Source organism: Halobellus clavatus, assembly GCF_900107195.1.
GTDB lineage: Archaea > Halobacteriota > Halobacteria > Halobacteriales > Haloferacaceae > Haloquadratum > Haloquadratum clavatum.
Map to the genome: position 1 here is coordinate 1 of NZ_FNPB01000012.1, position 56,543 is coordinate 56,543.

Annotated in this window: 53 protein-coding genes, 1 tRNA gene and 2 pseudogenes (1 of these 56 running past the window's edge); 25 read left to right on the top strand and 31 right to left on the bottom strand. The window is 61.3% G+C overall.

Annotation, left to right across the window (positions count from 1 at the left end; genetic code table 11):
* A pseudogene (locus tag BLU74_RS14665) lies at positions 1–317 on the top strand (DDE-type integrase/transposase/recombinase); the annotation flags it as partial.
* A gap of 876 nt (positions 318–1,193) precedes the next feature.
* Positions 1,194–2,147, top strand: a complete 954-nt coding sequence (locus tag BLU74_RS14670) for a glycosyltransferase family 2 protein (RefSeq protein ID WP_089768659.1) — start codon at positions 1,194–1,196, stop codon at positions 2,145–2,147.
* An 11-nt stretch (positions 2,148–2,158) separates the two neighbouring features.
* Here BLU74_RS14670 and BLU74_RS18600 read toward each other — a convergent pair whose 3' ends face one another.
* The 5 genes from BLU74_RS18600 to BLU74_RS14690 all read right to left on the bottom strand — a co-directional run bounded on the left by BLU74_RS18600 (position 2,159) and on the right by BLU74_RS14690 (position 7,902).
* Entirely contained in the window at positions 2,159–3,058 is a 900-nt protein-coding gene (locus BLU74_RS18600; RefSeq protein ID WP_139175847.1) for a hypothetical protein, read from the bottom strand.
* Position 3,059: 1 nt separating this feature from the next.
* Positions 3,060–4,415 carry a sulfatase gene (locus BLU74_RS14675; protein WP_089768662.1) on the bottom strand — a complete coding sequence of 452 codons (1,356 nt, stop codon included), beginning with the start codon at positions 4,413–4,415 and terminating at the stop codon, positions 3,060–3,062.
* Entirely contained in the window at positions 4,408–5,427 is a 1,020-nt protein-coding gene (locus BLU74_RS14680; RefSeq protein WP_089768664.1) for a glycosyltransferase family 4 protein, read from the bottom strand. The genes BLU74_RS14675 and BLU74_RS14680 overlap by 8 nt, the downstream gene beginning before the upstream one ends.
* Positions 5,428–5,456: 29 nt before the next feature.
* Positions 5,457–6,482, bottom strand: coding sequence for a glycosyltransferase (locus tag BLU74_RS14685; protein ID WP_139175849.1), 1,026 nt, complete (start codon positions 6,480–6,482; stop codon positions 5,457–5,459).
* 265 nt (positions 6,483–6,747) lie between these two features.
* Positions 6,748–7,902: a glycosyltransferase gene (locus BLU74_RS14690; RefSeq protein ID WP_089768668.1), complete on the bottom strand. Its 1,155-nt coding sequence runs from the start codon at positions 7,900–7,902 to the stop codon at positions 6,748–6,750.
* Positions 7,903–8,007: 105 nt separating this feature from the next.
* Here BLU74_RS14690 and aglJ point away from each other — a divergent pair, with 105 nt between their 5' ends.
* Complete coding sequence (aglJ, locus tag BLU74_RS14695) at positions 8,008–8,928, top strand: S-layer glycoprotein N-glycosyltransferase AglJ (protein ID WP_089768845.1); 921 nt, start codon at positions 8,008–8,010, stop codon at positions 8,926–8,928.
* Between the two features lie 195 nt (positions 8,929–9,123).
* On the opposite strand, the gene BLU74_RS14700 is transcribed toward aglJ, so the two are convergent.
* A complete protein-coding gene (locus BLU74_RS14700) occupies positions 9,124–9,447 on the bottom strand; it encodes a DUF5789 family protein (RefSeq protein WP_089768670.1) in 324 nt (107 codons plus the stop codon).
* A gap of 118 nt (positions 9,448–9,565) precedes the next feature.
* On the opposite strand from BLU74_RS14700, the gene BLU74_RS14705 reads away from it, so the two are divergent.
* Positions 9,566–9,778, top strand: a complete 213-nt coding sequence (locus BLU74_RS14705) for a ribbon-helix-helix domain-containing protein (protein WP_089768672.1) — start codon at positions 9,566–9,568, stop codon at positions 9,776–9,778.
* A 46-nt stretch (positions 9,779–9,824) separates the two neighbouring features.
* Here BLU74_RS14705 and BLU74_RS14710 read toward each other — a convergent pair whose 3' ends face one another.
* Both BLU74_RS14710 and BLU74_RS14715 read right to left on the bottom strand, forming a co-directional pair.
* Positions 9,825–10,238 carry a JAB/MPN domain protein-containing protein gene (locus BLU74_RS14710; protein ID WP_089768675.1) on the bottom strand — a complete coding sequence of 138 codons (414 nt, stop codon included), beginning with the start codon at positions 10,236–10,238 and terminating at the stop codon, positions 9,825–9,827.
* A gap of 81 nt (positions 10,239–10,319) precedes the next feature.
* Complete coding sequence (locus BLU74_RS14715; protein ID WP_175454670.1) at positions 10,320–11,006, bottom strand: hypothetical protein; 687 nt, start codon at positions 11,004–11,006, stop codon at positions 10,320–10,322.
* A gap of 125 nt (positions 11,007–11,131) precedes the next feature.
* Here BLU74_RS14715 and BLU74_RS14720 point away from each other — a divergent pair, with 125 nt between their 5' ends.
* On the top strand, positions 11,132–11,446 hold the full coding sequence (locus tag BLU74_RS14720) for a hypothetical protein (RefSeq protein WP_089768679.1): 315 nt from the start codon (positions 11,132–11,134) through the stop codon (positions 11,444–11,446).
* 104 nt (positions 11,447–11,550) lie between these two features.
* On the opposite strand, the gene BLU74_RS14725 is transcribed toward BLU74_RS14720, so the two are convergent.
* The 3 genes from BLU74_RS14725 to BLU74_RS14735 all read right to left on the bottom strand — a co-directional run bounded on the left by BLU74_RS14725 (position 11,551) and on the right by BLU74_RS14735 (position 12,468).
* A tRNA-Val gene (locus BLU74_RS14725) sits at positions 11,551–11,625 on the bottom strand.
* 61 nt (positions 11,626–11,686) lie between these two features.
* On the bottom strand, positions 11,687–12,220 hold the full coding sequence (locus BLU74_RS14730) for a cob(I)yrinic acid a,c-diamide adenosyltransferase (protein ID WP_089768681.1): 534 nt from the start codon (positions 12,218–12,220) through the stop codon (positions 11,687–11,689).
* Entirely contained in the window at positions 12,217–12,468 is a 252-nt protein-coding gene (locus BLU74_RS14735) for a glutaredoxin family protein (RefSeq protein ID WP_089768683.1), read from the bottom strand. Before BLU74_RS14735 ends, BLU74_RS14730 begins: the two co-directional genes overlap by 4 nt.
* 94 nt (positions 12,469–12,562) lie before the next feature.
* Here BLU74_RS14735 and BLU74_RS14740 point away from each other — a divergent pair, with 94 nt between their 5' ends.
* Complete coding sequence (locus BLU74_RS14740) at positions 12,563–12,751, top strand: zinc finger HIT domain-containing protein (protein ID WP_089768685.1); 189 nt, start codon at positions 12,563–12,565, stop codon at positions 12,749–12,751.
* A gap of 21 nt (positions 12,752–12,772) precedes the next feature.
* Here BLU74_RS14740 and pyrF read toward each other — a convergent pair whose 3' ends face one another.
* On the bottom strand, positions 12,773–13,651 hold the full coding sequence (pyrF, locus tag BLU74_RS14745) for an orotidine-5'-phosphate decarboxylase (RefSeq protein WP_089768687.1): 879 nt from the start codon (positions 13,649–13,651) through the stop codon (positions 12,773–12,775).
* Positions 13,652–13,888: 237 nt separating this feature from the next.
* Between pyrF and BLU74_RS14750 the strand changes: the two genes are divergently transcribed.
* Positions 13,889–14,323, top strand: a complete 435-nt coding sequence (locus BLU74_RS14750; protein WP_089768689.1) for a DUF7573 domain-containing protein — start codon at positions 13,889–13,891, stop codon at positions 14,321–14,323.
* 24 nt (positions 14,324–14,347) lie between these two features.
* Here the strand turns inward: BLU74_RS14750 and BLU74_RS14755 are convergent, their stop codons facing one another.
* The 3 genes from BLU74_RS14755 to mutS all read right to left on the bottom strand — a co-directional run bounded on the left by BLU74_RS14755 (position 14,348) and on the right by mutS (position 20,302).
* Positions 14,348–15,550, bottom strand: coding sequence for an MFS transporter (locus BLU74_RS14755; RefSeq protein ID WP_089768692.1), 1,203 nt, complete (start codon positions 15,548–15,550; stop codon positions 14,348–14,350).
* 143 nt (positions 15,551–15,693) lie between these two features.
* Positions 15,694–17,385 (bottom strand): DNA mismatch repair endonuclease MutL, encoded by a 1,692-nt coding sequence (gene mutL / locus BLU74_RS14760; protein WP_089768694.1) that lies wholly within the window; start codon positions 17,383–17,385, stop codon positions 15,694–15,696.
* On the bottom strand, positions 17,378–20,302 hold the full coding sequence (gene mutS / locus BLU74_RS14765) for a DNA mismatch repair protein MutS (protein ID WP_089768696.1): 2,925 nt from the start codon (positions 20,300–20,302) through the stop codon (positions 17,378–17,380). The genes mutL and mutS overlap by 8 nt, the downstream gene beginning before the upstream one ends.
* Positions 20,303–20,509: 207 nt before the next feature.
* On the opposite strand from mutS, the gene BLU74_RS14770 reads away from it, so the two are divergent.
* The 5 genes from BLU74_RS14770 (at position 20,510) to BLU74_RS14790 (ending at position 27,483) form a co-directional block, all read left to right on the top strand.
* Positions 20,510–21,478 carry an AAA family ATPase gene (locus tag BLU74_RS14770; protein ID WP_089768698.1) on the top strand — a complete coding sequence of 323 codons (969 nt, stop codon included), beginning with the start codon at positions 20,510–20,512 and terminating at the stop codon, positions 21,476–21,478.
* Positions 21,479–21,487: 9 nt separating this feature from the next.
* Positions 21,488–22,690: a DUF58 domain-containing protein gene (locus BLU74_RS14775; protein ID WP_089768700.1), complete on the top strand. Its 1,203-nt coding sequence runs from the start codon at positions 21,488–21,490 to the stop codon at positions 22,688–22,690.
* The gene (locus BLU74_RS14780; RefSeq protein ID WP_089768702.1) at positions 22,687–24,885 is read left to right on the top strand and encodes a transglutaminase TgpA family protein; all 2,199 of its coding nucleotides are present in this window, start codon (positions 22,687–22,689) and stop codon (positions 24,883–24,885) included. The genes BLU74_RS14775 and BLU74_RS14780 overlap by 4 nt, the downstream gene beginning before the upstream one ends.
* Before the next feature lie 143 nt (positions 24,886–25,028).
* Positions 25,029–25,322, top strand: a complete 294-nt coding sequence (gene yciH, locus BLU74_RS14785) for a stress response translation initiation inhibitor YciH (protein WP_089768705.1) — start codon at positions 25,029–25,031, stop codon at positions 25,320–25,322.
* A gap of 271 nt (positions 25,323–25,593) precedes the next feature.
* Positions 25,594–27,483: a S9 family peptidase gene (locus tag BLU74_RS14790; RefSeq protein WP_089768707.1), complete on the top strand. Its 1,890-nt coding sequence runs from the start codon at positions 25,594–25,596 to the stop codon at positions 27,481–27,483.
* 6 nt (positions 27,484–27,489) lie between these two features.
* Here the strand turns inward: BLU74_RS14790 and BLU74_RS14795 are convergent, their stop codons facing one another.
* The 6 genes from BLU74_RS14795 to BLU74_RS14820 all read right to left on the bottom strand — a co-directional run bounded on the left by BLU74_RS14795 (position 27,490) and on the right by BLU74_RS14820 (position 35,868).
* Complete coding sequence (locus BLU74_RS14795; RefSeq protein WP_139175851.1) at positions 27,490–27,948, bottom strand: hypothetical protein; 459 nt, start codon at positions 27,946–27,948, stop codon at positions 27,490–27,492.
* 216 nt (positions 27,949–28,164) lie between these two features.
* Positions 28,165–30,852, bottom strand: coding sequence for a PAS domain S-box protein (locus BLU74_RS14800; protein ID WP_089768712.1), 2,688 nt, complete (start codon positions 30,850–30,852; stop codon positions 28,165–28,167).
* 284 nt (positions 30,853–31,136) lie between these two features.
* Positions 31,137–33,308: a type B DNA-directed DNA polymerase gene (locus tag BLU74_RS14805; RefSeq protein WP_089768713.1), complete on the bottom strand. Its 2,172-nt coding sequence runs from the start codon at positions 33,306–33,308 to the stop codon at positions 31,137–31,139.
* A complete protein-coding gene (locus tag BLU74_RS14810) occupies positions 33,305–33,613 on the bottom strand; it encodes a DUF8156 family protein (RefSeq protein ID WP_089768715.1) in 309 nt (102 codons plus the stop codon). Before BLU74_RS14810 ends, BLU74_RS14805 begins: the two co-directional genes overlap by 4 nt.
* Position 33,614: 1 nt before the next feature.
* Positions 33,615–34,481, bottom strand: coding sequence for a hypothetical protein (locus BLU74_RS14815; protein WP_089768717.1), 867 nt, complete (start codon positions 34,479–34,481; stop codon positions 33,615–33,617).
* Positions 34,482–34,839: 358 nt separating this feature from the next.
* The gene (locus tag BLU74_RS14820; RefSeq protein WP_089768719.1) at positions 34,840–35,868 is read right to left on the bottom strand and encodes a Cdc6/Cdc18 family protein; all 1,029 of its coding nucleotides are present in this window, start codon (positions 35,866–35,868) and stop codon (positions 34,840–34,842) included.
* Between the two features lie 265 nt (positions 35,869–36,133).
* On the opposite strand from BLU74_RS14820, the gene BLU74_RS14825 reads away from it, so the two are divergent.
* From BLU74_RS14825 to BLU74_RS14835, 3 genes are all read left to right on the top strand, one after another.
* On the top strand, positions 36,134–36,415 hold the full coding sequence (locus BLU74_RS14825; RefSeq protein ID WP_089768721.1) for a DUF5789 family protein: 282 nt from the start codon (positions 36,134–36,136) through the stop codon (positions 36,413–36,415).
* Positions 36,415–36,981 carry an adenylate kinase gene (locus BLU74_RS14830; RefSeq protein ID WP_089768723.1) on the top strand — a complete coding sequence of 189 codons (567 nt, stop codon included), beginning with the start codon at positions 36,415–36,417 and terminating at the stop codon, positions 36,979–36,981. The genes BLU74_RS14825 and BLU74_RS14830 overlap by 1 nt, the downstream gene beginning before the upstream one ends.
* 227 nt (positions 36,982–37,208) lie before the next feature.
* Positions 37,209–37,664, top strand: a complete 456-nt coding sequence (locus tag BLU74_RS14835; protein WP_139175853.1) for a hypothetical protein — start codon at positions 37,209–37,211, stop codon at positions 37,662–37,664.
* An 81-nt stretch (positions 37,665–37,745) separates the two neighbouring features.
* Here BLU74_RS14835 and BLU74_RS19515 read toward each other — a convergent pair whose 3' ends face one another.
* Positions 37,746–37,871, bottom strand: a complete 126-nt coding sequence (locus BLU74_RS19515; protein ID WP_281241864.1) for a hypothetical protein — start codon at positions 37,869–37,871, stop codon at positions 37,746–37,748.
* A gap of 131 nt (positions 37,872–38,002) precedes the next feature.
* Here BLU74_RS19515 and BLU74_RS14840 point away from each other — a divergent pair, with 131 nt between their 5' ends.
* From BLU74_RS14840 to BLU74_RS14855, 5 genes are all read left to right on the top strand, one after another.
* Positions 38,003–38,206, top strand: a complete 204-nt coding sequence (locus tag BLU74_RS14840; protein WP_089768726.1) for a type II toxin-antitoxin system HicB family antitoxin — start codon at positions 38,003–38,005, stop codon at positions 38,204–38,206.
* Between the two features lie 32 nt (positions 38,207–38,238).
* The gene (locus BLU74_RS18605) at positions 38,239–38,388 is read left to right on the top strand and encodes a type II toxin-antitoxin system HicA family toxin (RefSeq protein WP_281241867.1); all 150 of its coding nucleotides are present in this window, start codon (positions 38,239–38,241) and stop codon (positions 38,386–38,388) included.
* A 200-nt stretch (positions 38,389–38,588) separates the two neighbouring features.
* On the top strand, positions 38,589–38,810 hold the full coding sequence (locus tag BLU74_RS14845) for a hypothetical protein (RefSeq protein ID WP_089768727.1): 222 nt from the start codon (positions 38,589–38,591) through the stop codon (positions 38,808–38,810).
* Between the two features lie 52 nt (positions 38,811–38,862).
* Positions 38,863–39,252, top strand: coding sequence for a RidA family protein (locus tag BLU74_RS14850; RefSeq protein WP_089768729.1), 390 nt, complete (start codon positions 38,863–38,865; stop codon positions 39,250–39,252).
* Between the two features lie 121 nt (positions 39,253–39,373).
* A complete protein-coding gene (locus BLU74_RS14855) occupies positions 39,374–40,012 on the top strand; it encodes a hypothetical protein (protein WP_089768731.1) in 639 nt (212 codons plus the stop codon).
* 37 nt (positions 40,013–40,049) lie between these two features.
* On the opposite strand, the gene BLU74_RS14860 is transcribed toward BLU74_RS14855, so the two are convergent.
* The 3 genes and pseudogenes from BLU74_RS14860 to BLU74_RS14870 form a co-directional block, all read right to left on the bottom strand.
* Positions 40,050–40,316 carry a hypothetical protein gene (locus BLU74_RS14860; RefSeq protein ID WP_089768734.1) on the bottom strand — a complete coding sequence of 89 codons (267 nt, stop codon included), beginning with the start codon at positions 40,314–40,316 and terminating at the stop codon, positions 40,050–40,052.
* A gap of 66 nt (positions 40,317–40,382) precedes the next feature.
* Positions 40,383–40,583 (bottom strand): orc1/cdc6 family replication initiation protein, encoded by a 201-nt coding sequence (locus BLU74_RS14865; protein ID WP_089768736.1) that lies wholly within the window; start codon positions 40,581–40,583, stop codon positions 40,383–40,385.
* A 107-nt stretch (positions 40,584–40,690) separates the two neighbouring features.
* A pseudogene (locus tag BLU74_RS14870) lies at positions 40,691–41,283 on the bottom strand (IS6 family transposase).
* A gap of 44 nt (positions 41,284–41,327) precedes the next feature.
* Between BLU74_RS14870 and BLU74_RS14875 the strand changes: the two are divergent.
* Both BLU74_RS14875 and BLU74_RS14880 read left to right on the top strand, forming a co-directional pair.
* The gene (locus tag BLU74_RS14875; RefSeq protein ID WP_089768738.1) at positions 41,328–42,020 is read left to right on the top strand and encodes a hypothetical protein; all 693 of its coding nucleotides are present in this window, start codon (positions 41,328–41,330) and stop codon (positions 42,018–42,020) included.
* Between the two features lie 176 nt (positions 42,021–42,196).
* Positions 42,197–43,084 (top strand): metallophosphoesterase, encoded by an 888-nt coding sequence (locus BLU74_RS14880; protein WP_089768740.1) that lies wholly within the window; start codon positions 42,197–42,199, stop codon positions 43,082–43,084.
* Between the two features lie 315 nt (positions 43,085–43,399).
* On the opposite strand, the gene BLU74_RS14885 is transcribed toward BLU74_RS14880, so the two are convergent.
* The gene (locus tag BLU74_RS14885) at positions 43,400–45,517 is read right to left on the bottom strand and encodes a sensor histidine kinase (protein WP_089768742.1); all 2,118 of its coding nucleotides are present in this window, start codon (positions 45,515–45,517) and stop codon (positions 43,400–43,402) included.
* Positions 45,518–45,733: 216 nt separating this feature from the next.
* On the opposite strand from BLU74_RS14885, the gene BLU74_RS18615 reads away from it, so the two are divergent.
* Positions 45,734–45,958 carry a response regulator transcription factor gene (locus BLU74_RS18615; protein WP_139175855.1) on the top strand — a complete coding sequence of 75 codons (225 nt, stop codon included), beginning with the start codon at positions 45,734–45,736 and terminating at the stop codon, positions 45,956–45,958.
* A 238-nt stretch (positions 45,959–46,196) separates the two neighbouring features.
* Here BLU74_RS18615 and BLU74_RS14890 read toward each other — a convergent pair whose 3' ends face one another.
* From BLU74_RS14890 to BLU74_RS14900, 3 genes are all read right to left on the bottom strand, one after another.
* On the bottom strand, positions 46,197–46,496 hold the full coding sequence (locus BLU74_RS14890; protein WP_089768744.1) for a hypothetical protein: 300 nt from the start codon (positions 46,494–46,496) through the stop codon (positions 46,197–46,199).
* An 83-nt stretch (positions 46,497–46,579) separates the two neighbouring features.
* Entirely contained in the window at positions 46,580–48,817 is a 2,238-nt protein-coding gene (locus BLU74_RS14895; protein WP_089768746.1) for an amino acid permease, read from the bottom strand.
* Positions 48,814–49,245 (bottom strand): universal stress protein, encoded by a 432-nt coding sequence (locus BLU74_RS14900; protein ID WP_089768748.1) that lies wholly within the window; start codon positions 49,243–49,245, stop codon positions 48,814–48,816. The genes BLU74_RS14895 and BLU74_RS14900 overlap by 4 nt, the downstream gene beginning before the upstream one ends.
* Before the next feature lie 1,476 nt (positions 49,246–50,721).
* Here BLU74_RS14900 and BLU74_RS14910 point away from each other — a divergent pair.
* Both BLU74_RS14910 and BLU74_RS14915 read left to right on the top strand, forming a co-directional pair.
* The gene (locus BLU74_RS14910) at positions 50,722–52,176 is read left to right on the top strand and encodes an APC family permease (protein WP_089768752.1); all 1,455 of its coding nucleotides are present in this window, start codon (positions 50,722–50,724) and stop codon (positions 52,174–52,176) included.
* Between the two features lie 5 nt (positions 52,177–52,181).
* On the top strand, positions 52,182–52,835 hold the full coding sequence (locus BLU74_RS14915) for a potassium channel family protein (protein WP_089768754.1): 654 nt from the start codon (positions 52,182–52,184) through the stop codon (positions 52,833–52,835).
* 14 nt (positions 52,836–52,849) lie between these two features.
* Here the strand turns inward: BLU74_RS14915 and BLU74_RS14920 are convergent, their stop codons facing one another.
* Complete coding sequence (locus tag BLU74_RS14920) at positions 52,850–54,412, bottom strand: potassium channel family protein (RefSeq protein ID WP_245705814.1); 1,563 nt, start codon at positions 54,410–54,412, stop codon at positions 52,850–52,852.
* Positions 54,413–55,359: 947 nt separating this feature from the next.
* Positions 55,360–56,543 carry the 3' portion of a cupredoxin domain-containing protein gene (locus tag BLU74_RS18625; RefSeq protein WP_139175857.1) on the bottom strand. It continues 481 nt past the right edge of the window, so the window shows 1,184 of its 1,665 coding nt (coding positions 482–1,665); its start codon lies off the right edge, out of view; its stop codon occupies positions 55,360–55,362.

A 56,543-nucleotide genomic window follows, 5' to 3' on the forward strand; every position in this document is an offset into this window, starting at 1 on the left:
ATCTCCTGCATCTGCGGCTGTTTTCAACGACGACGACCGCATTGACCGAGATCTTTCTCCGTGAACTGCGCGAGAAACACGATGTCGAATCCGCAGTGTTTCTGGTCGATGGCGCTCAACACCTCCAAACTGCGCTGGCCAGAGCTTCACTCCGATTTCAAACCGAACGGAATGGAAATCGGAATGCCATCGAGCGAATCTTTCGAGAACTCAAGCGTCGCACCTCGTCGTTCTCCAACTGTTTCAGCCACGTTGAGCCGCAAACCGCCGAAAATTGGCTCCAAGCATTTGCCGCCTGGCTCAATGCTCCAAACTAAACACGACCCGTCGATGAGAACGAAGATACTCGCGCTATTTCTGCGAGTCTCAGCCCTTGTCCTCAGCAAGAGTTGTAGTCGCCGGAGTTACGCCGAGCGATCTGGATGCCGTACGTTTTCCTATCCTATGGTTAATATTGATATCTACCTGATGATTTATAGCAATCAATAACGTCTCTTTTCAGCTTGTCGAGTGTGTGACCTTTTCTGGACACGCATAAGAACTGCCTTAGCGACGCTCGAAGAACGTGCTGTCGATAGCTGCATAACCAGAGATATTTGATATCACTACCAAATATGCGAGAAGCAGTTGTCAGAGCATCAAGCTCAAGTCTTGATATCACTCACAGGGCGTTGATCAGTCTGGAACGTCCTTGTAATCTAAACCTAGCGTATCTCGAATGATGGCGTCCGTTCCAGCAATGTTTCCGGACTGCAGTAGGTTTCTTTCGCATCGATACGATGTATATGCATCGCAATCTAGAACGCTTCCGAGAACCCGTTGCTCCGGACGGTAGTGTCGGGTTCGTCTAGCTCCTCAAAACGTGGTTGACAAGTTCGGTACACTTCAGAAAAGGTTGCTTTCTCTCTCAATCCACAAGACGACGTTCAAACCCCAAGATTGGCCGATCTCAGTTACTCAGTCCGGCGATTCAACAAGTTCCAATTAAATCAAGACTCCAGTCATATTATGATCGTATATGTGTTTAGGGAGGCGAGTCGCTCTAAGACAACCGACTGTGATGAAGAGGTGTTCCGGATCCGATCTATAGGCTAGCTCAGGAAAGAAATTGTTTATTCCTTTGGGGGTGAGAGAGTGAAATACCGAACGATTCAATCCCTGGGTGGAAAAATGAGTATTGAAATCATCCTACGATGACACGAGTCAGTGTAAGTATTCCCTGCTACAATGCGGTATCGACAACACGTAAAGAGCGATGGCTCCGAGAGAGCATTGAGAGCGTCCTCAATCAGACATTGACCGATCTCGAACTCCTCCTGATCGATGATGGATCTACGGATGGGACTATCGAAGTTCTCAAAGAATATACTGATGATGATCGCGTCACCTGCATTCGACAGGAAAACAGAGGGTATGCAGGTGCCCGGAATACTGGTCTTGAAGAGGGTTCGGGCGAATACTTTGCCTTCATTGGACAAGATGACCGCTGGCTCCCCGAGAAGCTTGAACGTCAACTGGCTATTATCGAAAAAATGGGTGCAGATATTCTTCACTCAAACGTGTACCACATTGATGAGCAAGGGAACCGAACTGGGATCAGACGAAGTGAACGCCCGCCAGAACAGACCAATAATGAACGATTCATACGGGAACTGTTCTTGGGAAACTTCATATGTATTCAGTCAGTGACAGTCCGGCGCGAAGCTATCGCTGGACATCGGTTTGATGAGAATCTACATATCAACTGTGACCACGACATATGGTTAAGGCTCGCCGATGAATGTGATATTCAGTATTTGGACGAACTGCTCTTGGAGAAACGGTATCACGGTGATAATACCAGCGGTAATTACGAGCGGATGTTCGAAGAACGCAAGTATATTGCGGAAAAAGCAGTAGAGTTGTACCCATTTCTTGCATCGCTTCAAGACCGCAAACTTGGGGATGCATATTATATGTATGGGAAGGATTCACTCGAACACGGAGAAGTTTGGCGTGCACAGCGATCACTTCTAAAGGCTATCCGTTACGATCCGTCCAACGCAGAGAGCTATGCTACACTACTGATGAGCCTTCTCGGTTCCCGAGTCGGGAGAAAACTCGTGTCTAGGTTCTCGAACCCACGTCCTGGTCGATCGTGGAAATGACTACAGAAGAATCAGAAGTATCCTAAATCGGCGAGATGATCTCGGACTGCCTCTTCTTTTTTTGTCACCTCACCGATTTCTTCGCTTTGGATTTCAGGACGGTTATCAGACTCGATCACACCCCACGGGACGTCTACAAGTCCGGGGTGACGGACACCACCGGGATGACCATACAATCGAATGAAGACTGGATATGTACGCTCTCCCAATAGATTTCCGTGGTCGGAAGTAACGATGGCTCGACCGGGAATCTTCTCTGCTAGATCGAACGCATGTTCGATGACAGCCTCTAAATTTCGACGATAAAGATCCCACACGGTTTCACAATCAACATTTCCGACTGCTAGTGCTTGCCAAGGATTGTCGGTGAATCCTTCGCTGAAGCGATCCTCCGAAACGATGAAAGGCCGATGAGGTTGGAGATAGTGAGCGACAATCCGTTTGTTGGGGTAGTCGCGACTGGCAACCCGTGCAGCCTCTGAGATGTCTTCGGGATACGGGACGCCATCGGTAGACTGCCAAACCTCAATCATCCGGTGAAATGTTGGATCAATCGCCTTTGAGACCTGTCCGTTCGAAGCGATGTAGACCGTATCTCCGAACTCTCCGTTACCGAAGTTCTGTCGAGCCCATTCTGGAGTTTTGCTTCCCGGGCTCTTCACTCGTCGATAGCTGTCGAACCGATCAGTATCTACCACCTCCTCAAACAGGTCTGCTCGGCATCCATCGAGAACAATCAACAGATCCCAGTCGGCTTCAGAGACGTACGTTGAGCCGCTACGTCTAGGGTAGATGTTTACCTGAAATGTCCCGTTGACTCTGTGGCCTACCCGATGCCGCCACCACATCGGATCTTTATAATTTTCCCGAAATTCGTCGGCTGCGTACGCTAATTTCTCTGTCAAACTCATATCATTCAATATATCCGAGCTCTCGAAGTCGCTCTTCGGTGTGTTCGTCCACTTTTTCACTCCCACTTTCGACGTTGTGAACTTCTTCGTTTAACAATTCGATGAGCTGATCCTCAAGTTCAGTGGGGTGTTCTCCCCACCGATCCTCACGCTCCATCGGATCTTCAGTTCGGTAATACGCCTCCCAACTCTCCTCGGGGAACGGCTTCGCACCCCAGTTCCCTTCAGGATGATACAGCACTTTCCATTCCTCACCAACGACAGCAGCCATCCGATCCCCGTCTTTCATCACGTTTTGTACGGTGACGTAGTCTCGGTCGGTACGTTCGCCGTCAAGCAGAGATGATCGATTACCCGGACGGTGGTCGGTGTCAGCGAGATCAAGGATCGTGCTTCCGAGGTCTAACAGTGAGGTCGGACCGTCGATGTGACCGGTTTCACCGACATTTGTCATTACTAATGGGACGCGAGTCACGGTATCATACATTAGTGGTCTGTGGCCGTAATTCGCGTGTTCGCCGAGTTCATCGCCGTGGTCGCTGTGAATAATTAGTGGAGATCGGCCATACCCTTCCACCTCAAGTTTCTTTGTCAGCCGATCAAGGAACACGTCTGCGTATCGAATTGTGTTATCGTAGGCGTTGACGATGGCAGGTCGACGTTCCCCAACGAGATCTCGATATCGACGCATCGCGTAGTTCCAAGCATACGTCTCGCGGATCCCCGGTTGATCCCAGTGATGGTGCTCTGGAGGAGCGTACCACGGATGGTGCGTGTCGATTAAGAGAACCCACAAAAAGAACGGTTCAGGTGCGTTCTCAATGAATGCGGCGATGTCGTTCCACATCTGCTCCCAATGTGGTGGCGTCGCACCCACAGCGGTCCGTTTGAGATCAACGACAAAGTTCGCCAGATCAAATCGTTGGAGAAGATCATACACCCGTTTTTTCAATCCTGATTCCGTGCTGTCGTCAGAGTCCCAGAGGTGGTCTTCATAAATGTCCCAGCCGCGATTCCAACCGAATGAAGAACTGACTAACGCGTTGAAGTGAAATCCACCAGTATGGTATCCTTCCTTTTGAAGTAATTCCGGGAGAAGGGTCCGCCCTTCGTTCGCTGTCCGCCAATGCTCCGGATTCGGATATTCCATACTCCCGGTCGCGTGCTTCCCTGAGAACATTCCAGTAAAGCTGGCTGGGGTTCCAACGGCGGGTACCTGTGCGTTGTGAAACACCAGTCCCCTATCGGCTAATTTATCCAGCGTAGGGGTTGTTTCACGCCCGTATCCGTACCTTGAGACGTGATCCGCACGGACACTATCCCACGATACAAGAACGATGTTCGGTTTATCAGTCATTGACGATGGTTACTTCGTACTCTATGTCCTCAAGAAGATTCCGTAACTCGAACGCAAACGCCTCCAGTCTCGACGGCTCATCGAAGCCTGACCCGTAGTTATGTGCCCGCCGACCGAGCTCCTCACGCCGAGCAACTGGAAGGCCAAAGTACCAATCGATCCCTTGCGCTAGGGCAGCAGGAGTAGGGTTGACAACAAGCCTCCCTGAGACACCCCTGGCGAGGGTGGCGGTCCCGACTGTATGCGTAGTAAGGACCGGAAGACCCGCACAGAATCCTTCGAGAGTCGCAACCGGAAAGGCTCCAACTGAGGCTGGGAACACGAGTAAAGACGCAGATTCAAATAATTCAATTAGACGGTCTTCAGTCACGAATCCGTAGGTTTTGATTTGTTCGGTCTCTTCGATTTCTTCCGTATCTGGTCCGACAAAATCAACAGTTGTCTCCGTTTCGGTCAGGGAAAGCGCCTCAATCAACCGGTCCTGACCATTCTTTTCGCGATATTTCCCGACACAGAGGATCCGCGTTGTATCGAGCGACGGGTCGATAGATTTGAGTCTGTCGTACCGGTCAGATTTGACGAATGGATGTGTGACCCGCACCGGCCCGCTGGTATACTGTTCGGCTATCGTCGCGATACGTTCACTTACAGCAAGCGTCCCGTCAATAAACCGCTGAGAGATACGGTGTGCTAACCGACTTGTTCGGGTTCTACTCGGCATTGGATTAATAAGGTCGTGGTATGTCGAATCTGCCCCTAGTGCGATGAGAGGACCACACCGACCCAATATTTTCACGACTGCTCCCTCAGCAAGGGGAACGCCACCCTCAACAATAACAGGACGTTCGCCGAAGTCTCGATTACGGCCGGATTGGATCCGAGATATCGGGCTTCCGGTTTCACACTGAATTAATTCGGCACCGACATATGACGCCATCCTCTTATGAACGGGATGTGGGTCGTAGTAGAGGAGAACTGGTTGAGGGCGGAACTTCAGACTCTGTCGGGCCATCTTAGTAACAGAAGCCTCACCACGTCTACTTAAATATACGCCACTTCAACAAACTCCTGCAGCTCAGTCCGAAACCGCTCTGCTCCGAATTGCTCTGCAGTTTTCCGGAGCCGACTTCGGTTCCAATCCTGCTCGATAGCGTCTCGTATTCCGTTCGCGACAGCACTCGGTTCTGGATCAACGAGTACGCCAGTTTCTCTGCTGATCTGGTTGTTCGTATTCGGTTCGTCAACACCGACAACCGGTGTCCCCGCCGCGAGGTACTCAATTGGGGTAATTCCGAAATCTTCACGTTCAGCCAAGAATATCCCTGCAACGCTTTTTTGAACCGTACACCGTAATGTATCATCATCCACATATCCGAGTATATCGACATTCGAGGGCGAATCTCTTTCGACTTTCTTACGAAGCGGCCCATCGCCGATTAATTTAAGTGTGTAATCCGGGATATGACGCATCGCCTCAACAGCGAGCGTAGTCCGTTTTCTATCTTCAAGTCGTCCGACCATTACTACTTGACCCTCAACGCGGTTGGAATCGGTAGAATATTTTTCGACATCCACCGGTGGGGAGAGGATACGATCCACTTCGCGGTTATAGTGACGGAACGCTCGTGTTGACGTCAGTTCGCTGTTTGCGAGTATGTGCGGGATAGATAATGTCTCGACCCGATCTATAGTCTTGACCGTGTAATCAAACAGGCCACCTGTGAACCACAGCGACGATAGAGGCGGATGGTGAAGATAATGAATACGGAGTTGATCATCGTATGGTTGGAAGAATTTCGTCGCAGGGCCACTAGTAAGTACGCAGTCGTACTCGCGAATATCAAGCTTTAGCATCGACAGGGCAGTTCGAATACTATTAAAAGTACTATCTCGCGAAGTGGACCGGAGAATCTTCACGTTGTTTGGAACTCGTCTCGACCACCACTCTCGATCCATCCCAGAAAAGCCTACAAAAAGATCTGCATCAAGCGCTCGTGCAGCTTCAATGACGACACGAACAGCACCACCTGGATGAATTGTCCCATCGTGAACGACTGCAGTTTTCACCAATAGTGGTTAGATCAGTTCAGTTCTAAGTTTATCGATATACTGGTGCACTGTTGGATAGTCTATATTTGAGGCACTGATAATTAAATATAATCGCTTATTTGACTTTTATTTGATTAGACCGTCTTCCCAGATAGAAGACATATCCATCAGCTGGGTCAGATACAACCATCCACAGAGTGGTGTGGTCACTCTGACAGCACTATCACATTCATCAAATAGGTCAGTGACAGTATTTTTCATTCTGACTCCCAGATTGGGTTCTTTATTCGAATGCGTCTCGCAGTTCATCATCGACGTCCCACACCGCAGAACCCCCACCGCGCCACAATTTTACCGCAGCGAAGACCAGAGACACCTGCGTGTCGAACACGGCATACACGGACTGCAGTGGCCCCAGCCTATCCCGCGAACCGAGGAAGGTGAACGCCCCAGCAGACGCGGGCACCACGAACCCCAGCGGCCCCGTGAGGAGTATCCCAGTAACCGTCGCTAGCCCCAGACTCGCAGCCAACAGCCACGGCGACACCAACATAAACCACCAGTTGAACGGCAACACGACTCCACCATACAGCCCGTACCGGCCCAGTATCCCGCGGTTCCGAAGCAATAGCCGAATCAGCCCCATCGCGCGGCGATCCTTCTGTGTCCGACGCTTGCCGAACGCCGAGTGCGACGCCTCCTTGTACCGAATTTCGGGGTCAAACACGACCCGCTTCCCACTCTTTCGGATCTTCAGCGCGAGTTCGGTATCGTCGGCGATCGAATCCGGATCAATCGGTACGATCTCCTCGTTCTCGAACGCCGAGAAGGGCCCGTGGAAGATGAGCGTCGAGTCGAGATGTGACTCCAGCGTCTGAATCGTCGCTTGCACGTCTCGATAGCCCTCCTCAACCTCGCTGCCGCCCAGCACGTCGACATTCCGACCGGTTACGGCACCGACATCTGGATCGGCCAAGTTCGCCGCAGCTTCTCGAAGCGCATCGGCCGCAAGCTTCGAATCGCAGTCGGTCTTGACGACCATCTCATTCGACGCCGCGGCGTAGGCATCGTTCAGAGCCGGCGCGAGCCCACGACGCTCGTCCTCTTCAAGGAGCGTCAAATCGGGCGTCTGTCGGTTCGCGAAGAACTCCCGAATCACCGTTCGAGTTTCGTCGTCGCTGGAGTCAACGACGACGACCTCAACCTTGTCCATCGGATAGTCGAGCGAAACGATATCCCGAAGTTTGTTCTCGACAATCCGCTCCTCGTTGTACGTCGGCAGGACGATGCTGACTGTGGGTTCAGCGGGCTGTTTGTCCGCAGGTGAGCCCTGTGGATCCCAGATTTTCGCGAGAGCGAGATAGATAACATACGGAAGCCCTGTCAGCGACAGCAACGCTGCGACGGCACTGACGAGTCCGCGAACGATTCTTCGCATATCTCCCTCTTCGCCGACCGGTACAAAAACCCCAGCGGTCCCGCCGGAACCTGAATCACACCGTTTCCGGAACCACTTTCACCTCTCCCCGACCCACTCCCGATGATGGAGTACGACGACGTCTGCGTCCTCGTGCCGACCTACAACGAGGCCGAGACGATCGGACGGGTCGTCGACGACTTCCGGAGCGCGGGCTTCGAGGACATCCTCGTCGTCGACGGGCACTCGGAGGACGGCACCGACGAAGTCGCCGCAGAGCACGGTGCGCGCGTCGTCTACCAGTCGGGATCGGGAAAGGGCCAAGCCGTCCGCGAGGGAATCCGCGACCACGTCGACCGCGAGTACGTACTGATGCTCGACGGCGATGGGACCTACCGCGTCGAGGACGCGGAGGCGATGCTCGAACCGCTTCTCGCTGGCGACGCGGAGCACGTCATCGGCAATCGCTTCGCGGACCTCCGCGAGGGCGCGATGACCCGGTTCAATCAGTTCGGGAACCGAGTCATCAACCGCGGATTCGCCTTCGTCCACGGCGAGAACTTCGGGGACATCCTCTCGGGCTACCGCGCATTCACCCGCGAGTCGTTCCTGCGGATGACGCTCTCCTCGGACGGCTTCGGCGTCGAGACGGAGATGGCCGTCGAGTGCGCGAAGCACCAGATTCCCACGACGGTCGTGCCCATCTCGTACCTCCCACGGCCGTCCGGTTCGGACACGAACCTCCGGCCGATCCGCGACGGCGGGATCATCTTCCTCGAACTGTACCGCCGCGCGAAGACCAACAATCCGCTGTTCTACTTCGGGAGCCTCGGTGTGCTCTCGACCGTCAGCGGGGCCATCATCGCCGCCTACGTGCTCGTGGAGTGGATCACAGTACGCGTCCCGCACGAGATCCTGGCTGTCGTGTCGGGGTTCGGCATCATCGTCGGCGTCCAGCTCTTGATGTTCGGCGTCCTCGCCGACCTGGTGCTGTCGCTGCACCGCGAGACCCTGCAAAAGATCGAAGAGGAAAACGGCTCCGAATAGGACACCGCAGTATCTCCGACGTCGAGTCGGGAGAATGCGGAGCCCGTGAATAAAAAGACGCCTGAGAACAAGCAATCAGTAGTCGCTCCGTATCGCACCGCGAGGCTCGCGAACGCGAGCCGAGCGGCACTTTTTGATCCAGATTTTTGCGCCGAGCGGTTCGCGGAGCGAACCCGAGGCCGAAAAAGGTGGGTTCTAGAACGGAAGCAGCGCCCGGAGCTGTGAGAACAGGCCGCCACCCGACTCGCGATACTCCTCGAGGACGGGATGCAGCGCGTCGAGGAGTTCCCGTTGCGTGTCGAACTGACTCCGATTCACAGCCGCAAGGGCCTCCGAGAGCGCAACCGCGTTCCCGTTGGCGTCGTACGGAATCGCGGGGTCGCCGAGCGCCCGGACGATCTCGTCGGTAGTGGCAGGAAACGTGAGGTTCGCCTCGGAGAGGTAAGGGGTAAGCGCCGCGATGCCGAACTCCAGAGAGTCGGGCTCGTCATCGCCCTGCTGCGGTGGTCTGACAGCCATTGAGGAGGGTTAGGACCGCGGGGAGTGAAAAACCCCCGGCTCCGGCAGATGAGCCAGCGTCCCGGCGAACCGCCGAGTCCGCAGGGTTTTGTGGCCCGGTCGCGTCATTTCGCCAGGGATGACCGAATACACCACCGTCTCGATCCCGAAGGACCTGGCCGACCGCGTCGACGACACGATCGAGGGGACGAGTTTCTCGAGTACGAGCGATCTCGTGCGGTTCCTCCTCCGGAGCATCGTGATCCAGCACCAGCGCGAGGGCGAACTCACCGAAGCGGAGTTCGAGGACATCGCCGCCCAACTCGCCGATCTCGGCTATCTCGATCGCTGAGCCGGACGCGAGAGCGACGCGGGCGGTCGGCAATCAGTCCCAGCCGCTACTGTAGCGTCTCCTGCGGGGGCTCAGAATCGAGAACGTCGAGGTCGAGTTCGCGGTCGTTGCGGTCGAATGCCGCACAGGAGGATCGGTCCCACGGGGGCACTGCGACGACGACCGCAGCGGCGAAGGTGTCCTCCCGCGTGGCCTCGAGTGGGCCCTGCGGGTGTGAGACGAACCGCGCGCGGCCGCGACCCGCTGGAGTTCCGAGGTCGACGCCGAAGACCGCCGCGACCGACCCGCTGGCGTCGGGGAAATAAAAGTGCGTCAGCACCGGCGTGTCGTCGTCGAGCGCGAGTTCGCTCTCGAACTCACCCGCCGGCGTCGACGCGAGCACGACACTGACGGACGACGGCTCTTCGGCCTCGGCCATCTCGAGTAGCGCGTCGAGGAGCCCGCGGGTGATGTACACCACAGCGGACGAACGGCGGGCAGAAGCAAAACCCCGTCGGACGCTGGCGACCGATGGCCCGCGTCCGAGGCGGGTGCGAGGCGTCTACGACAGGAGTTCGCGGATCATCTGGCCGTAGGCACCCGGCATATTGGTCCGCGCGTCGTCGAGCGTCCGCCGCAGCGTTGACGCGGCGTCGTTCATCACGCCTGCACCGTGCCCCACGAGGATCCGGTCGGGATCGTACCGCGTGAGCGCTCTCCGCGGCGGGATCGGTCGCAGAACCGGATGGACGCCGAGTCGCTCGCCGGGCGCACAGAAGAACGACGCGGTCCCGACGGCTTCCGGGACCAGCAGCGTGCCGTCCTCGCGGTGGACCAGCCCGACTTCCTGCCACCGGGGAAGACTCGAGTCGCGGATCTTGACCGGCTCGAAGCCCGAATCGCCGAGCTCGCTGCCGTAGCGCTCGACCGGGGCATCGAGTTCGCGTTCGACGTCCGACATCCACCGCGGGAGATAGACGGGCACCTCGTGGCGCGTCGCGACCGCCGCGGCGTCGCGCTTGTGTCGATCGAGCCCGAGGACGACGCCCGCGACGTCACCGAACTCGGCCAGCAGTTCGTCGAGGTCGGGCGCATCGACCGGGTCGATCACCCAGACGCCGCCCTCGTCGCCGACCAGCGCGTGGCTCGCACGCTGCATCTGTTCGTCGGGGTAGGCGATCCACCCGACGCCACGGTCCCAGCGGTCGATCTCTCGATACCCGTCCGTCTCGCCGCCCTTCATTGGCATACACCTCGTTCGGAACGCGACGGGCATAACTCCGCCGTCCGCGACTGTCGAAGGCTTGAGCCCCTCGTCGTCACCTGGCGAGAACCGCGGCAATATTTATCACGAAGTATGGTGTACGTTGTCGTATGTGGGGGCGCATATATGAACCGATTCAGGGAGGCGGACAGCATCGTGAGGACCCAGAGTCACGGGAGGTCCCCGATTCGGACACTGTCACTCCGATCGAGCACTACACCTGCAGTCTAATCGGGTTCGTCGTGATGCTCGTGACGGGTGTCGCAGTGTATCCCGCGCTGGCGGGCGCGGCGGAATCGCTCCAGATGCTCTCATCGACTGCGATCGCGTTCGCGTTGTTGTTGCTGTGGCTCGTCGCGTGGTTGAGCATCGAGGTGGCCTGGGAGTGGCGTGCCGGGCGGGTTTCGTTCGGTGGGGGAGAGTGAGCGTCGACGACGGGACGCTGCCTGCCGAGGAGCGCAACGACCTGTCGGGATCCGATAGTAATCAGGGGTCTCTTCAGTTCCTTCATACGTGTCAGGAAAACGAGTGGGTCGGGGCGGATTCGAACCGCCGGCCTGCTCCGTGTGAAGGAGCCGTCATAACCGGACTAGACCACCGACCCGTGCATCGGCCCTTCCCCGTGGCCGGACTTAAGCGTTCTTCTTCGGCGTCTTTCGCGACGATCAGTACGTCGGCGACTCCTCGGGCACGCCCTCACGGGCGTTGACGAGTCGGCCCAGGACGAACAGCGCGTCCGAGAGACGGTTGAGGTATCGGATGGCTTCGCCGTTCACCGGATCGTCGGCCGCGAGGTCGACTGCACGGCGTTCGGCCCGCCGGACGACCGCTCGTGCGTGGTGGAGCGTCGCCCCCACCTCGCTCCCACCGGGGAGGATGAACGATTCGAGCGGATCGAGTTCCTCGTCGGCCTCGTCGATCGCGTCCTCGAGTTCCTCGACGTGGACGGTTTCCACGGCGGGATCGTCGTCGTCGGGCGCCGGATTGGCGAAGTCCGCCTGGACGATGTGGAGGTGGTTCTGGACGCGTGCGAGGACGTCGTCGATGTCGTCGTAGCCCGTGGGTCGGGCAGTGCCGATCAGGGCGTTCGCCTCGTCGACGGTGCCGTAGGCCTCGATCCGGGGACTCGTCTTCGAGACGCGGGACATATCCCGGAGGTCCGTCATTCCCTCGTCGCCGCGGCCGGTGTAGATCTTCATTGGCGTGCGTCCGCCAGAGTCTGTTCGACGTACTGGCGGATGTTCTCGCTCTCGTTCATCGTGACGCCGCGCTCCTCGTCGATGAGGACGGGGACCGCGCGCTGGCCGCTCACGCGCTTGACCTCGTCGCGTTCGGAGTGCAGTCCCTCGACCCACTTCGTCTCGTAGTCGATGTCGTGATCGCGCAGCGCGTCGTGGACTGTCTCACAGTACGGACAACCGTCGAGCGCGTACAGCGTAATGCCCATATTCGTTCATCGGCCGCGGGGACAAAGAGCGTTGCTCGTCCCGGTGGCCGGGGCGCCCCCGCGACTCAAGTGGGCGCGCCCGCAACGCTGCGGTATGAGCGTGACCGGCGTCTGTCAGGTGTGCGAACAGCGCGAGGCCGAGTACGTGTGTCACCGCTGCGGGGCCGCCGTCTGTTCGGTGCACTTCGAGCAGGACCGTGGCCTCTGCGTCCACTGCGCCGATCCCCAGGGGCGCGACGACGTCTTCGCCGAGAGCGACGAGGACGTTCCGGAGTTCCGGTGAGCCGAACCGTCTCGCCCGACCTCACGCGTCGTCGTTTCGGTACTGATTCAGCCGCCGCTTCAGCCGCCGCGCCGCGTTCCCGGCAGTCTTCGCGAACGCCTCGCCCTCGTCCTCGCCGGCGAAGATGATCCCGCGCGAGGAGTTGACGAGTCCGACACCGACCCCGGACGACGTCCGGTCCGCCGACGAGTCTCCGTCGCCAGGGTCGCCCGCTCCGTCCAGTTCGGCCAAGCCGTGCTCGACGGCCGCCTCTGCGTCGCCACCCTGAGCGCCGATGCCGGGCACGAGAAACGGGAGGTCGGGGACCTGCGCGCGGATCGACTCCAGTTCGTCCGGCGCGGTCGCGCCGACGACTAACCCGACGTTCCCGTGTTCGTTCCACAGGTCAGCGAGGGCGGCGACCCGTTCGTAGACTGCCTCTCCGGAGTCGAGTTCGAGGTCCTGCAGATCCGCACCGCCCGGGTTGGAGGTGCGACAGAGGACGAAGACGCCCTTGTCTTCGCGGTCCAAGAACGGCTGCAGCGAGTCTCGGCCCATATACGGATTCACGGTGATGGCGTCGACTTCGTCCAGCAACTGCGCGTACTGCCGCGTGGTGTTGCCGATATCGGCGCGCTTCGCGTCGAGGAGGACGGGGACGTCTTTGCCGTGTGCGTACGCGATCGTCTCGCGGAGCGCTCGCCACCCTTCGGCGTCCTCGTAGAACGCCGCGTTCGGCTTGTAACAGGCGGCGTGTTCGTGCGTCTCGTCGATGATACGGCGGTTGAACGCCCACTGCGGGAGGTCCTTTTCCGCGAGGTGGTCCGGAAGTCGCGAGCGGTCGGCGTCGAGTCCGACCGAGACGACGCTGTCGACCCGCTCGATTCGGTCTGCCAGTCGCTCGAAGAACGGCGCGGTCATATCCGGACCTGTCGGCCGGGCACCGAGTACGTTTCCATTCTGTCGAGATCCAGCGCGAGCGTTTATATACGAACCCGAGGCCAACACCCCCGTGACGTAGTAGCAGTCCCACGTCGGACAGCGGGAGTCCGGCACGTCGGCGTGGGCACGGATCGGGGTCACGTGCCGGCTGTTCGCCATCGAGCGCCACACGCGGGGTCCACCAGCGCTAAGTCCGCGCCGCGACTCGAGACGACTATGAGTCGAGAGGGCCGGGACCGATCGCTCGAGGAGTTCGTCGGTGCCGACGATGGGGGCCCACCGGACGACAGCGAGTCCGATTCCGAGGAGACAGAGGGATCCACGGATCACCGCGGCGCGGAGGAGTCCACGGAGCGCCGCGACGCAGACGGCGACACCGGCGGCGACGCGGACGGTCGGACGACGGGCGAGGAGACCGCGACCGACGACGCTGTCGGTGACGAAACCGCGGCCAGCGAGGCTGTCGGTGACGAAACCGCGACCGACGGCGAACGGCAAGCCGTCGACCCAGCGGAGGCCGAGCCGGCGACGGCGACGTATCGCTGGGAGCCGTCGGGTGTCGAGTGTCCGCACTGTGAGACGGTCGTCGAACGGCTGTGGATCGCCACCGGTTCCGAGGGAGCAGTGTGCGTCGACTGCAAAGAGTGGTAGGTCGCGGCCGGCGTCGTCGATCGATCACTCGGACGGAAGTCGGAGCGTCAACAGCACGACGACGAGCACCACGCCGCTGAGGAGCCAGTAGCCCTCGTCGAAGTACCCGCGATCGGCAAGCAGTCCGAACAGCACGGGGCCGGCCGCGCCGAGCGTCGCGGTTGCGGTTCGGACGACGCCGAGCCCGGTCCCGCGAATCTCTTCGGAGAACGCGTCCGAGAAGTACGACTGCGTGATCGCACCCGAACCCAGCATCGGACTCACGACGACGGTGACGGCGATGAGCGCTGCGAACCCCTCGACGAGTGGCAGGACCGCAAAGCCGACGACCGGGCCGGAGAGGACCGCCACGAGCGACCACCGGAGTCCGACGCGATCGTACGTCGCCCCGGCCACCGGCTTGACCACGACACCGACCGCGAAGAAGAGACTGAACAGCAGCGACGCCGTCGAGGAGGCGAGCCCCTTCTCCTCGACGAGGTACGTCGGATACAGGCCCGTGAACGCCTGCCAGATGAGGATGTACAGAAAGAGGATGAACGCGATGAACACGACGTTCTCGCGGCTGAGTTCGGCCAGAACGTGCCTGGCGGTATCCATCGAGAGTGTGTCGATGCCGCCGTCGGTGTCGGCCTGGGCGGGGAGCGCCGCCCACAGCGCAACCGCGCCGACGACGAGGAGCGGCGCGACGAATCCGATTCCCGCCTGCCAGGCGATAGCCGCCGCGAGCACGCTCGCAATCGGTGGAAAGACGGTCTGCCCGAGGTCGCCCGTGGCCATCGTGGCGCCGAGCGCGCTCCCGATCCGATCGGGATAGATGTCGGCGAGCATCGTGATTCGCGCGATCGGATACAGCGACTGTCCGACACCGATCAGTGCGGTCGCCGCGAACAACGCCAGCGCCGTCGGGGAGAGAACGAGCGCCCCGATCGCGAACGCGACGACGAGCGCGCCGGCGACCATCATCGAGCGCTCGCTGTAGCGATCGGCGAGGATGCCACCGGGAAGTTGGCCGAGCGCAGAGCCGAGCCACAGGATCGTCACCAGGAGTCCGGCGACGGTGAGGCTGAGTCCGTACGACTCACGGAAGTACGGGAGGAGCACGGGGTAGATCATTCGCGTTCCGAGGAGGACCCCCCAGGTACCCGCGATCGTAGCGAGCGACCGGCCTTTGCCGTCGCCGACGAGCGCACGCGCTTCCTGAGTGACTGAGGCGGCGAAGCTCATACCGGGCCACCGATCCAGCGGACGACGACTCTCCGACCGACGTTCATCGACCGACGCTGCTCACGACGGAGCCAAATCGTTACCGGATCCCGTCGCTGCGAGGGGCGCGATTCGATGGGGAGCAGAGACCGGTCCGGCGGCACTCACCGATCCATCCGCGTTCCGCGTCGGCCGAACCCACGGACGAACGTCGCCTCGTCGATCGTGAGCACCGTCGGCCGGCCGTGCGGGCACGCGTACGGGTTCTCGCACGCGCCGAGACGTTCGACGAGTTCAGTCGCCGCGTCGTCGGGCAATTCCGTCCCCGCCTTCAGCGAGGGATGACACGCGAGGTCCTTCAGCAGGTCCTCGCGGCCGTCGTCGGGGGTCTCGCCGTGACGAAGTGCGTCGATCGCGTCGCGAACGGTCTCGGGGGCGGCCGTTCGTCCCAGCGGAGCGGGGACCGAGTGAACGCGGACCGACGTCTCACCGAATAAGTCGACGTCGTATCCAACCGCAGCGAGGGCGTCGCGATGGGGTTCGATCGCAGCGGACTGAGCGGGTGTCAGCCGAACGCGCTCGGGCGGGTCGACGGCCACGCTCGGGACGTCGCCGTCGACGGCCGCTCGGAGCCGCTCGTAGTTCACTCGCTCGTGCGCCGCGTGCTGGTCGACCACGAGGAGGTCGGAACCGCGTTCACAGAGCACATAGAGGTCGCGGAACTGCCCGAGCACGCGTACGTCGGTGAAGTCCGAGTCGGCCCCCTCGAGGGGTTCCAGCGACGCGTCGAGATCCGTCGAGAGCGACTCGGCGTGGCGCACGTCGGCGGTCGAGAGCGCATCCCCGACGGTCGACGCGATCACCGATGCGACGGCCTCGGCGTCACGGAGTCGGACCTCCCGCTTCCGCGGGTGGACGTTGTGATCGGCCCACGCAGTCGGAAGCGAGACCGAGACGACCGCGATCGGGGCGCGGTCATCGGGCAGGAGGTCGCCGTATCCCTCGACGACGGCGCGACGAAGTCGGGCGTTCCGCACCGGCCGGCCGTCGACGGCGACGTAGACGTGATCCTGGCGAGCGCGGGTGGTCGACGGATGCACGAGGACGCCGCGAACCCCGATCTCGGCACTGGAGGCCGTGGTGGTGGCATCGATTGCCGTCGACCGGGCCGCAGCCTCGCGGTCGTACACCCCCAGCAGTGCGTCGTCGAATTCGCCCGTTCCCGGCGTCGAGAACACTTCCGAGTCGTCGTGGGTGAGCGAAACGGCGACGTCCGGACGGATCAGCGCGTACCGCGAGACCACGTCGCTCACGCGAGCGAACTCGGTGCGCGAGGCGGCCAGTGACTCCCGGCGCGCCGGTGTCGACCCGAAGAGATCCCGGACGGTGACGGTGGTCCCGCGCCCGCGTCCGACCGCCTCGACGCTGTCCGCGCCGGGACCGCCGGCCGCGACGACGCGGGTCCCGCGTGGGCCACCGTCGTTCGTCACCACCTCCAGCGTCGCCGCAGTGGCGATGCTCGGTAGCGCCTCGCCGCGAAAGCCGAGTGTCTCGACGGCGGAGAGTTCCGTGTCCTCACGGAGTTTACTCGTCGTGTGCCGCTCGACCGCGATTTCGGCGTCAGAGCGGCTCATCCCCTGCCCGTCGTCGCGAACGCGGAGCCGTTCGGTACCGTCGCCGGCGACAGCGACGTCGACCCGGGACGCACCCGCGTCGAGGGCGTTTTCGAGCAGTTCGACGACGACGTCGGCCGGCCGAGTGATCACCTCCCCGGCGGCGACGCTGGCGACCGTCTCCTCGCTCAGTCGCCGCACGGCCGCGTCGCGCGCCGTCGCGTCCGAACGCTCGTCACTCATCTAGTTGCCGGCGTAGGCGTTCGAGCGTGTTGAGCGCTTCGAGCGGCGTCGTCCGCGCGACGTCGAGGTCCCGCAGTTCCGCGAGAACCTCGCGTTCGTCGTCGCCGAATCCGTGTCCGGCGTCGCCGTCGAGTTCGAAGCGGTCGCCGTTCGACGCGTCGTCGAGTCCGTCGACGTACGCTGCGAGGGTGTCCCCGCGCTCGTCCGGAGACGCGCCGCTCGCGTCGGTGGTCGAATCCTCAGAGGGTGAGGCGCCCGAGGGGTCGTCCCTCCGCGAATCGGACGACGGCTCCGTCGACGACGCTCGCACGTACTCGCGTGCGCGAGCGACGACCCGATCCGGAACCCCTGCCAGTTCCGCGACCTCGACGCCGTAGGACGACGACGAGGGCCCCTCGGCGACGCGGTGGAGGAACGTCACGTCGGTCCCCGACCCGGCGTCGCCTCCGGCCCGGCTCTCCGTCGGCGTGGTGTCGTCGGCGTCACCCGTCCCGCTATCGGCGGCGTCGGTCGTCCCCTCGTCGCCTTTGCTCACGGTGAAGTGAAGGTTGAAGGCGTCCGGCAGGTCGGCAGCGAGATCGGTCAGGTCGTGATAGTGGGTCGCGAACAGCGTCGTCGCGCCGACCTCGTCGTGAATGAACTCCGTCGTGGCCCGGGCGATCGCCAACCCGTCGGTCGTCGAGGTCCCGCGACCGACCTCGTCGAGGAGGACCAGCGACTCCTCGGTCGCGTCGTGGAGGATGTCGGTGAGTTCGGCCATCTCGCGCATAAACGTCGACTGCCCGCCCGCGATGTCGTCGGAGGCGCCGACGCGGGTGAAGAGGCGGTCCAGGACCGGGAGTTCGGCCGCGTCCGCCGGGACGAAGCTCCCCGCCTGTGCGAGCAGGCAGATCAGCGCGACCTGCCGCATATACGTCGACTTCCCGCTCATATTCGGCCCGGTGATCACGGCGACGTGCCCCGCCGCGAAGTCGATCCCGTTCGGGACGAACTCCGCCTGCGTGCGCTCGACGACCGGATGTCGGCCCGCGTCGATCCGGAGCGTCGCCGCGCCCATCTCCGGGCGGACGTAGTCCCCGCTGGCGGCGACGGCGGCGAACGCTGACAGGACGTCCAGGCGGGCCAGCGCGTCCGCGAGCGACTGGAGCCGGTCGGTCTCCTCGGCGACTCGCGAGCGGACCGCCCGGAACGTCTCGTACTCGAGGGCGTCGGCGCGCTCGGACGCGGAGAGGATCTCCTCTTCGCGGCGCTTCAACTCCGGGGTGTAGAACCGCTCGGCGTTCTTCAGCGTCTGTCGGCGGGTGTAGTCGTCGGGGACCCGATCGAGGTTCGGATTCGTCACCTCGATGTAGTACCCGTGGACCTGGTTGTAGCCGACTTCGAGGGAGTCGATGCCGGTCCGCTCGCGTTCGCGCGTCTCGAGGGAGTCGACCCACTCCCGGCCCTCTCGCTCGGTCGCGCGGATCTCGTCGAGTTCGTCGTCGAAGCCGTCCCGAATCACTCCGCCTTCGGTGATCTCCTGCGGCGGGTCCGGAACGATCGCCCGGTCGATCAGGTCGCGGACGTCTGCGAGTTCGTCCAGGTCCGCGCGGAGTTCGGAGAGCGCCGCAGATTCCGCGTCCTCGAGCGCCGCCTTGATTTCGGGGACGACGGCGAGCGTCGCCTGCAGCGACCGGAGGTCGCGGGCGTTCGCTCGCTCGCGGGAGACAGTGGCGGCGAGGCGTTCGATGTCGTACACCTGCGACAGGTAGTCACGGACGGTCTCTCTGACCAGCGGGCGGTCGAGCAACTCCGCGACGGCGTCGTGACGGCGCTCGATCAGGTCCGCCTCCACGAGCGGTCGGCGGAGCCAGGACTCCAACGTCCGCCGCCCCAGGGCGCAGGCAGTCCGATCGACGGCGTCCAAGAGCGTCTCGCCGCGACCCGGCCGCCTGGAGTCGAACAGTTCTAAGCTCCGCATCGCCGTCCCGTCGACCCGGAGCGACGCCCGGAGATCGTACCGGCGGATCCGCGAGACGTACGAGAGCGCGCCGTCGTCGCCCTGCGTGTACTCGGCGTAGTCGAGCAAGGCTCCGACCGCTCGGCGCTCGACCGGCGCGTCGAGAACGGCCGTCGGCTCTGCGACGTACGCCGAAAGCGTCGTGTCGGCCCGATCGAGATCGAACGTCGCCGGGTCGCGCTCGGTCACCATCGTCTCGAAGTCGAACGTCCCGGGATCGACGGGAGCGTCGGGGCCGACGAGTATCTCTGCGGGTGCGAGCCGTTCGAGTTCCGTCCGGACGCGGTCGGCGGGTGCGCTCGTCACCTGACACTCGCCCGTCGAGACGTCGAGCGTCGCGAGAGCAGTCGACGCCGCTGTGTCGTCGCCCGCGCTGTGTTCGCCCCCTGTGCCGTCGCTCGCGCTCCCGTCGCCGACGACCGCGCCGAGGTACGTCGCGCTCGCGCGGTCGAGCAGTTCGTCGTCGACCACGGTCCCCGGGCTGACGACGTTCGTGACCGCGCGGTCGACCAGCCCGGTCGCCTCCTCGGCGTCCTCGACCTGATCGGCGATCGCGACGCGGTACTCCTCCTCCAGCAGCGATTCGAGATACGACGCCGCGTTGTCGATCGGGATCCCCGCCATCGGGTAGGTGCCCGTCGAGTCCTCCCGCTGGGTCAGCGTCACCTCACAGACCCGCGCGACCGTCTCGGCCGCCTCGCAGAACGCCTCGTAGAAATCACCGACCTGGAAGAGGACGATCGCGTCGGGGTGATCGTCGCAGAGTTCGAGATACTGCGAGAGCATCGGCGTGAGCTCCTCGCGGCGCTCCAACAGCGTCCGCGGGGGCCCTTCAGGCCGCGGCGCTTCCTCGTCGGGCGACGCTGCGCCGACGTCCCCGGTCCCTGCCTCGCTCGTGTCGGACTCGGCGCGTTCCATACCTACCGGACGGCCGTCGAAGACCAAAAGCGGACGGGAAGCAGGCGCGAGAGTGCGTCCGAGGCGAGCGGGGCTCGGACCGGCGGTCGACGAGATGCAGCGCGGACGCGACGGCCCAGCAAAGTTACGTGTGCGGGGCAGTTACAACGTATTGACAACGGTGCCGTGGGCCCCGTTCGGTTCACCGGCCCCGTACTCTGCCCATCTATGAGTGATGCAGACGCCCGATCCGAGACGGAGACGGACCCGGTCTCCCCGCTCGCCGTCGACGAGGCGGCCGAACTGACGACACGCATCGCCGACAACGTGGAGCGCGTCATCGTCGGTCACCGCGACGCAGTCGAGCACATCCTCGTCGCCCTCCTCTCGCGGGGCCACCTGCTCTTAGAAGACGTCCCCGGCGTCGGGAAGACGATGCTCGCGCGGGCCGTGGCGACGTCGCTCGACGGCTCGTTCAATCGCGTCCAGTTCACGCCCGATCTCCTCCCGTCGGACGTGACCGGCGTGAACGTGTTCAACGAGAAGACCCGCGAGTTCGAGTTCCAGCCCGGCCCGGTGTTCGCGAACGTGGTCCTCGGCGACGAGATCAACCGCGCGCCGCCGAAGACCCAGGCCGCGTTGCTGGAAGTGATGGCCGAACAACAGGTGACCGTCGACGGCCGGACCCACGCGGTGCCGGACCCCTTCACCGTGATCGCGACCCAGAACGACGTCGAACCGGGGCAGACGTACGAACTGCCGGTAGCCGAGATCGACCGGTTCGCGAAGAAGATCAGGCTCGGCTACCCCAGCGAGGACGAGGAGACGGAACTGCTCGGCCGGCTCACGGGCGAACACCCGATCGAGTCGCTCGAACCGGTCGCGAGCGTCCACGACGTCAGGCGAGCGAGAGCGACTGCCTCCGGAGTCACCGTCCGCGAGCCCGTTCGGGCGTACGTCTCGCGGTTGGCGAGATACACCCGCGAACACGCCCGCCTGGGAGCGAGTCCACGGGGGGCGATCGCGCTCGTTCGAGCGGCTCAGGTGCGTGCGGTGTTCGGCGGTCGCAGTTACGTCGTTCCCGACGATGTCCAGACGGAGGCGCCGACGGTCTGGGGGCACAGGATTCGAACGGAGAGCGACGTCGACGGCGTGACCGTGGTAGAGCGCGCGCTCGAAGACGTCGCCGTCGAGTGAGCAGGACCGATGCAACTCACACGACGAGGATACGCGGTCCTCGCGCTCGTCGTCGCCAGCGTCGCCGCGGGTGCGACGTTCGGGCCGCGATCGCTCGATGCCGTCGTCCTCCCGGGCATCGTGGCGCTCGTTGCTGCGGCCGTGCAGGTCTGGCGGGCCCCGACCCCGACGGTCGAGCGGAGGCTTCCACCCGCCGACATCCCCGGGACGACCGGAACCATCGAACTACGGCTCGAAGCGCCCCGGACGTATCCGGCGACCGTTCGAGACCGACTCCCGGACGGCGTGGCGACGGTCGATGCCGAAGCCCAGGCGGCGAATCTCGACGATGGGGCGAACGGCACGACAGCGGCGAGCGACGCGGTCTGTGACGCCACAGTCGGCGGGTCGGTCACGTACGAGGTGACGCGGCTGCGACGCGGTGCCCACGAGATCGGCCCGGTGACGGTCACGGTCAGTGACGTCCTCGGGCTGTTCGAGCGCGCGATCGAACTGGACTGTCGCAGTACGCTCGTCGTGTATCCCCGTACGAGGCGGCTCGCTGGGACCGCCGAGGCGACGCTCCGGGCACTCGCTCGGTCGGAGCGGGCGAACCGACGCGACGAGTTCGACGTGCTTCGGGAGTACGTCAGGGGCGACCCACAGCGTGACGTCCACTGGAAGTCCTCGGCCAAGCGCGGGGAACTGATGATCCGCGAGTTCACCGCCGAGACCGACCCCGAACAGGTCGTCGTCGCTGCCGGCGTGGACGAGGAGGCGATCGGGCGCAGCGACGACGGCCGCTTCGACGGCGTGTTCGACCGTGCGGCACCGGCCGCGTCGGCTGCTGATGCGATGGCAGAGGCAGCCGCGACGGTGTCGGTCGCGCTCGTGCGCGAGGGCGCGACGGTCTCGGTACGGACACCGTCGGGGGAGGCGACCGCCAGCCCCGACAGGACGCGCGGACTGCTCGAACACCTCGCCGTCGTCGAGGAGGGCCGGCTGCCGGACGAGACCGACGACGTCGACGTGGCCGTCGTCGCGTTCGAAGACGGGGTGACAGTCCGGTTCGACGATCGAACGCGCCGGTTCGAGGACCTGATCGAACACGCCGAGGGTGAGCACGGCCGCGCCGACGCCCGGGGAAGAGCGCCGAGGACAGGTGACGACCACGACGCTCCGTCCACGACGGTCGCAGCCAGCAGTGCGATCCGACGGGAGGAAGGTGAATGAGCACCGCAGACTCGAGCGCCCCGCTGGCGCGCCGCCTCGTCGGCCATCGAACGCTGGCCGTCGGCGGCCTGCTGGCGTTGACCTGGTCGTACGCGAGCGTCCTGGGACACGCCGCCGGCGTGGTCGGCGGCGCTCGGCAGTTCGCCCTGGTCGTCGCCGCGTCGTTCGGGTTGGCGCTCCTCGTGGGTCGGTACGTCGACGTTCGCGTCGCCGTGGTCTTCGCGTCGGTGCTCCTCGGCCTCGGATTCGCGGCGTACCTGCTCGCACTGCCCGAGAGCCAACTTCGCCTGCTGACGCCGCAGCGCGCGCTTTCGGACACCCTGGCGCTGCTGACGGGACTCTCGGTCCTCCGGCTCGTCGGCGCGGGCGTGTGGGCGACAGCGGTGGTGCCCGGCCCCGTGTTTCTCTCGTGGTACCTCGCGGTCAGGCGGCGCTACGTCGCCGCGACGGTCGCTGGTGGGGGCGCGCTCGCGCTCGTGGTGCTCACGGGTGACGCCGACGGCGTGACGACGCTCGTGGGGGTGCTCGGTGCGACCGCGACCGTCGCCGCGGCGACGGTCGATCGACACCGGATCGAGTTCGACGGCCTCGACACGCTCGTCGTCGTCCTCGCGGCGATGATCGTCGCGTCGGCGACGCTGTCGGTCGTGCCGGGCGCGGCGAGTGCGCCGATCCTCCCGGACCGCGGCTCTCCGACCGTCGAGGCGAACCTCATCGACGCCCAGGACCGGGTCGAGATCGTCGGGGAGATCCGGCTGTCGCCCTCGGTGCGGTTCACCGTCGAGAGCGACCGGCGCGCCTACTGGAAGACGGCCACGTACGACCGGTACACGAGCAGCGGGTGGGTGCGGACCGGATCGACCGCCCCCTACCGAGGTCAGTTGTCGGGACCGCCCGGGCCGTCCACGACGCTCGAACAGACCGTGACAGCCAGAGACGCCATTTCGATCCTGCCCGCGGCGTGGCGCCCCACGGCGCTCCGCGGCGCAATCGCCGAAGCGGCGGTGGTGACGCCGCAGGGATCGCTCCGGCCACGGCGGACGCTCGAAGCCGGCGAGACCTACGCGGTCCGGAGTCAGGTACCCGACGCGGACGCCGAGCGGCTCCGTCGGGCCGGAACCGACTACCCGGATCGGGTGACCGACGCGTACCTCCAACTACCGGAGAGTACGACCCAGCGCGTCCGCGACCGCGCGGCGAACGTCACCCGGGACGCGGAGACGCCCTACGAGAAGGCGGTCGCGATCGAGCGGTACCTCGAAGCGAACAAGGAGTACTCGCTCGACGTGCCCGCGCCGAGCGGCGACGTCGCCGACACCTTCCTCTTCGAGCGCGAATCGGGCTACTGCACCTACTACGCGACCGCGATGGTCGTGATGCTCCGCTCGGAGGGCGTGCCGGCGCGCTTCGTCACCGGCTACACCCCCGGTGAGTCCGTCGGCGACGACGAGCGCGTCGTCCGCGGGCTCAACTCCCACGCCTGGGTAGAGGTCTACTTCCCGGAGGTCGGGTGGATCCGCTTCGATCCCACACCGGCCGAACCGCGTCTGGCAGCCGAGAACACCAGGGTCACCGAAGCGCGGCAGAGCGGCGAGCCCAGCGTCGACATCAACGGATCGAACGGGACCGTCGGACCGCCCTCGGGAGCCACGGCGGGGACGCCCGAGCTTCCGGCGGGGGCGACGGCGGGGAACCGGACGCCAAGCGCCGAGGCGGTGAACGTGACGCCGGGCTCCGGCCCGGGAGGGGCCGCCGAAACCGCCGTCGACGACTCGGTTCCGATCTCGCTCCCCAGGCTTCCCTCGCGACGGACGCTGCTGATCGGCGCGGCGGCGCTCGTCGGCGTCGCGGCCGGCGCTCGGCGAACGCGGCGTGGCGAGCGAGCCATTCGCCTGCTCTCCGCCCAGCACCAGCGACGACGGGATCCAGCCTCCGACGTCGAGACCGCATACCGGCGGATCGCGACCGCACTCGACGGCGAGTACCGATCCCGTCGACCGGGAGAGACGCCGCGGTCGTACCTCCAGTCGGTGCCGGACGCGTACCCACACCGCACGGACGTCGCCCGCGTCGGGCAGTTGTACGAGCAGGCGCGGTACGGCTCGGGGGTCGACCGCGAGGAGGCCGCCGAGGCGGTCGCGATCGCCGATCGGGTGGTCAGGTCTGCGACGCCGCTCGTGCGACGCCTCCGGTGATTGATCGGGAGGCACCGAGCGGAGAGGATCGGAGGCAGCCGGCGAGACCGGCTCACCGTGACCCGAACCGACCCCGGCGGCTGTGCAACCGACGCGGGGTCCCGATACTGTTTAATATCCCCATCTTGTAGATTCGGGCTGTAATGTCGGAAGTCTGCTCGACGTGCGGACTCCCTGAGGAACTCTGCGTCTGCGAGGACGTCGCCAAAGAGTCCCAGGAGATCACCATCCGCATCGACGAGCGCCGCTACGGAAAGGAGGTAACGGTCATCGAAGGGTTCGACCCCAAGGACGTCGATATGGACAGTCTGTCCTCGGATCTGAAGTCGAAGTTCGCCTGCGGTGGCACAGTCGAGGACGGCGCCATCGAACTGCAGGGGAACCACACCGGTCGCGTCGAGGACTTCCTCCGCGACAAGGGCTTCAACGTCGCGTGACCGTCACCTGAACGTCCCGCGTCGAGCGGTTTTTTGCGCCGACTATGGAGCGATAGCGGCGTCTGTATCGAAAGAACCCTCTGGGTGGGGTGGCCCCACCAGATATCGTCGGCGCTGAGTGGTGGGTCGGCGGTGCCCTCCCGGGACGGTTCGTGCTGCTGAGCCTCCTCTTGAGTTCCGTGTTCCCCGTCGCGCTGTACCCCAACGCGAGCGGTCGCCCGGAAGCGCCGAGACCGAAGGACTCGTGGGCCGTCCGCCACTTGCGCCCGCTATGTACAGGCGGGACCTGAGAGACACCACGGTTGATCACCTCCTGGCCGAACTGGCTGTCGCGGACAGCGGTGGGTACAACGCCTTCATCCGGTCCGGATCGGATGGGGGTCCCCTCGTCTATGCCCTGGATCGGTCGGGTCGCCCCGCGCTCTGGGTGAGCGAAGGCGGCGGACCGGGACGACGACTCACTGGCGGCGACGTGGTCGCAAATCCGTGGGGACGCCATCGGGTCGAATCGCCGTGGTTCGACCTGCGCTCGGACGGTGCGCGCGTCGCCTACGTCGCGACGACGTCCGGACATCGAGATCTCCACACGGCAGACGTAGCGACCGGGAAGAAACGCCGCCTCACCACCCACGACGCCCCCGACGGCGACCCCAGGTACGCGCCGGACGGATCCGCGTTGGCATTCGTCACAGACTACTGGTCTCCGGGATCGCTGGGCGTCGTGAGCGCCGACGGCTCGACGCTCGAATGCCTCCGCGACGACGAGTACGTCTACGCTGACCCACAGTGGCTGGATACGGAGACGATGCTCGCGGTTCGAACCGAGCACTGGGATACGTTCGATAACGAATCCGAGATCGTCCGTGTCTCCCGGAGCGGAGCGCTCAAAGTGCTGTACGCCGAACCCGGGGTGTTGGCGTTCGGCCCACGCCCCAGGCCCGGGACGGACGAGTTCGCGTTCGTCCACGAAGCGAGCGGTTGCAAAGGACTGTATCTCGACGGCCCGGGACGCGACCGAGAGGCGTTGTTCGTCGAAGACGGGGTCGAAGCCGGGGTCCCGACGTGGGACGCGACAGGCGACCGGGTCGCAACGGCCGTCTCCGCGAACGGAGCGTCACAGTGGTACATCGTCCCGGTCGAGGGCGAACCCGAGCAGGCGTCGAGCGGCCCGGCGGCGCGACAGCCGCCCGCGTGGCGGGACGGCGAACTCCTCGGCACGCGTAGCACACCGACGCGACCGCTGGACGTCCGGAACGTAACGGCCGGAGAGTCGATCCACCGGACTGACGGGGTGGGATTCGAGGAGCGGCTCACGGTCCCCGAGAGCGTCCGGTACGAGTCCGTGGACGAGACCGAGATCCAGGCTCACCTCTATCTTCCCGACGGGATCGAGACGGCAGCGCCCGATTCGATCCCGCTCGTGGTCAGTCCACACGGGGGGCCGACCGCCGTCGACGAACCGGGCTTCGACGTCCGCGCACAGTATTTCTCCGCGCTCGGCTACGCTGTCGTCAAACCGAACTACCGCGGGTCAGAGGGCTTCGGCCGTGCCTTTCGGGACGGCGACAACCACCGCCGTGGCCGCGGCGACGTCGCAGACGTGGTGACCGCGGTCGAACACCTCGACGGCGAGTACGGACCGATCGACGGCAGTCGGGCCGGCATCGTCGGCGGCAGTGCCGGCGGACAGCTGACGGTGAAGGCACTCGCCGCGTCTGACCGGTTCGCGGCCGGCGCAGCACTCGCAGGCGTGTACGACTACGAGACGTTCGTCGACGACACAGACGAGATCGGCTGGCGCGTCGTCAGGCGTGAACTCGGCCTCCCCGCGACGGATCTCGCCGAGTTCACCCACGCGAGCCCCATCGAAGACGTGCCGGATATCGACGCACCGCTGCTGTTACTGCACGGCGAGGCAGACGAGCGCGTGCCGATCTCACAGTCCGAGCAGCTCGCTGCCGAACTCGACGCACACGGCAAGCGATACGAACTGCAGCGATACGCCGACGCGGGCCACGGATTCACGCAGCGCGAGACCGTCGTCGACGCGTACACGCGGATTGCAGATCTGTTCGCCAAGTATCTGCGGACCGACCCGGACGATCGGACCAGCCGTCCGCGGCCACCCCAGGACGCCGACAGGTCGAGTTCGCTGAACTGAGGCCGGTCACGACGCGATGAAGACTGCCGCGAACGCGAGCGTCAGGAGCGCGACACCGATTGCGAGGAGCGAGAGGACGAGCAGTTGCGCGCCCAGTTCAAGCAGCACGGCGCCGAAGATGACGAGGACGGCGATCACGACCCCGACGAGCAGGAAGTGGATGCCGGCGTCGGAGTCCTTCCAGTACTGTTCGGCGGCCACGTCGATGCCGACGCTAGTGATGAAGAAGTGGATCCCGAGCGGCACCACCGACAGCGCCGCGTAGCCGATGTCGGTCCACCGCACCGGGAGGGTCGTCAAGAGCGCGAACTGCCGGAGCGTCAGCACGGTCTCGAGGTAGAACTGACCGGGGGCCCGGAACAGCGTATCGACGAGTCCGCCCGACGGGGCAGCGGTGAAGGTCACGACGATCGATCCAGCGACGAAGGCCCACAGGAGCAAGTAGACCCCGAAAACGAGGAACATACCGAGTGGATTCCCGACGAGCGACAAAAATCCACCGCGCGACGGATGGCGGGTCATCGAGGACGGCGCGGTGATCTGCCGCGGTCGCTTCGGCAAGACCGACCGAATCGCCACCGTTTCGAGGAACGCCGGGTCCGCGGGCGTGTGCCGTTCATCGTTCCCGTCGAGCGCGGGCGAACGCGACGCCCGAGGAGGAGCGACACGGGGCCCGAGAGTTCAGGAGGACGACTCACTGTCGACGTCGGTACGAGTGATCTCGAACCGTGCGCCGCCCGCTGTGCCGTCGGTGATACGGATCTCCCAGTCGTGCGCGACGACGATCTGTCGAACGCTGGCCAGTCCGACGCCGGTACCGCCACGCTTCGTCGAGTAGCCGGGAGTAAACACGTTCTCTCGCTCTTGTTCGGGGATGCCCGGCCCGTCGTCCTCGACGAAAAATCCGCCGTCGATGGCCCCGATTCGGACGGTGACTGCTTCGCTTCCGTGCTCGACCGCGTTCGAAAAGAGGTTTTCGAGGAGTCGTCGAAGTGCGGCTGGATCGGCTTCGACAGTGGGTGTATCGGACACCTCGAGTGTGGCCGCATCCGACGGTTGAGTCGTCGTCCAGATGTCCCGCCCGATCCGTTCGACGTCGACCACGTCGGTCTCGCTGACGATCTCTTTCGTTCGGAGTGTGGTGACTAAGCCCTCGCGTAACCGGTCGACGCGTTCGATCGCGTTCAGTGCCTGCGCCATCTGCTCGGTGTCTCCCGTTTCCACGGCGAGTTCAGCCCGTCCACGGGCCGTCGCGAGTGGCGTCTGTAAGTCGTGGGAGACGACGCTCGCGAGCTCGTCGAACCGTTCGTTTTGCCGTTTGAGTCGCTGTTCGCGCTGCTTCTGTTCGGTGATGTCGGTGGCGACGCCGAGCACGGCCACGGGATCCGCCGGATCGGATTCGGTGCCGATATCGTAGACGGGGGTCTTCGAGCTCAGAAACGTGCGCTGTTCGCCCTCGACGGCGATCTGTTCTTCTCTCTCGATCGGTTCACCAGTCCGGAGGACCTCACGGTCGTTCTCTCGCACCGCGTCGGCCACCGCCGGCGAGAGGAGTTCGGCGTCCGTCTGGCCGCGCACCGTCACGTCCGCTAAGCCAAACAACTGCTTGAACCCCTCGTTCACCAGCAGGTACTCCCCGTCTCGGTCTTTCATAAACAGCGGCGCTGTCGTATCCTCCAGGATGGCTTCGAGGCGCTTTTCGCGAACGGTCCGGTCGGTGACGTCGCGGGCGGAAACGATGAGCGACACGACTGCACCCGCGTCGTCGGTGACCGGTCGGATGACGCCTTCGACACTGTACCGTTCGCCGTCAGGTTTCGTGAGATCGGCCTCGTACTCGACGTACTCACCGGCGGCCGCCCGTTCGATGTTGTCTTTGATCGTCGGTCGCATCTCCGCCGGCCACCACGGCGTCTCCCAGAAGGGCTCGCCCTCGACGTCTCCGAGACCGGCATCGATGTACTGCAAGGCCGTCTTGTTCTGTGAGAGGAGCGTCCCGTCAGTATCGAGCACGCCCGCGAGGATGTTCGGGTCCTCGAGGATCGCTCGAAACCGACGTTCGGTTCGCTGTAATTCCTGTTCGTGCTGCTTTCGCTCGGTGATGTCTCGGCTGATTGCGACGAATCGGTCCTCGCCCCCGATGTTCAGCCGCCGGATGTGGACCTCGACCGGAAACGTGGAGCCGTCGGTTCGCTGGTACTCGCTTTCCACTCTGAGGCTGTCACCGGCGTCCATCCCGTCCCAAAGTGAGTGCGCAGCCGCTGGGTCGAGGTTCCGGTCGAAGTCCCACACTTTCATCCCGACGAGTTGGTCCTCGGTATACCCCGTCTGCTGGCAGAGTTGTGGGTTCGACCTGATCACGGTTCCGTCGGTGTCGTGGACGTTGATCATATCCGGTGAGCGTTCGAAGAGCGCTTCGAGACGCGAGGCTGTCGTCTGCAACTCGGTCCGCATCTCTTTCGCGTGCATCGCGTGAGCGATATCGTCACCGAGTTCCCGAAACAGGGATTTCTCGGTGTCGTCGAACGCAAACGAGCGGTCCGCGAAGACCGCCAGAAGCCCGTAGAGGTCGCCGTTGTACGCCAGCGGGACGACGATCAGGGACAGAAAACCACGTGTGACCGCCGCCTCCTGCCACGGCGCGTATTCGGAGTCCTCGGGGATGTTCTGTGAGATGGCGATCATCCGGTCGTGATAGGCGACTCCGCCGGGAGCGTGCCGCCCCGGGGACTCCTCGTCGACGTACATCGCCAGCTCCTCGAAGTACCCCGCATCGTCACCGGCCCAGGTCCGGGGTTCGACCCGCATCGTGTCGGGGTCCACACCTGCGATGCAGGCCGTGACGTACGGATCGGCGTCGCTCAGCACTGTGCAGACCTCGTGCTCGATTTCGTTGACGGAATCGGCGTACACGAGAGCGCGGTTCAGGTCGCGGATGACGCGGGTGATCCGTTCGTGTTCCTCAGCGCGGTGCTGCGATCGGTACTGTTCGACAGCGTTGCGTACCCGGTTTGCGAGGAGTTCGTACTGTTCGCTGCCGCCTCCTTTCTGCAGGTAGTCGGTCGCCCCCTTCGAGATCGCCTCGCTAGCGACTTCTTCACTTCCCTTCCCCGTGCACAGAATGAACGGCAGGTCGGGGAACTCGTCTCGAACGGCGTCCAGGAACTCGATCCCGTTTCGCCCCGGCATATCGTAGTCGCTGACGATACAGTCGATATCGTCCGCCTCGTGGAGTCGTTCGAGGCCCGCTCCGGCACTCGTTTCGGTGAGGACGCGTATGTCCGCAGCCGTGTGCGCGAAGAAATCTGCGACCAGTTGCCCGAAACTCCGGTCGTCGTCGACGTGGAGCACGCAGATTTCGGATGACATACAATAACACAAGCCGCGAGCAACAAAACCCTTCGCGCCACGAACACTCATCCGTCGTATAGTTATCAACTTTCTAACGTCATCTTCACGGCCGGATTCACCGGTAACTCCCGCGCTTCCCAGCGTCCTGTCCACGCAAAATCTACCGCCCACACATATAGGATGAATTACTAGTCGGGGGTGAGACGGTAACGCTGTAGGTCCGAGTGAGCACCCCTACGCGTCGTCCGGCCGCTTGGCCGGATGGGATGTCTGCGGGGCAACCGCGTCTCGAGGAAGTCAGTTCAGCGCGTCGAATCCGTCAGTCGTCCGTCGTCGAAGGCGGAGAGTTCCGGTGTGCGACCGTCGCTGCGCTCTCGCCGAATGCGTTCTCGGTCCCAGCCGAGGGGTGCGAGCACGCTCTCGACCGCTCTGAGGAGTTGGGTTTCGTAGTACGCGGGATCGTACGAGTCGGGATCCTCGCGAGCGAGCGCGACTCGGTCTCGGGAAGTCTTCTCGTCGTCGACGACGACGTAGGCGACGTCCTGTCCCGGGTGGACGGACAGGTCCTGTTCGGCCGCCCGTTCGAGTGCGGCCACGTTTTGGGTGTTCTGCGAGTACGCCTCGAGTGGCTTTGCGACCCGGTTCCGCTCGACGAGCCGCTGCGGATCGAGGTCGCCTGCATACAGCTTCGAGACGGCTGTGTCGAGTACCGTCAGGACGGCATCCGGATCGCGCGTCTCGGCGAAGCGGTCGATACACGCTCGCTGTGTCGCTTCCACGAACGCGGGGGTCGATCGCTGCCGTGCCTCGATCCCGCGGATCTTACACTCGTCCCGGCCGGCGACCTTGCCGAAGTACTTCGTCAGTGCGCCCGCCTGACGCTCTCGCTGCGGGACGAAGGCGACCCACTCGTAGTGCGCTTCGTATTCGAGTCGGATGTCGACGGCGTCCGTGATCGCCCCGGCGAGCGTTTCGAGGTCCGCCGGTTCGTCGGTCGTCGGATCCGGCGTCACCCAGATCGAATCGACAATGCCGTGCAGGACGCGCCAGCCGCCCGCCTCGAGTCGCTCTTTCGCCGTCAGGAGGATCTCCCGGGCGTAGGCGTTGATCGCCTCGTGGCACTCGATGCGGCCGAACTTCGCGTTGCTGAAGCCCTGATACCCGAAGCACGCGACGAGAATCCACTTCAGCGCGTCCGAGCGCCCGCCGAGTTCCCGGAGCCGATCGGCGTCGGGGTCCGCACGCGCCCTCTCACGATCGATCTGGGCTTTGATCTCGTCGCGGGCGTCGATGATCGGGTTGAGCACGTCGACGAGGTAGCCCCGATCGTCACAGATCGCGTAGTCCAGTTCGGGGACGTCCTCGCGGTCGCGGTGACAGTCACACCGGATCACGTCCGGCGAGACGTTTCGCGTGCAGATGATGTTCGGATAGAGGCTGGAGAAGTCGAGTTCGTAAACGTCGTCGTGGACGCCGACGTCGGGCGCGAAGATGAACCCACCGCGGTCCGCATCGTGGAGCGTCCCCATCGGTTTGTAGAACTCGTGACGCCAGGAGTTCCACGGGACCAGTACGTCCCGGTCGTGTGCTTCGCGGATCTGGATGGCGGTGAGGACGTTGCCGATCGACGCCCACGCGAGCTCTTGGAGGGGCTTGCGCGACCGCGAGACGAGATCGAGGACCCCATCGAGGTTCGTCTCTCCGTAGAAGAAGGTGTTCGACTCGTCGATGATCGCCCGACCAGGGACGTTGTATCGGGCCGGAGAGTGCCCGACACGACCGTAGCTGGCGTACGTAGACCGACTCGCGAGTTGCTGATAGTCGACGTCGGGCCACCGACTCAGGTTGAAGTCCGCGAACCCGGCGTTCGACGCCATCTCGTACAGCGTCGGGACGACCTGACTACTCGAACAGACGAGGACGTCGGGGTCGCGGCGGTCGATCGCGGCCTGTATCGCCGGCAGAATCTCCGTCGGATCGCCCTCGATCCGCCGCTCGTCGAGTGTCACCGCTTCGTAGGGCTCCCCCTCGGTCGCAGTCGCGGGGACGCTCAAGCGGAGCGTGTGGAGTTCCGCGGCGGGCGTCGGATCGATCCCGGTCTCCAGACAGTATCGGAACTCCGGAGAGAGATCCACGTTGAAACACGCGAGATCGCCGAGTGGGAACGCCGGATGCTGCCGTGCTTGCCGCGCGATCGTCGGCACTCGGTCGATGTGTTCGACGTCGACAGCGAGGACGGGCTCGGGATCGCGGCGGAACCCGGGTCGTCGGGTGACGATCGCTGTCTCGACGACGTCCGGGTGGCGCTCGTAGAACGACTGCAGCGGTGTCAGGTCGGGCGCAGCCGCCGGGTCACGACTGGCGACGAAGAATCGGGGGGTGTACGCCGCGTCGACAGTGGCGGTGGCACCGTCTTCAGTCGCGGTCCAGTGCAGAACCCGGCCGTCGTCTAAGAAATCGATCGTGAACGTCATCCGCCGGCCCCAGCGTCGTCGTCCGGTGCTGACGGCTCGTGTCCGTCTACCGTGGCTTCGAGTTCATCGAGCCGTGCTTCGAGTTCGTCGAGCCGCCGTTCCTGCTCGAGGTCGACGCTGAGGAGGGCGGGAAAGAGCGGATTCTGATGGTTCAGCAACCCGCTCGCGTCGGCGTGCGCACGGGCGTACGCGAACAATTGGTCGAACCGGGGGTGGTCGCGGCTCCGGAGCGCTCGCCGGAAGGTCGCCCAGCGGTCCTCGATCGCGCGCAGTGCGTCTCGATACGTCGGGTTCGTTCGTCCCATCCTACCGGCCCCCCGCGTGGGCCGCGTCGATCCACGCATCCTGGAGCGGTGCGGCCGTGAACGAGGTTCGTTCACCCTCCGCGGTGACTCCCGATCCGACCGTGACCGCTGGTCGGGACGCTGTGTCGTCCGGGACCGCCTCCAATTCGACCTGTGCGGCGCGGATGCCGAGCAGTTGCCGCCAGTAGGCGAACGTCGTCTGGAACGACGATCCGCCCCCGACGGGGTAGACGAGCGTCTCGAACGCGTCGCCCACGAACCGCGGCCCGAGACGCGTTTCCGTACACGTCAGCTGCTGCGCCGCCGCGGCTTCGATTGCCGCGGAGAACTTGTCGGTGGTGGTCCGCGTCAGCAACACGGGGACGTCGTAGGCCTTCGCGTACGCAGTCAACCGGGCGAGCGTCCGTGCGTGAAGCGTCGACGCCTGCGGGTCCGAGAGGGTATCCGCATCGCGGTACGGGGCGTCGAGGGCTGGAGCGACGACGAGCGATGGCGTCGCCGACGGCGCCGCACGAACGGTCCGGTTCACTGCGTCCGAGAGATCACACACCGCGCCGTAGTGCTGATACGGCGTAAAGCCGCGCGCGACGTGGATGCGATCGAGCAGTCGCAGACTGGGAGCGATCCGCGCGAGACCGGTCGTCGTCGCGAAGCCCCGGGCGTCGACCCAGAACGCAGGTCCCTCGTTGAGGAGCAAGTGATCCAAGACGAGCGACTGGAGGACCGGCACCCCGCGCGACTGCTCGATGTCTACGAGGACCAGCCCCTCCTCCAGCGTAGGCAGAAGCGACGCGTCGGTGGCCGGATCGGCTCGATCCACGAGGTCCTGATTCCGGGCCGCGGCCCGAGTGGGGCGATTGACCCGCATTGCATCTCCGTCAGTCGACCCGGTGTGTCGGTGATGAGGCATATCTCCGCAGACACACGAGAGGCCGATAAGTAACGGCGTGCCGTTTCCGAGAACTGCCGGGAAGCGAGTTCGTCTGGTTCACTGGCCACAGCGTGTCGATACGGCCGCCGATGTCGGTCTTCCGAGGCCGGTTCCGGAATCGCCGACCGTCCTGCGACGGGATCGACCGGCCGGATCAGCGCGGTCCGTCCGCGGCTCACTCACGAGACGCGCCTGTGAAGCGCTACGTTGGGGTGGATCGGACAGGAGCGGCTGCACTGACGCCTCAGGGCCACCACGGGCTGGACGCCGGTTCGGGAACGGCAGGGAGCGGGTGTTACTCGGTGGCCGACGTGGCGGGCGAATCGACGACCGAGTACGTTCTGTCGCGACTGGAGCCCGCGGCTTCGAGCAGATTGTACTGGGTCATCTTCGAGAGGTACGTCCGAACGGTTCGCTGGGTCCGCGGGTCGTCGACGGCGTCGGCATAGCGGTCGTGAATCTCACCGGGACTCAGCGGGCCGCGTTCACGGAGGACGTCGTAGACCGCGCGTTGGTGCGGGGTGAGCGATTCGAGGCTCTTCTGTCGTATCTGTGCGCGGCTGTCTTCGGCGGCTTCGAGCAGCATCTCGTCGGTGATCCGATCGGCGTTCTCCCGATCGGCCGTGCTCGCGGCGGTGCGAAGGATCCCGATCGCCAGGCGGGCGTCCCCCGCGGCGGCGTCAGCGATCCGGTAGAGTTGGTCATCCGTGATGACGCCCTGGTCGATTCCCCACTCGACCCGCGCGTTCAGGATGTCGAACAGTTGTTCGTTGTGGTATTTGTCCATCCGGACGTGCTCGCTGGAACGGAGCCGACTCACGAGGCGGTCGTCGACGCGTCCGAACAGCGCTTCCTCGTTGTTCGCGATGCAGATGACGGCGAACTGAGGGATCGTGTGGAGGTGATAGATGAGTCCCGGGTCTTCGAGCTGGTCGGCTTCGTCCAGAATGACGACGGTCCGCGACTCGTCGTACTGTTGCAGGCGATCGATGAGTTCGTCGTGGGGGGTCGACTGTCGATGGACGTCGATCGTCTGTCCGAGGTCGTCGAGAATCTGATAGAGGGCCCGGAATCGGGTGTAGTTCTGCCAGCAGTTGACGTAGGTCGCTTCGACGTCGAGTGCTTCCTCTCTGAGCCGTTCGATGACGAACTTCGAGAGACAGGTCTTGCCGACGCCGCTCGGCCCCGTCACGACGGCGGTGTCCGCGGGCTCTCCGTTGGTGATCGGTTCGAGGACGCTCGAGAGGTGATTCACTTCGGCGTCGCGATGCTCGACTTCGCGAGGCACGAAACCGGCGCGGAGGACGCGAGCATCACGGATCATCCGGTCACTTCGAGGATGTGGTCAGCGGCACTAAATACTGACTGGGTCGTTTCCGGAAACGACCGTTTGCTCGCCAGCCGCCCCGGAGACCGTCTCGCGAGTGGTTCTGTTTGCGGAAGTCGGTTATTTCCGGGAAGGCCCCGAAAAGAGTGCCCGCTCGCGGCAAGCCGGGTGAGTGGGTCGAACGCGGAGAGGTAAATTCGAATGTGAGCACATCTCGGTCTCCCGGGGGAATTACTATAGACGATTGTACACAATACAGGATATGCGACTACCTGAGACTCGGGACGTGTTTGTGCGCGAGTTGACGTTCCCGACGACGATCGACGCTGTGATCGAGACGCTGGGCGACGAACAACTGAAAGCACCCAACGGGGAGTCAGAGACCATCGCCGAAGTGCTCGAGCACTGTGAGCAAGAGACGTTTCGGTCGGCGGACGAACTCTACAACGAACTGCTGACCTTCGTCGGCGAGGGATTCATCGGGCGGAAGTACTACGACGACAGAGGGACGCAGACGACAGAAGACGAGGAGGTGTCCTTCTGATGGCCGTCGCGCTCCTCGCAGGTGTCCCCGGAGTCGGGCTCTCCTCAATGGCCGAACAGACGCGCCGGGACCTCGACGACGACTATCTGCTGATCAACTTCGGGGACGCGATGCTGGAACAGGCCGCGACGCAGGGGCTCGCAGCATCCCGGTCAGAGCTGGCATCGCTCTCTCGCGTGGAGACCCGTCGACTCCAGCGCCGGGCGGGCGAGTACGTCGCAGACAAAGCCGAAAGCAACAAAGTGTTGTTGACGACTCACCTCGCCGTCAGGACCGATTCGGGCTTCCTCCCGGGCCTGCCGGACGCCGTGTTCCACGACGTAGACCCGGACCTGTTCGTCCTCGTCGAGGCCAGTCCCGACACGATACTGAGCAGGCGCGCTACTGCGGACCGCGACTACGACGATGTGAGCCGCCACGCAATCGAGTTCGAACAGGACCTCAACCGGACGGCGGCCTTCGAGTACGCGGTCGAGGCCGACGCTCCGGTCCAGTTGGTCGAAAACGAGGACGACGTTGACGTCGCAGCGACGGCCCTCACGGACGTCCTTCGGACGGGTCTGTGACTGTCGGTCTCGATTCCGCGCCACAGGCCCTCGGCGAAAGAGCGTAGGCGGGAGAACGGCCCACCGGCCGGTGTCGGAGTCAGTCCGCGGGTGCGATCGAATCCGGGTTCGAGAAGTCGGCAGTACGCAGATCCCGCTCCGGACGACAGCCCGTTGCGACCGGCATCGGCTGTCAGCAGTTCGATTCGGGTGAGAAGCATATGTACGTGGGGACCGTACACTCGGGTATGGATCAAGACCACGAGCAGGACGTGCAAAAGGCAGACGTGAACCCGGTCGGTACCTCGTTCGTCGGTGGGTTCCTCGGAACGGTGGCCGGACTGCGAAGGGGCGGCGTCGGCGGAGCCGTACTCGGCGGATTGGTCGGCGGGACCACGGGGTACGTCGTGGGTGCGGCCGTGAACACGGACGCCCGGCCGGATCCGAGTATGGACGTCGATCCCGTCACAATCTCGACGGGCGCGGACGACGAGCGCGACGAAGAGGCGGTCACCGACGAGCACGACGATGCTGATGATGCACCCGACGGCACCGCTGATGAGGAGCACGGCACCAGCATCGAGATCGGAACCGCCGACGAGACTGACGAAGCCGAGAAAGCAGACGAGGACGCGACAGACGAAGCCGAGAAAGCAGACGAGGACGCGACAGACGCCGGCGAAACGACGGACGAAGCGGAGTAGGGCACTCTCTAGCGAAGAAGCGAAGCCTTCGTGAGAAGGCCAGGAAGGGGTGGACTCGCTGGGATTTGGAATTCCGGGACTTTAGAGCCTGCTTCGGCGGTTTCTACCATTCTCCCACTCCCGAAGCGGCCGGCGACGAACCTCCATCTTCTCCCGGGAAGTGCGCTTGTCGTAGTGCTTGTCGATGATCGCCTCGGTGACGTCCATCCGCTCACTGACGATCTCCTTCGGAGCCTTGCCGTTCAGGTCGCGGATGATCGCGCCCTTCCGGTACCCGCAGGAGCTGTCCGAGTAGTAGCGACAGAGCGCTTATCCCGAACTGCCCGCTACCGAGAAGTATGAGCACTGGCCGGGAAATTCGTCTGATCGAGGAGGACGAAGGCGGCTGGTCGGCGATCGACGAGGAGACGAACGTCGCCAGCCAGGGCGAAACGCGCGAGGAAGCGCTCGCGAACCTCGATGAAGCGGTCGAGTTGACGAAGGAGGCTCGCGAGGCCGACACGGACGCGCCCGAGGCGGACGCCCCCTGGTTCGATGGATAAACGGCCCGCCGCGAGACTTCGCCGGTCAGGAGATCGTCAGCGTCCTGACCTCGTTCAACCACCGTAAGGACCGCCAGCGCGGGAGCCACGCGGGTCTGAAGTACACGAATCCCGATACCGGAGAGGTTCGCACCGTGACGATTCCACTGCACGACCGCGTGAAGATCGGACCTTCCCGATAACACTAGGATTCTCTCCGAGATGGAAATGGAAGATTCGCCCCTCAATGTCTGTGTCTACGTAGATCTCTCGCTCTTGCGCTTTCTGGACCAGAATGGCGAGCCAGTCTTTGGTCGCTTGTGGAGGCACAGCCGGATAATTAAGACATATTGACTTGTTTTATCCTAAACCATCGTCGAAAGCATCCAAAGCGAGTACGAGAATGACTGACTTCGTGGTGAAGGTCCCGAACATCGCCGTCGAGATGCACATCGTCGCAAGCGAGGACGACAAGGACAAAGTCCGACAGGAGATCGACCGTCCGACGTTCCAGTACGTCCTCGAGAAGTCCGGAAACAGCGACCTGCGATGTCTCTCTTTCGAGCAGGTCCGAGAGACGCACGAGACGGTCCAGAACGCGGGGCCGCTTCAGCAGGTGTTCTGAGGCCCGAACGAGTCCCCGAAACGGGTTTCACACTCCCACGTAGCCAGTACGTATGGAACGCCGCCGAATCTCCTCCGGCACCGAGTGGGAATCACACGTCGGCTACTCCCGCGCGATCAGAGCCGGCTCCCAGATCCACGTCTCCGGTACGACCGCAACCGACGAGGACGGCGACGTCGTCGGCGAGGGCGATCCGTACGAGCAGACCAAACAGGCGCTCGCCAACGTCGAGGACGCGCTCGTAGAGGCCGATGCATCACTGGAAGACGTCGTCCGGACCAGGATGTTCGTCACCGACATCGACGACTGGGAGGCGATCGGCGAGGCGCACGGCGAGTACTTCGGCGAGATCCGCCCGGCGACGAGTATGCTCGAAGTGAGCCGGCTGATCAGGCCTGAGCTCCTCGTTGAGGTCGAGGCCGTCGCAATCGTCGAAGGCTGACTAATTGGAGTCTATGGAAACTCTCCTCTATTGATAAAAACTATGCAGCAACAATAGAGCACATAGAATAAGTGCAATGCCATCCCGTAGACAAATTCTACTAGGAATTCTCGGTTCTAGTGTGTTGGCTCCCCCGGTTTCGGCGGATACCGAAAGACAGAATATTGAAATCGAAGATGCGGCGTTCCCGGATTCAGTCCGGATCGGACAATCGTTTACGGCATCAATCGACTACCGGAACCCCTCCTCAGAGACCGTTGAGGTCACCCTTGAGTATAAGTTGTGTGTGAATACTCCAGAGGAGGCCAGCGAGCGTGGGAATTCCTGTTACAGAGTTCTGGAGGTCTCAAAGACTGTTGAACCGGAGAGTGGATGGAATACGACGCTCTCGCCGGTTATCGATTCGGATGTCCCTGAGGAATACAGGATTCCGGGTGAGCGGGGGCAAGAGATCTCGATCAGGACTGACAGTGATCGAGTCTTGGGAGCCGCGATCACGGATTCACTCGAACTGCTTCCTCGCTATAATCCGACTGAACAGGCTACTGAAGAGAATCCCCCTGCCACGACCAAAGCCACGCCCAGAGAGACGGATTCCCAGATAGAGACCACCGAAATGAGACCACAGACGGAATCTGATCCTGAATCGGACACTGCTGATTCTCAGGGATTGGTGTCCCCAGCTGTCAGGGATATACTCACCATAATGAGCGCTGCCGGTATCACCTTCGCCGGAATATACCGTTACCTCTTCAAATGAGAGTATCGGCACGCCAGCGTTCCAATATCACTTCGGACTACGGTTCAGCGGGTTCATAGGTAGTCCCTCGTGTCATCCTCTTCTGCGTGATGAGCCCGTACCGCTCCGGTGAATCGAGGTCCCGGCGTCGCGTCGATCGAGATTTTTGTGACGACGCTCGCGCCTCGTCGTCGTCGAGGACGTCGACTTCGTCGACGATGAAGACGAGCTGCGCGTCTGTGTCCCGAATCAGCTCAAAGTACTGACTCCGTGCGGTCGAATCCCGTGAGAAGTCGCGGCCGATTCGCGAGTCTTGCAGGAGCATATGAACGACGCCAGTAGCGGTGTTCGCGGAGAGACAGTTCACGTACCCCGTTCTGACGCCGGGCGTCTAGCGTTCGAGTTGTTGGCAAACGTACTTCGCGAGCGTTGTCTTCCCGGCACCGGAGGGGCTGGTAATCAGGACGTGGTCACCTTTGACGTCCTCCTCGATCGGCCGAGGACACGAAGAGAGATGATCGATCTCGCTGTTTCGATGCTGGAGTTCCTGCGGCACGAATTCGTCGCGGAGCGCACGGGCGTCACGGATCATCGACTCGGGCTACAAGATTCGTTGACTTGTGTGGGAGCCGTCCGGGGTGAAAGTAGAGCACAGAAAACCAAGGCAAAAAATAATTAGTACAGTCTCTTCGGTCGTGTTTAGTTTGGAGCATTGAGCCAGGCGGCAAATGCTTGGAGCCACTTTTCGGCGGTTTGCGGTTCAACGTGGCTGAAACAGTTCGAGAACGATGAACTGCGGCGTTTGAGTTCTCGAAAGATTCGCTCGATGGCATTCCGATTTCCATTCCGTTCGGTTTGAAATCGGAGTGAAGTTCTGGCCAGCGCAGTTTGGAGGTGTTGAGCGCCATCGATCAGAAATACGGCGGATTCGACATCGTGTTTCTGGCGGAGCTCACGCAGAAAAGATCTCGGTCAATGCGGTCGTCGTTGTTGAAAACAGTCGGAGATGCAGTAGATCGTTTGTGTCTGGATCAGCGGCGGCGTACAGCCAGAATTGCTGATCATTGCTCCACAGTCTCGTCACCCACAACGTGATTCGGACTTCGGCCCGCTGTGGGCTGTAAGTCGGGCTTCTGCCCCCAATTGTGGATCGCTTTCGGCGAGCGCTCGACACCCCACTCTTCGAGAATCGAGACGGTATTCCGGAGCGACAGCCCCCCTAGCTGCAGTTGAATACCCAGCCTCGTCGCACGCTCGGGTGTCCGCTGTCGCTCCACAAAATCCAAATCAATCCAGTCGCTGCAAGATGTAAATCGATTTGACCCAGTTTAGGGCGGTGAAGCTGGATGGATTCGACAAGGATGCCTGGCAGGATTGTACGAGGAGGAGTCTCGGGAAATGGAAGAAGTGGAGAAGCGACAGCCGCAGCAATAGTAAATACGGAGATGTCGTTCTACCAGGTATGGAACTGGAAGAGCAACTGGAGTTGGTCAAAGACTTGGAGTCCCGGGTGCTTCGTAAGCGTCGTCACGAACCGTTTGAATTGGAGGTTCGGAATGAAGACGAGGCGGTTCTGCTTAAGGGTATTCTGAATAAGACGAAGGTGGAGCTGTTTCAGGAGATGAGTGACGAGTTGGAGAGACACATCATTGAGTGCCCGGAGTGCTTTAGGAGTGAAACTGCTCCCGTCCACGAGACGATGTATGAAATGTATGATACCGGGGACGGAGTTAAGGAGAATGTGTTTAAAGCCGATATCGAGTTCAAGTGCAGGACCTGTATGAAGACGGTGCGAGGTAAGTCAGTGGTTGCTCTTCGTGACCGAATCGACGAGTATGAGTCCGGTGTCAGGGAGTATGTGTTGGAGGCAAGAGAAGCGTTACCTGAGCCGAGTTTTATCGAGGATGTAACAGAGGAACAGATTCACGAATACAAGCAGTTAGATGACCAGTATGCAAAGCTGCTTCCCCCCGGTGTTGACAGCTTGGAAGAGTGGTACAGCCAGTTCGAACAGGTAGAGAAGGTATGACTGAGGACTTAGAACCACACACGGTGCAGTGCCCGGGATGCGGCAGCACGGAGGAAAAGATCAGTACGAAATCAGGTTCTCCCGGCTGATCTGGCTGTGAGATCGTGAAATAAACACCGTGGCAACCCTCCTATGAGACACCAGATCTATACAGTCATCCACTAACAGTTACGAGTATGAGGGTCTTGGTCTGTAACGACCTTCACCTCAAACCCGTAGCGAGTGACTACGACATCGACGCAATGGAGACCCCAGATGACATCGACGCCGTATTCATCGCCGGTGATCTCACACATCGAGACGGAGCCGATGACATCGCACTCGCACGCCGGTTCATCGATCAATTCGATATTGATGTCTTGTACGTACCCGGGAACCACGATCATACTCCAATGCCTGTACGCGTTGCCGAGGGATTTGAGCACGTGACCAACGGTCACAATATGACCCGTGAGTATGAGTCGTGTTCAGTCGTCGGCTGGGGATGTGAGTCCCGGTCGCTTGATGATGCGCTCGATCAAGCAGCGTTTCCTACGCTTGACCCTCGGACCGCTCCACGTGGAGAGCGACGGTATCGGGCGGATCAAACCGCGAGTGCCATCGAAAACGCACTCCACAGTCTCGTCACTGACCAGGTGACCACATCTGATGCCGCTGATGAACTCGGGATCGCCGACGAGAACATTCCGACGTTCCATCAGAGCGTTCACCGCATTCAGGAGACGTATGATCACCTTTCCGATCTTGTTGGCGACAGGTCGAACGTTGTCATCGTCTCTCATCTGTCCCCATTTAACACGTCTTTCGATCGACACCACTCGACAGGAACGCGTGAAGAGGATCGTGAGGCGTTTCACACAGGCTCTATTGCTCTAAAACTCATCATAAAGACTCACGACGTCTACGCAACAGTTAGTGGGCACTCTCACGCCTCTGGGTACGAGACAGGAGATAGCGAGATTGGTGCTCCTCATATGCTTAATCTCGGCTACCGTGGACTCGGTGTCGTTGATATCTGTCCCACTACCAACGAGTTCAGCTTCGTTGAGGTGAACACGAGCTGATCCAGCTATCCTTGATCAGCAGTCCGATCACGGGGATAGATCAACCACCCGCCCTACTTCGCTCACGTTGAACGGTTCGCTTGTGGAAGTGGGGGCTCGTCTATGAACTCAGCCTCAAACCCATCCGGGTAGGTAAAACCGCTACTCGGCGTCACTACGATAAGGGGCGCTTGGATTGTAGTGATCAGGTCCCGCTCGTAGCTACTTTAAATCCAAATTACACACAGTTATGATGTCATAGAAGGGATCTCACGCCTGGATAGGATTCGCCAAGGAAGACGACTTACCTATCGTTCAGTACAGTGCGCGTATGTCTCACTCTAAGAAATCGACATCGCTGATTTCGAATCGCGCTCCGCCGTCCTCACCGTCACAGTGAGAGAGTGACCAACCGTGTGCTTCGACAACTTCCTTGACGATAGAGAGCCCGAATCCGGTTCCGTCTGTGTTGGTTGTATACCCGTGGTCGAAAATTTCATCGTGTTGCTCCTGGGGAATACCGTCACCGGTGTCTTCAATAAAAAAGCCGGTAAGTGACTCGCTATGATCACCCGGAGTTCCACTGTTGAGGATGCCAACACGGATAGTGAGTGGCGGGTTATTGTGTTCTCTGGCGTTCCGAAACAGGTTCTCGAACACATTCATCAGACGACTACGATCTGCTTTGACTGTCGCACCTTCCGGAACGCGTAGATTGAGATCGGTGCCATCTATCTTAATATTGTCCCAACTATCTCTCGCAACCGTAGCGAGTGATACTGTCTCTGGTTCTTCGATGTCCTGGCCAACACGCGAAAGTTTGAGCAGATCTGTGATTATGTCTTCCATCCGCGTTGCCGACTGCTCGATAGCCTCTATATACTCCTGGTTGTCGTCATCGCTGTCGAGAAGACTCACATAACCAAGAATTACGTGGAGCGGATTCTGGAGATCGTGACTGACCACACCGGCGAACTGGTCAAGTTTCTCGTTCGACTGTTCAAGTCTTCGTTTTGTGTCTTCGAGTTCTTGCTCATATTCCTTGAGATCGGTCACGTCACGGGCGTAGCCAAGTACCGCCTCTTTGTTTCTCTCGGTAGTCTCGAACGGAATTCTCGTCGTCTTGAAGAACTTCGTCTCCCCATCGGGCCCCACCAATTCTTCCTCAAAGGTCATCGGATCACCCGTCTCAATGACTTCAATCTCCCGCTGTCGGTACTTATCGAAGTTCTCGATGTTTTCGACATCGGATTCGATCTCTCGTTCCCGTTTGCCCTCTATTTCCTCGGGAGCTAGGCCGTGTAATTCGGCATTTGCCTCGTTCGAGAGCAGCACCTCATCGTCGATATTCTTCACGTAGAGTGGGTCCGGGACGAGATCGACGATCTGACGGAGTTGTTCGTGGGCCTGCTCTGCGACTCTCTGAGACTCTTTGACTTCCGTGATCTCCGTGAACACGAGTACTCGCGCCTCTATGTCCGACCTGGATAGTTCCCGATAGCGATAGTATCGTGGCATCGGTTCGTCGATGATTTCGACAGTGGCCGAGTCAGTCTTGATTTGTCGGGCGATGTCGGTCCCGAGAACCGCTGTCAATTCCGCACCGATCGGGTGCGGATCGGATAACAGCGGTTGGGCAGCACTGTTCACGTCAATTACACGACCGGCCTGATCGACAACAATCACCGCGTCTTCGATCACGTCAAAGATCAGTGAGCGAGCGACCGGTGAGATTTCAACGAACTGTGTCGAGAACAGGGCAACCCCGAGTAACAGAGTTGTCAACCCGAACCCGATCGGAGTGGGATCGAGAGCGGGGTGTGGCCAACTCCAGATCACGTATAGGATGTTCGTGGTCCAGGAAATCCCGATTGCTGGGAGCAAAATCAGCAATTGCAGACGGTACAATCGGGAGCGTTGGATGGCTGCATCTATGAGCAGTCCGGACCCGATTGCGACTAGCGCCCAACTATAGACAGTGAAGAGCCAGTACCACAGACCGACAGTCTCGACTGAGAGCACAGAGATCGTATCAACAGTCGTCCTAGCGTAACTCCCGTAGAGCAATCCGTGGAGTCGCATCGTCGCAACGATCGGAATCGTGAGGGCTGGAATGACGGAAATGACAACAATCACAGGTCGGCTGACCCACTGCGTTCTCCCGTCGTAGAGTAGCGCAAATAGCAAAAAAACCACTGGTGACCCCGCGATTCCGACGTATTTGAGCGTCGTGGCTGCGATGAAGAGGTTCAGGGTCGGTGTAAACAGTCGGACGACTGCTCCAACAGTCCAGATGGCTGCCGTTCCAAGAAGAATAATAAAGACACGACCGAGAGGGTCGTCCCAGTGGTTACGGGCCGTATACACTCCAACACCCACAATTAACACGATTGTGAAGAAATGTATCGCAGTGTACGCGAGAACAACTGGTGACCCGACTATGTCGGCAATCATTGTTGCTGTTCGGTACTCTGTTCTTTGAGCCTATGAATATAATATTCCTCCTCGGGCGGAGGCTTAGTATCTCATAGAATCATTCTGTGATACCCTGAAAACAATCAGTGAATTTCTCGATATGCAATATAATCAAAAAATCAGTTGCGTCGCTGCCAACTGTTTATGAAACAATACATCTTCATTATCAGATAGGGATTCTATTTGTTAAGTGAAATGGTCGATCTCGTCCTCGCTGAGGACATACCGTTACAGCAGAATTTGATACAGTATTTTGTGGAAGACTACGGCGCATCGATAAAATGCGCCAAAGATGGAGACGAAGCACTGTGGTTTGCAAGCGTTTACAACCCCGATATCGCGATTTTGGATCCCAATATGTCGGTAAGAAAGTGGTTTTCAATCTACGGAACAGATCAAGCGTATCAATCCAAATATTGAAATAATTGTCAGTACTGTATACGCATCCGAGAAGTCAATTAAAAAGGATGCTGATGACCACCTGATTAAACCCTATACGAAGCATGCTCTGATAGAATCAATCGAATCTGTGATTGAATGAGTGGTGCAGACAAACTTCTCCATCTCGCTGCTCAGTTCGCAATCAGAGTCTCACGGCTGAGTCAGCCGTGCAACCGCGAAATAAACACCGTGATAACTCTTCTATGACACCCTGGAATTAGCGGAACGACATCGCGAGATCGACTCCGGCCTCGAGCACGACGTCGACGAATTCGCTCGCGAACGTAGTAAACGCGCCAACGTCGGGCTCGAGCCGTCCCGCACCGATCGCGACCGCGAGCGCGACCAGCGAGACGAGGAGATACGAGACGGCGGAGACGCTCGCGCCGCCGGTCGACCACTCACTCGCATCGAGCGTGGAGGCCGAATTATGGTCCTCGTTCAAGACTCGGGGGAACACGCCGAGCGCATCGATATCGAGGTGGTTCGCTCGATACTCGAACGAGTTGTTACCCAAGTGAAGAAAATCCGATAGTGCCCCAACAGAAGCCGCCTCCGATGTGAAGTCATATTTTTGGACAGTAGCAGAAACAGTTCAGCTCACAATATTCGTTCGATCAGCCCGCGGTCGCGATGTTTCTCAGCAAGCAGGACCGAACACTCCACATCGTCGACAACGTCTAAAACGAGTGTCCCAGAGACGAGTCGGCGGAGGAGCCCTTCCTCGGTCGCACCGATCAGCAGGAGTGTCGCATCCGCCGAGGCATTCCGGATTGCCGTTTTGACGTCACCAGATTTGACGAGGAGCTCAGCATCCTCCAGCCCGTTGTCCGCTGCCCACTCTTCGAGGAACCGCTCACCAGCTTCGCGGTCCTCGTCAACGTTGAGGAGACTAACTTTCGCATCGAACTCGGCCTGGAGCAACTTCGCGACGGCGGCTGATAATTCTGAGTCGGGACCACCAGCTGTCGGAAGCAGGATGTGTGAGTGATCGAACCCGCGGTCTCGGAAGATCAGGAAGTCACAGGGGACTGCCTCTGTGAGTTCGTCGATCGCCGACTCCGCTCGACCGGGTGAGCCGTGTGAGTTTGGCCCCCACCCCATAACGACCAGGTCCGCGGTGTAACTACGGGCGGCATCGAAGATCGCCTCGTAGGATTTGTGCGAGAGCACGGTGTGAGTCTCGACGTCGACGCCGAATGTCTCAGCGTCCTCGCGGGCGTTGTCGAGCAGATGTTTTGAGCTCTCGTCTATCTCGTCGGACCGATCGGCAGCCGCCGCCAAGGCCGTCTGGTCGGGCACTGTAACAATGTGGGTGGCGACGACGGTGCCGCCGCGCTGTTTTGCGATCGCACTGGCGAGCGTGATAAGTTCCTGCTCGTGGGCGGGGTTAGCCAGCGGTACCATCACACGGTACTCTCCGCCGTCCGGTTTGACGCCCGCAGCGGCGTCGACCGCGATATCGGGCATTTCCTCCGGGCGCGAGATGATGTGTTTTGAGAGGATTCCCTGTTTCTCGGTTCGGGTCCGAGCGTAGAGGAAGTACCACAGGAGCGCCGCACCCGCGATACCGAACGATAGTAGCAACGCGTCACTGGAGACGAAAATCAAAAGCGCGAAGGAGAACACGACGCCCAGAATCGGCAACAGCGGATACAACGGGACTACGAAGTCCGGGGTGTACTCTTCGGGGGCGACGTAGCGCATCACGATCAGCGCCAAGTTCAACAGCCCGTAAATAATGAGGTGGAGTCCCGACGCGGCCCCGGACAAAAGCGTCAGATCGCCGATAACGATGAACAGGAGGATGAGTCCGCCAGTGATACCGATCGCGCGGTAGGGAGTTCCGAACCGCTTGTGGATCTCGTTCAATGCCGGCGTGACGATGCGGTCGCGGCCCATCGCAAAGTTGATTCGCGAAGACGCGAGAATGGAAGCGTTCGCGCTGGAGGCGGTTGCGAGGAGGCCACCGAACAGCAGGGCACCGCCCATCACGGCCCCCTGGATGTACTCCCCGACTTCAACGACGGCGATGGGGTTCTCGGCGTTTGAGCTGATGACGTCCGCGATGAATCCCGGGGGAACGGCTGCACTCATAATCACCAAGACGAGCGCGTAGATGAGTGTCACAATGACGACGCTGCCAATGACCGCCCGCGGAAGGTTCCGGCCGGGATCTTTGATCTCCTCGGCGACGCTCGTGATCTGGACGAACCCGAGATAGGAGACGAAGATGAGTCCCGTCGTCTCCAGTGTGGTGACCACGTCCGTCGCGGCCGGGAGGTTCGATGGTTCGGCCCGGAGCGTCCCGAGGAACGTGAACACGGTGAGGATAGCGACCAACAGGACGACGATGATGTTCTGGAGGCGTCCCGTCTCCTTCGCGCCGACGTAGTTGACAAGGACGAAGAAGGCGCCACCGACGAGCGCGATGATCTTCACAACAGTAATCGATATCGGACCGGCGCCGACACTGCCCGAGAGGCCGAATATCCGGGCGATATACCGGCCAAATCCGACCATATAGAAGGCGCTGGCGAATGCCAGGCCGAGCCAGTTGGCCCAGCCGGCGATCGACCCGAACATCGGCCCCAGCGCGTGGTTGACATAGTAATAAGCCCCACCCGAGCGGGGCATCGCGGTGCCGAGTTCGCTGGCAGACAGCGCCGTGAACATCGCGATGACACCCCCCAAAACGAATGCTACGGATGCCAGTGACCCAGCTCTGAGGATTGCTTCACCCGGCAAAACGAAGATGCCCGCGCCGATCATCGTACCGACGCCGATGGTCAGCGCTGCGAGCGGTCCGAGGTCCTTGGCGAGGTCTTCCTCACTCATTCTTCGTCCTCTCGGGGGAGGGCGATGACGGGGCGATCCGCCCTGGTCACCAGTTTCAGCGAGATATCACCGGAGAGGTACTGCATCAGTCGGTTCCCGCCGCGAGAGCGGTAGGCGATGGCACTGGCACCGACCTCGTCAGCGGCTTCGAAGATCTTGGCAGCCACGTCTCGTCCGTAAGCGGTGTGGTCGTCTGCGTCGGGAAACACCGACCGAACGGCGGCGTATGATTCCGCGGCCAACTCTTCGGACTGCTCGACTGGTGTCTTATCCGGGACGCCGCCACCCTTCTCTACGACGTGAAGAGCTGTAACGTGGGCCGGCCCGTAGGGCTCAAGGGCCGCCGCCGTAGCTTCCGCGTCGGCTTCGTGAGCGACGGGAAGAAGCACGTGTGCGAGGATGTCTTCGTCGTCGGGCTCACTGCTCATACTGGCACGTTTATCGACTATCTCTTAAGCGTGTGTATCCAGTTTCGGATGGCTTGCGGTACTGTCCGCTAAACGGATCGATCTACTGTCACTCGCTATTGAAACCGGGTGTTCACCGGTGTAATGACAAACCACGGAAACGGGAAGATCACTTTTGATCGGTGTCTGTCACTGCGTACTAACAACCCCCCATCACAGACGAGGACACAAAAGAACCGTGTTCGATATACAGGATGCGCTTCAGTCGCAGACGGTGAAGGTGGCCACCTTTCTGGAACGGTATCTCAGACTCGCGTTTATCATCGGGATTCGTGCTACGATGCTAACCGCGGGACTGTTCCTGATTTACGCCCTTACCGGCATATCTTCAGTTTTCTTTGGCCGACCTGCTCTATCATACCCTGTCTTTTCGCTCGAAGGTGACCCAATTTTCGTAATCGGTGGAGCACTGATGGGCCTGTTAGTGGTACAATCTTCCGGATCATTCGTTTTATACCACCAGTTGGTCGGAACAGAAAGTGATAGATCACAGGTGGCTATCTTGTTTGGGTTCATCAGCCTCGGGTTCGGGGGGCAGTAGTCCGGATTATACTACCACCGGCTATCCAAATGATCCCCTCCACTATTTAGACGGCTACGTCTAAGGGTGCAGGGCCGGATCAACCGACCCCCGTCGATATCCGTATCAATAGGTTCTCGAGTAGCACACTGTCATTCCAGCAGCTCACGTCAGGTATGATAGAACAGTAGATCCACGTGAGACGCGTACCACACTGGGGACAGAATTGCATAGATCCGAAGATAGGGTGTACGAGTTTGATCTGGGACTCGTAGTCACAGTTTGAGCATTGGTGGGCCGGTGGTTCTCGGAGCCATATCCGCTGATTGGATTCTGACTCCTTCTTGCGGATTTTGCCGTCCTGCTGGAGACTTCCTAAAAGGGACCACAGACGACCTTTTGTGACATTCACCCGCCCAATTAAATCCTCTAACGTGTACGGTTCGAACGGCTCCATCGCCTCGGGGTCAAGCCCCGAGACTTCCCGTTTCTACGACATAAACGTCATCTGGTGATAATGACTCGTCCGTCGACGACTGTTCATCGGAGTCATCGTTCGACGTATCCGACCTAATGGCTCCGACAGGCGTAACTCATTCGACGGAGCAGATATGAACAGCTCAAACTGCATTGTATGAGGTCTCGGCCGTCTGTAGGCCACCCCGTCCCCCACCCGCGATTGCAAACCGTTTTGTTTTGGTCATCGTTTGTCGCTTCGGACCGCGTTGTTTTCAACGGCCACCTCGATTCCTTCGCATCTGGAATGCGGTTCTTCGACGCCACCAAAGCCCCTTGTAATGGCTTATCAAATGCAAGCGCAATTTCTGCACCAGGGGAACTCATCCCGGGAATAAAGTGCCTCAAATAGATTACGGGAAGCGTAAGATGTACAACGAGCGAAACGGCGGTCTTAGGTAATGAGCGGAAGTCAAACTCGCGCTCCAGAGGCCGAGCTCGGGCTGCTCGACGCGACGATGATCGGGATGGGGGCGATGATCGGGGCTGGAATTTTCGTTTTGACGGGACTGGCTGCCGAAATCGCTGGTCCGGCCGCGATTCTCGTCTTTGCGCTGAACGGGGTCGTCACCGCGTTCACCGGTCTCTCGTATGCCGAACTCGCGGCCTCCATCCCCAAAAGCGGCGGCGGGTACGCCTTCGTCCGGGAGATCTTCGACGACTTGCCCTCGTTCATTATGGGCTGGATGCTCTGGTTCGCTTATATGATCGCAGGAGCACTGTACGCGCTCGGTTTCGCGCCGAACTTTCTCGAATTACTGCACGTCTATGGGATAGTCCCGCCACCGGATCAGGTTGGTGCTGTGGTGCTCCCAGTCATCGACGCGGGGGTACCACTCGCCTTCCTGCTGGCGTTCGTAGCGGTGCTCGGATTAGTGCTGCTCAATGCTGTCTCGACGGCGGCCAGCGGGAGCGTCGAGACGATCTTCACAATCATCAAAGTGAGTATCTTGGTCGTGTTTGTCGCGTTCGGACTCGCCTCGCCGATGTTCTCCGGGGCCGAGTTCCAGCCACTGTTCCCCGAAGGAAGCGGAGCGGCCGCGATACTCCCAGCGATGGGTCTCACGTTCATCGCCTTCGAGGGATACGACCTCATCACCACCGTCACCGAGGAGGTCAAGAATCCACGTGAGAACATTCCGAAAGCGATCTTCGTGAGCCTCATCGTGACCGTGATTGTCTACTTGGCGGTCGTGACGGTCGCTATTGCCACGCTCGGGGCCGGGGGACTCGCCGATGCCGGCGAGGCGGGGATCGCTGCGGCGGCGACCTCGTTTATGCCCACCGGACTGCCGATCATCCAGAACGGGGGCGCGCTCATCGTCTTCGGGGCGGTCTTCTCGACACTGACTGCGCTGAACGCGGTCGTGATTGCCTCTTCGCGGGTGGCGTTCTCGATGGGACGCGAGGGACAGTTGTTGCCCTCGTTCGGGCAACTGCACCACCGCTATGGGACGCCGTTCGTGGCAATCCTCGCCAGCGCGGTGGTTATGCTCGGATCGGTGGCGTTGCCGACCCAGAGCGCCGGGAATATGTCGAGTCTGTTCTTCCTGCTCTCGTTTATTATCGTCAACGTCGCCGTGATCAGACTTCGCCGCGAGCGCCCGAATATGAACCGCCCCTACGAGATGCCGTTCTACCCGGCACCCCCGCTGATCGGCATCGCGCTCAACCTGATCTTGGCCGGGGTGCTCGTAGAGTACCTGATCCGGACGGATCCACTGGCGCTGGTCCTCAGCGCGGCGTGGATCCTGCTCGGCGGGATCGCGTACTTCGCACTCAATCGGCTGCGGGCGCAACCGACGCGTAGCCCGACAGACACGGACACCGAAGTCACACCGGAGGCTGAAGACTAAAATACATGACCAACGGTCTCGACATCATCATCGCTGGCGGCGGGCGAGTCGGCTTCCAGACAGCCGAGATACTTGCCAACCGTGACCACGACGTAACAATCATCGAACGCAACGAGCGAATTGTCTCGGAAATCGCCGACGAGTGGATAGCGACCGTCATCGAAGGCGATGCGACTAACCCCGAAATCATCGAACAGGCTGGTATCGAGCGAGCCGACACGATTGCGGCTCTCACTGGTGAAACCGGGCTGAATCTCGCGGTTTGTCTAGCCGCTTCGGAGTTAGATCCCGGAATTCGGACGATAGCGCGCATCGGCCGCGCGGCCGGTACAGCCTACACCCGGTTTGTCGACGCGGTACTCTTCCCTGAGCGGGCCGGCGCGCGCGTGGCGGCAAACGAGATCGCCGGTAGTGATGTCCAGACGCTGGCAGACGTGACCGGCGACCTTGACATTATGCTCGTGCGCGTCGCAGAGGGGGCCCCGGCCGCCGGAAAACAACTGACTGAAGTCCGATTTCCGGCCGGAACGTTGGTCGTTTCCGACGACGATGGCCATCGAGTCGCCCGTCCCGACACGACGTTGACCCCCGGCAACCGATACGTCGTCGCGGTCGAACCAGACGTCGCCGACGAAGTGATGAACCTGATGAGGGGGTAATGAACTCCAAGCAGTCAGCTCTCAGGTTCGATCGGTGAGACATCGAACCGCTTTCTGAACTGTTGGACTGCCTCGTCGGAGCCAACGAGGACGATCCGTTCGTCCCCGGTGAACCGCCGCTGGGGATCGACCGCGTTGGTGAGCCCCGAATCGTCTTCGATAGCGATGACACGGCAGCCAGTCTTCTCGTAGATGCCCGACTCGGCGAGTGTCGAGCCTGCCAGCGGTGTCGCGGGAACGCGAATCAGACGAATCTGACTTGCCGGTGCGAGGACGTCCCCGCCGCGGAGTTCCCGGGCGACCATCCGTGCACTCACCCGCGGTACCGACAGCACGTAGTCCGCGCCGCCACTCAGCGCTTTTCGGGTCGTACCAGTGTCGCTTACCCGAGCGAGGATCTCGATATCGGGGTTCAGTGACCGCGCCATTACGGTCGTCAGTAACGATGCGGAGTCGTCCGGCAGACCGATAATGATTGCTCCGGCAGACTCAATCCCCGCCCGTTTCAGGACCTCCTCCGACCCGGCGTCGCCCACGACGTCCACGCCGTCATCGTCTTCGATATCGATGGTCACGGCGTCGAGTCCCTCCTCGGCGACGAGTGCCCGTGCGGCCTGGCCGACTTCACCCTGTCCCGCAACGATGATACGCTCGTGTCTCCGGAACGTTCGGGGTGGTTGAGTGAACTCACTGAACGCCTCCAGCGCGTCGTGTGCACCCGTGAGGAGCAAGACCGTGTTCGAACGGATGATCGCGTCCGGGTTAGGTGGGAGCTGTAGTTCCCCATCGATCCACGCGCCGATGATGTTCGCGCCCGTTTCCTCTCGGATCTTCGAGTCGCGAATCCGTGTCCCGATCAGTCGGTTGTCGTGTTGGATCGGGACCTCCGTGACTTCCAACTCGCCCCCGAGGTCGATCGTATCTGTCAGATCTGCCTTGAACGACGAGACTGCTTTCTCGGCGAGTCGGTGCCCGAGCACGCCGTGCGGGGACAGCACGGTATCTGCGCCTGTCTCTAACAGGATGTCCCGCATATCGCTGTCGTCAGTCAACGTGATGATGTCGATCTCTGAATCGAGCGACCGGATGGTCAGGATGGTGTTGACGTTTGCGTCCCCGGCGTCCGTGATGACTGCTCGTGCTAACTCGATTTGGGCTCGTTCGAACGCTGTCGCATCCTGTGGGGAGCCGTGAATCACGGAGTACCCTTGGTCGGACAGTTCTTTGGCGTTCTCCTCGGACGACGAAATCAAGACGTACTCAATGCCGAGTTGTTTGAGTTCGTCGAGGAGGACGGCGGAGTCACGCCGGTATTCGCAGATGATGACGTGGTCGCTTTTCGGGGTGAATCGGTTATCGAGGTTGACCTCAGCCCCAGTGAACAGCGGAATGATGATGAGTCGGAGCGTGAAGAACCCGAGCGCGATGCCGGAGATCTGTGTTCCGGCTACGAACAGGAACATCAATGGATGGCTCCAGATGTCTGAATCCTGGCCATAGCCCGTCGTTGTCATCGTCTGGACGATGAATTCGAACGAGGCGAAGAACGATCGGTCGACGCCCTCCAACTCCGCCAATGCGAAATTGTAAGTGATCGTATAAAACAGAATCAGCGCGGAGAGTCCGGAAAGGTAGCACTCACGACAGTTACGCCGCGAAGTCGAAGCGCCGCAGGAGGGACACCCACTCATCGGTCTCCTTCCTGGTCCGTCCTCGTCGACGCGCTCGACGAGCCATATAGTCGAATTCCCGTTATGAGCCCACTTTTCCGCTCGAAGGCCGGCGCGTTCGGCACCAGCCTCGAGATTCCGGCCGACGCGCCTCGCGTTCGTGTCGAGTTGCTCACTTAGATCGCTGCTGTATCGATAGAGAAGCGAGTCGCCGCGGAGACGTTCGAGAAGTATGCGGCGATATCGTCCCGCAGCTCGTCAGGAGTGTAGACCGAGTTCGGGGCTGAACTCACGCCAACCACCCCTTTCCTTCGACTCGACCGACCGACTGCGTCGACCTGCACCGCGAGAGCTTTCCAGATCTCCTGAGCGACCGCGCAGGAGATATATAAAGATCGAAGCGAGACCGGCGAGAGAGTGACGGAGCGGCCGCTTTATGCTCCTGAGTCGACGGCGGAAATCGATATGGACTCGCTGGGGTTTCGTCACGCCGTGTGAAAGAATCGGTTAAATACCTACGCAGTCTGGGGGTTTGATTGAAGTAAGAGGTCGTCTCGGCTTTATTAGTAAGTCACTACTCGTATTCGAATTAGACGAGATTAGAACGTCTCAACATAAGATCTCGTTACTCACGGGGATGTTGCAAAGTCCTTGTGACTGTTGTTTTCACGAGTCTGCGGATGAATTACCTAACAGAGCGTGCCTGCGAATGGAGTGCCGAGTTTCCTATCAGGAACATATCATTTAGAGACGGTTAAAAATACACGATGGGAGTCCTGGTAGAGATTGTCGATATAATTCATCTCCGGTGGGTCGGTGCTGCAGATGATTGCGGTGGAGTAATTATTCGTCTTCTAGGTATTCGGATCGTCCCCACCGGTGTGTCCGATTCCGTCCCCATCCGGGATCGATGCATCACAACCACCCATCGCATACGAATACCGATCTTCGCCTGGTGCGACGATAACAGCGGCTCGCATCCCGTCATCGTGATGATTGTAGCAGGCGTACCGCTTCATTTGCGGGATGTTCAGCGTCTCTGACGTGCTGTACGTTCCGTCATCGATTAGATCTGGAATAGTATCCGGATCGTATTTTATTCGGACTCGTGACACGACGTAGTGCGCACCGCTATCGTCAACCCACTCCCAGGTAATCGTTGCTCCTGGATCTACGATCACTGCAGCCGGATCAAACGCGTGACCGTTCGGCCCGGCACCGACCTGAATACTCACATCTGTCTGCCCCCGACGATCAGCGACTTCCCCGTCAAACCCGTTTGCTTCAGGTACCCACGGCTCGATAGGGGGGTCACCCCGCTCAATCTCATTTCCACATAGCGTTCGTTGATATTCCGGTCCACACGGAACATCTTTCATCTCCCGGAAATTGATCGCGCCTGCCGCAAACCCGTGAATCCGGTTTCCGTACACTTCGTTGTTCTGCCCCCATTCGGTCCCGCCCATCTGGTAGGAATCGATTCCGATGGGGGATGGACACTCCCCGATATCGTTCCACCGGATCGTACAGTCGTTGCCAGAAATGTAGATTGCCGGTTCAGCAATCCCTTCCGTATTGTGCCCGGCGTTCCGGTCAGTACAGTATTCGATCGTGACGTTCGTACAGCCGGGTTTGACTTCAACACATTCGTTGTGTGAATACCCGGCACTGTTGTCGATATGGTGAACTCGGACGTTTCGGGTACGTTCTGGTGTATCGTACGGATACTCTGGATCTTTGTACCTGTCCGCAGGACTGCCAACGTACACGATCTCTCCTATGTGCCCGATTTTATGATTGGCCACACGTGGATCATACTTCATTCCAGTGGGGCCGATCACTTCGAACCCACCGATGACTGCGTCACGAATACGGGCGGTTTGGATCAACGCCTTCCGAGTGTTACCTGCCTTTGCTGGTTCGACGACCGCACCGCGAATGTACTCAACGCCTTCGTCAGCTCGGCTAGCAGGATTGATTTGGATACAGTTTGCAGCCCACGCTCTCCAGTCCTCGTATTTTTGATCGGGGTTGATAA

What these genes read in the sequence shown, in the direction of transcription:
- BLU74_RS14825 (WP_089768721.1), top strand. Translation starts at nt 36,134, where the DNA reads ATGCGACTACCTGAGACTCGGGACGTGTTTGTGCGCGAGTTGACGTTC.
- aglJ (WP_089768845.1), top strand. Translation starts at nt 8,008, where the DNA reads ATGGAGTACGACGACGTCTGCGTCCTCGTGCCGACCTACAACGAGGCC.
- mutS (WP_089768696.1), bottom strand. Translation starts at nt 20,302, where the DNA reads ATGGAACGCGCCGAGTCCGACACGAGCGAGGCAGGGACCGGGGACGTC.
- BLU74_RS14700 (WP_089768670.1), bottom strand. Translation starts at nt 9,447, where the DNA reads ATGGCTGTCAGACCACCGCAGCAGGGCGATGACGAGCCCGACTCTCTG.
- BLU74_RS14740 (WP_089768685.1), top strand. Translation starts at nt 12,563, where the DNA reads ATGAGCGTGACCGGCGTCTGTCAGGTGTGCGAACAGCGCGAGGCCGAG.
- BLU74_RS14680 (WP_089768664.1), bottom strand. Translation starts at nt 5,427, where the DNA reads ATGGCCCGACAGAGTCTGAAGTTCCGCCCTCAACCAGTTCTCCTCTAC.
- BLU74_RS14715 (WP_175454670.1), bottom strand. Translation starts at nt 11,006, where the DNA reads ATGCCAATGAAGGGCGGCGAGACGGACGGGTATCGAGAGATCGACCGC.
- BLU74_RS14675 (WP_089768662.1), bottom strand. Translation starts at nt 4,415, where the DNA reads ATGACTGATAAACCGAACATCGTTCTTGTATCGTGGGATAGTGTCCGT.
- BLU74_RS14780 (WP_089768702.1), top strand. Translation starts at nt 22,687, where the DNA reads ATGAGCACCGCAGACTCGAGCGCCCCGCTGGCGCGCCGCCTCGTCGGC.
- BLU74_RS14865 (WP_089768736.1), bottom strand. Translation starts at nt 40,583, where the DNA reads ATGATCCGTGACGCCCGTGCGCTCCGCGACGAATTCGTGCCGCAGGAA.
- BLU74_RS14805 (WP_089768713.1), bottom strand. Translation starts at nt 33,308, where the DNA reads ATGACGTTCACGATCGATTTCTTAGACGACGGCCGGGTTCTGCACTGG.
- BLU74_RS14775 (WP_089768700.1), top strand. Translation starts at nt 21,488, where the DNA reads ATGCAACTCACACGACGAGGATACGCGGTCCTCGCGCTCGTCGTCGCC.
- BLU74_RS14835 (WP_139175853.1), top strand. Translation starts at nt 37,209, where the DNA reads ATGGATCAAGACCACGAGCAGGACGTGCAAAAGGCAGACGTGAACCCG.
- pyrF (WP_089768687.1), bottom strand. Translation starts at nt 13,651, where the DNA reads ATGACCGCGCCGTTCTTCGAGCGACTGGCAGACCGAATCGAGCGGGTC.
- BLU74_RS14830 (WP_089768723.1), top strand. Translation starts at nt 36,415, where the DNA reads ATGGCCGTCGCGCTCCTCGCAGGTGTCCCCGGAGTCGGGCTCTCCTCA.
- BLU74_RS14770 (WP_089768698.1), top strand. Translation starts at nt 20,510, where the DNA reads ATGAGTGATGCAGACGCCCGATCCGAGACGGAGACGGACCCGGTCTCC.
- BLU74_RS14750 (WP_089768689.1), top strand. Translation starts at nt 13,889, where the DNA reads ATGAGTCGAGAGGGCCGGGACCGATCGCTCGAGGAGTTCGTCGGTGCC.
- BLU74_RS14735 (WP_089768683.1), bottom strand. Translation starts at nt 12,468, where the DNA reads ATGGGCATTACGCTGTACGCGCTCGACGGTTGTCCGTACTGTGAGACA.
- yciH (WP_089768705.1), top strand. Translation starts at nt 25,029, where the DNA reads ATGTCGGAAGTCTGCTCGACGTGCGGACTCCCTGAGGAACTCTGCGTC.
- BLU74_RS14900 (WP_089768748.1), bottom strand. Translation starts at nt 49,245, where the DNA reads ATGAGCAGTGAGCCCGACGACGAAGACATCCTCGCACACGTGCTTCTT.
- BLU74_RS14690 (WP_089768668.1), bottom strand. Translation starts at nt 7,902, where the DNA reads ATGCGAAGAATCGTTCGCGGACTCGTCAGTGCCGTCGCAGCGTTGCTG.
- BLU74_RS14820 (WP_089768719.1), bottom strand. Translation starts at nt 35,868, where the DNA reads ATGATCCGTGATGCTCGCGTCCTCCGCGCCGGTTTCGTGCCTCGCGAA.
- BLU74_RS14730 (WP_089768681.1), bottom strand. Translation starts at nt 12,220, where the DNA reads ATGAAGATCTACACCGGCCGCGGCGACGAGGGAATGACGGACCTCCGG.
- BLU74_RS14895 (WP_089768746.1), bottom strand. Translation starts at nt 48,817, where the DNA reads ATGAGTGAGGAAGACCTCGCCAAGGACCTCGGACCGCTCGCAGCGCTG.
- BLU74_RS14845 (WP_089768727.1), top strand. Translation starts at nt 38,589, where the DNA reads ATGACTGACTTCGTGGTGAAGGTCCCGAACATCGCCGTCGAGATGCAC.
- mutL (WP_089768694.1), bottom strand. Translation starts at nt 17,385, where the DNA reads ATGAGTGACGAGCGTTCGGACGCGACGGCGCGCGACGCGGCCGTGCGG.
- BLU74_RS14880 (WP_089768740.1), top strand. Translation starts at nt 42,197, where the DNA reads ATGAGGGTCTTGGTCTGTAACGACCTTCACCTCAAACCCGTAGCGAGT.
- BLU74_RS14755 (WP_089768692.1), bottom strand. Translation starts at nt 15,550, where the DNA reads ATGAGCTTCGCCGCCTCAGTCACTCAGGAAGCGCGTGCGCTCGTCGGC.
- BLU74_RS14800 (WP_089768712.1), bottom strand. Translation starts at nt 30,852, where the DNA reads ATGTCATCCGAAATCTGCGTGCTCCACGTCGACGACGACCGGAGTTTC.
- BLU74_RS18600 (WP_139175847.1), bottom strand. Translation starts at nt 3,058, where the DNA reads ATGAGTTTGACAGAGAAATTAGCGTACGCAGCCGACGAATTTCGGGAA.
- BLU74_RS14720 (WP_089768679.1), top strand. Translation starts at nt 11,132, where the DNA reads ATGTGGGGGCGCATATATGAACCGATTCAGGGAGGCGGACAGCATCGT.
- BLU74_RS14705 (WP_089768672.1), top strand. Translation starts at nt 9,566, where the DNA reads ATGACCGAATACACCACCGTCTCGATCCCGAAGGACCTGGCCGACCGC.
- BLU74_RS14850 (WP_089768729.1), top strand. Translation starts at nt 38,863, where the DNA reads ATGGAACGCCGCCGAATCTCCTCCGGCACCGAGTGGGAATCACACGTC.
- BLU74_RS14795 (WP_139175851.1), bottom strand. Translation starts at nt 27,948, where the DNA reads ATGTTCCTCGTTTTCGGGGTCTACTTGCTCCTGTGGGCCTTCGTCGCT.
- BLU74_RS14915 (WP_089768754.1), top strand. Translation starts at nt 52,182, where the DNA reads ATGACCAACGGTCTCGACATCATCATCGCTGGCGGCGGGCGAGTCGGC.
- BLU74_RS14810 (WP_089768715.1), bottom strand. Translation starts at nt 33,613, where the DNA reads ATGGGACGAACGAACCCGACGTATCGAGACGCACTGCGCGCGATCGAG.
- BLU74_RS14815 (WP_089768717.1), bottom strand. Translation starts at nt 34,481, where the DNA reads ATGCGGGTCAATCGCCCCACTCGGGCCGCGGCCCGGAATCAGGACCTC.
- BLU74_RS18615 (WP_139175855.1), top strand. Translation starts at nt 45,734, where the DNA reads ATGGTCGATCTCGTCCTCGCTGAGGACATACCGTTACAGCAGAATTTG.
- BLU74_RS14910 (WP_089768752.1), top strand. Translation starts at nt 50,722, where the DNA reads ATGAGCGGAAGTCAAACTCGCGCTCCAGAGGCCGAGCTCGGGCTGCTC.
- BLU74_RS14885 (WP_089768742.1), bottom strand. Translation starts at nt 45,517, where the DNA reads ATGATTGCCGACATAGTCGGGTCACCAGTTGTTCTCGCGTACACTGCG.
- BLU74_RS14840 (WP_089768726.1), top strand. Translation starts at nt 38,003, where the DNA reads ATGAGCACTGGCCGGGAAATTCGTCTGATCGAGGAGGACGAAGGCGGC.
- BLU74_RS14790 (WP_089768707.1), top strand. Translation starts at nt 25,594, where the DNA reads ATGTACAGGCGGGACCTGAGAGACACCACGGTTGATCACCTCCTGGCC.
- BLU74_RS14860 (WP_089768734.1), bottom strand. Translation starts at nt 40,316, where the DNA reads ATGCTCCTGCAAGACTCGCGAATCGGCCGCGACTTCTCACGGGATTCG.
- BLU74_RS19515 (WP_281241864.1), bottom strand. Translation starts at nt 37,871, where the DNA reads ATGGACGTCACCGAGGCGATCATCGACAAGCACTACGACAAGCGCACT.
- BLU74_RS14670 (WP_089768659.1), top strand. Translation starts at nt 1,194, where the DNA reads ATGACACGAGTCAGTGTAAGTATTCCCTGCTACAATGCGGTATCGACA.